A 56,385-nucleotide genomic window follows, 5' to 3' on the forward strand; every position below is an offset into this window, starting at 1 on the left:
AATCCATGTTTCACTGATAGTTGCTTGATCGGGAAGGCTGCCATTTACACAAAATACTTGACACTCCCCTTTTGGTTTAAGATTATAACACTAAATAAGCTAAATAATTAAATGAATTATAAAATTCGGTAAATAAATTCCGACAATTTTCCCTCTTTACCGATAGTTCACAGAGACTTAACAGCGATAATTCTAAAGGGATCAGATATGGATGGATTTTTTTTAGGTTGAGCTGGCCCTTGCTTGACTGCTAGGGAGTAGTTGTCAACTGCGCAGCAGACCATTTCTGTAATTATAGAGCAGTAAAACATGTACTGCGAGGTTCTTAAAGACAACTATCATAGCATTATGACTATAATACTTTACATAAACTGCACGTTATTGTATTCTGTCTTCAAGAGGTGAGTTTATTGAAAAAGGACGAAATCTTAGAAAAAAGTCGTGCTGAAAAGTTAGATGAGCGAGAAGAACATATTGATGACGAGTCCTTTATTTATAGCTTCTTAGGTGTACTCATCGTTTCTGTGCTCATTACTGTTTGGAATACCATTCATGGTAAACCCTATTCAGACATAGGCGCTATCATTTGTGGTGCGATTGCCAGTGCCTCATTATTTAAATACAAACAAAATAAGCGAAAAAGATCCCTTTTTGCTGGAATTCTTGCCTCATCGGCCTCTATTAGTTGCTTAATTCTTTATTTTGTATTTGGAGCTTAAACTTGAAAATGAAAAAAAATAATGACGAACTTAGTTTAAAAAATAAACTAAAAGTTGCCAGAGCTGAAAAAAATTTATCGCAACAGGAACTAGCTGATCTTGTTGGTGTTTCCAGGCAAACAATCAGTGCTATTGAAACGGGACAGTTTAACCCGTCAGCAAAGTTAGCGCTCATTTTATGTATCGCATTAGATAAAAAATTTGAAGAACTATTCTATTTCTAAAGTGCCTCAATCATGGAGCAGAAAACATCGGAAGGTTTCATCCGATGCTTTCTGGATTCGCGATATTCGTCTACTTTGATGTTACTCTGAACCAAGATTATTTTACTTGGAGAACCTCTGTTCAAGCCATTCCTTGGATCCCTTTAAACCAGGATTTCTAAAAATATGGCCACAACCAGCAAGCCCCCGGGCAGTAAGTGATCCAAAGCCGCTAGAGGCCCCCCGTGATCACAATAATTTTTTTCTCCTCACTAATAATGATTCATTCCTCCAAACGTTATTCAGGCCATGCCTCCATTTGTAAAGATAATTTGTCCATTAACCCAACGTGCAGGGCCTGCAAGGAAGGCTACTGTTTCAGCGATGTCCTCTGGTTGACCAAGACGTTCCAAGGGGACTGACTTAGCAAGATGGTCGATTAATTTCTCGTCTTTTCCATCTAAAAATAGTGGGGTCGCTGTTGGTCCAGGGGCTACAGCGTTAACAGTAATATCTTTTCCACGTAATTCGCGAGCTAAGATCAACGTCATAGACTCGACAGCAGCTTTACTTGCAGCATATGCCCCATAATTAGGAAACTGTGTACGAGTAATTGAAGTAGAGAAGTTAATAATGGCGCCGCCTTTACGTACACGCCGTGCAGCTTGCTTTGAGACAACAAAAGTTCCACGAATATTGGTTCGATGCATTTTATCTAGATCATCCAAGTTTATCTCCGCAATTGGACTAAGAAGCATAATTCCCGCTGTATTGACAACCACGTCGATACCGCCGAATTCTTTTTCAACTGTATCAAAAATGGCCTTCATGGCTTGTTCGTCTGCAACATCTCCGCCAACGCTGACTGCTTTACCGCCTTTCTCAACTATTTCTGCTACTAAAGTATCTGCCTTTGCTTTATTACCAGCATATTGAACGGCAACAGCAAAACCGGCATCAGACAATTTCTTTACAACTGCCCGACCTATCCCACCAGAGCCTCCTGTGACAAGCGCTACTCTTAAACCATTTGTGTCATTCGTTGTGTTAAACATAAACTCGCTCCTTTACCTCATCATTAAAGTTACAATTATATCAATTTGTAACTTACAAGGACCATTATACAGTCTTAAGTTACAATGTCAATCATTTGTAACTAATCTTTCTGTCCTGTATACTTAAAACATAAAAAAGAAGAAGGAAAATCGAATTGGCGATACTCACAGAGGAAAAGATTTTTAATGTTGCAGAAACAATGATCATGGAAAAGGGTGTAAAAAAAACTAAGCTTTCAGATATAGCAAAAGCCTTGGGTGTCACCCATGCGGCTTTCTACAAACATTACAAAAACAAAGAGGATCTATTGCAGCAACTCGCATTAAAGTGGCTGGACACAACATCAAAAGACTTATTAGAATGGGAAGTTCCAGCAAACATGGATGGTGAATCTGCCCTGCATGATTGGCTTTGGCAACTCGCTAATACAAAGAAAAAACTATACCATAATGATAAACGAATGTTTTACTTATATACCGACTATTTGGAGGGCACACAAACACTGATCAATAGTCATCTTAAACAATTAGCGGAAAAGGCGGAAACAATTAGCGGACGTAGAGGAGAAGGTCAAGCGATTATGACCGCATTCGTTTATTTTCATAATCCTTATTTTGCGGAGCGGTGGGATCAAGATGATTACCAAGAATTATTTGAAAAGGTATGGCAGTTGATTTACATCGAAAGCAATAACTAGTGTAAACATATGGCCGATTATCAAATAACTGGTCTGCCTTCGTTTTTCAGTTTCTTACCATTTATCTTCAGAAAAGGCGATATAATCTGAGGATATGGAGCAACAAGAGATTTTTCAGTAAAGAAATTCGTTATGAAATCTGTGTGTAAAGACTGGAAACGGCTGCATGTTAAACAACTGTTTATTTAACTATGTCAACGGCAGGATGCACGGCCGTAGTGCTGTGACGAGTTATCAAAAAAGCCACCTTTATAAAAGGCGACTTTAAAATTACTGAAAGTATAGCTTCATTTATATGAATATTTCTTCAAGACAATAACTGCATTGTGTCCTCCGAATCCAAAAGAATTGGAGAGGCCAATATTAAGTGTCTGTTTCCGAGCGACATTTGGGGTATAATCCAGATCACATTCAGGATCTGCCTTCTCTTGATTAATGGTCGGGGGAATGATATTTTCTTGAAGGCTTTTAATAAGCGCAATGGCTTCTACGCCGCCGGTTGCGCCGAGCATATGACCGGTCATGGATTTACTTGCCGTGATCGGGATGTTGTATGCTTTTTTCCCAAACAGATGTTTAATAGCTGAGTTTTCCGATAAATCACCCGGTTTCGTACTGGTTGCGTGCGCACTGATCACATCTATTACGCCAGTCGATATTCCAGCATCGTCAAGGGCTTTTTTCATCGACAAGTATGCTCCTGTTCCTTCCGGTTCAGGAGCAACCATATTATAAGCATCGGAGCTCGCGCCGTAGCCGATGACCTCAGCATAAATAGATGCCTGTCTGTTCAAGGCATGGGTCAGTGATTCCAGAATAATGATCCCTGCACCGTCGGCCATGACGAATCCATCTCTATCTGCATCAAAGGGTCTGCTCGCTTTTTCCGGGTGATCATTTCTTGCGGATAAAGCCGTCGCATTTTCGAAACCAGCCAATGAAAGTTCTGTAACTGCGGCTTCTGTTCCACCGGTGAACATGACATCGACTTCTCCGCTGCGAATGAGTTTATATGCTTCGCCGATTGAGGTGTTGCCGATCGCACAAGCGGTAACAGGTGCCATGGCAGGCCCTAATGCATGCCATTTGATACTTATTTCGGCAGCCGCCATATTGGCGATCATTGTTGGGACAAGCATCGGACTCACTCTTCGCGGACCACGATCGCGAAGTTTTTCAGCATTGTCGAGCAGGGTTTGAATTCCGCCAATCCCCGAACCGACATAAACTCCTAACCGATCAGGCTTGACCTTGTCACTGTCCAGTTGTGCATCCTCCCAGGCCTGCTGTGCGGCAGCCAGTGCATAATGGCAGAAGGGATCCAGCCTTCTTGCATCCTTTTTCCCAATCCAATCTGCTGCATCGAAATCCTTCACAAGGCCGGCAATTTTTGTTTTAAAGGGTTCCGTATCGAATGTATCTATTTTTTGAATGCCTGATTTTCCAGAGATCAGCTTGTTCCAAAATGAATTGACGTCATTTCCAAGCGGCGATACAATTCCCATTCCTGTAACTACGACTCTTTCCAATTATGGTTCCCCCTTATGTGATCATTGTAATCTGTTAATTTATTAATACACCTCAAATTATCCTAGTACAAGTTGTAGTTTATACTGGTATAATGAGTAACAGACTAACAATAGAGAGGGTGGTGTGAATGGGTGAGAAAACAAGACAAGAGGCCCTTTCGATTTTTTTAAAAAGGAAACGGGCCTTAATTTCGCCTCAATCAGCGGGCTTTCCAATGGGGTCAAGGCGCAGGACACCTGGACTCAGGAGGGAAGAAGTGGCTCAATTAGCGAACGTGAGCACGACGTGGTATACGTGGCTTGAACAGGGAAGGGATATTAAAGTTTCCTCGGGTGTACTGGACAGTGTTTCTTCTGCTTTACAATTGACAGAAGACGAACGGACCTACCTATTCAATCTGGCACTGGATACGAATGCAAAACTTTTACAGAAAAAAACGGTGCAAACGAGAATCAGTCCATCTCTGGAGACCATATTAAAAGTGCTGAACTATTGTCCAGCTGTTGTTACTGACCGTTATTGTCAGATTGTCGGCTGGAATCGTGCGGCTGCTTATGTATTTCTTGATTTTGAAAAAATTCCTATGGAACAGCGCAATTTAATTCGTCTGCTTTTTACTCGAAAGGAATTAAAAACGCTTGCTGTGAACTGGGAACACTTTGTCAGAGGATTTCTGGCCATTTTTCGTGTTTATTATGGGCGGTACGTCGAGGATGACTGGTACAAACAGTTTATTGACAACATGAGTCTGTTGCATCCTGAATTTCAATCTTTATGGCAGCAGAGCGAGGTCAATACTGCACCTGATGTACTGATTGAATTTCGTCATTCAAAAGCAGGTAAAATGGAATTTAATCTGACTTCGCTTGACGTACAGGGGAATGATGATTTGCGCCTGAGTGTTTATACACCTGTTCCAGAAACATCTACAGAGAAAAAACTAAGAGAATTGATGCACTAATTAGCCACAGCATCATTGATTCGCTGCTCGTCATAGGTCAATAAGATGAAAAACATGACGACATACAGTCCAAGAGGAATCCAAGCATAATTCACGGATCATTGACAGGGTTTCTACATTTTGGGCATGATTGAAAACATATCCGGATAGGCGGAACAGCCAGGCAGTGATCATGCCGCCAACTCCGAGCGCCATATTCACGCCAAAATCGTCGGTCGATACTAAGATCCCCTCCGCCTGGATACCCATGGCGGTGCCGAAGCGATGTAAAATTTACCGACGATTGAAGGTTGAGCCAAACTATTTATTTTCTTTTTCTGTTGAGAGTAATCGCTTAGCTCATTAAAAGCGGCATTTAATTTATCCATTCGTTTTTCGATCTTTTTTACAGCAGCATCCAAAGTATATCCTTCTTCAAGTAACTCCTGGATAAGAATTGGGGGTTATAGATTTCGGTTCAACTTTTCGCTATTTCAGCTCGACTTTTATTGATTTCGGTTTAACTTTTCATTATTTCGGCTCGACTTTTATTGATTTCGGTTTGACTTTTCATTATTTCGGTTCGACTTTTGCCGGCTTCGGTTCAACTTTTCGCTACTTCGGCTCGACTTTCTCATGATTGGGATTCAGTTTTCTAAATTCGATCTGACCGTTGCGCAACATCCGTCTGCCTTCAAAATAAGCTAGGTATACCAACGAGACATTTGACATTGACGTTACGTCAATTTGTATACTCCTAGAAAGAGAAAGGGAGTGTCACCATGGTAAAAAGTATAACTCGAGTAGTGAAGCTTAACTTACTCGCTGTAAAGTTAATCCAGCAATTATTGGCAAAGATTTGGCTCCAACAGGTATCAATCTATTAGGCTTTTGTAAGCAATACAATGATTTGACCAAAAAAGAAATGTGAAAAATTATCCCGGCAAAGGTGACAATTTTTGAAGATCATCAAATCCAAATCAAGCAAGTTTAGCCGTTTAGCTCACACAGTGTTAAGGATTGAACTTAAATAAGTTTTGATGACATACTCTCGCTGATGATCATCATGGATATCCTTGCCTGAGTATTTTAAAAAGTCATCTGCTTTGATCATCAATATCTGCAAAAAGGATATGATTTCAAATGCGGCCAGCTTTATTTCAAACTCATTTTTTTTGCCCCTAAAATGTTGTTCCAGAAGTGGAATAATATAATGGGGCAAATGAATATCCGCTTTTGTCAGCTCATAAATTGTCGTTGATTTTGTCAATGAATAATACTTCATCGTTAAATGGCTTAGGTGTAAAAGCATTTGCAGCAGTCTCTCATCAGGAGATTGGCTTGTGTTTTCAATGGTTTTCCAGTCATCAGCGGCATTTTTTATTAATTGATTAACAGCAATATTTATTAATTCATCTTTAGAGCGAAAATAATAATTAATCATTGCGACATTAGTTTTCGCTTTGTCAGCGATTTGTCTCGAAGTAATTTCTTCTGATTTTCCGCTTTCCAACAACAAATCGATCGTGCTCTGGATAAGTTTTCCTTTAGCGTCTGTCTTCGACATATATCCTCCATACGAGTACTTTTATTCGTTCTCGGTTTTCGTTAATAGTCGTCCAATTGTTGCTCCCATTACTGAACATGCACCTAACACGACGATAAATATAATATAACCGTATCCCATATTTAAGGTAAAGAGACCTATACATGAACCGATGGTAATCCCGAATGATTGTGAAGCGTGCATTAAGGCTTGTTTATATCGTCGCTTGCTCATAAAAATCCAACCGATACCTGAGCCTGCAGTAATAAATAACAGAAGTACTGTTCCGACGGTCACCCAACGAACATCCGCAGGAGTCTGATAAATCCAGTTTTTATCCTGCAGGTGAAAAAGAAGAAAAATAATGCCATCAATTATTAAACCAACCGAGCATCCTAACCCGCTAAAAACTTGAACTATTCTAGGATTTTCCTTTTTCATAACTATGCCCCCATTATCCAATGTTAAACACGTATTAAACATGTTTAATTTAAATTAAATGGAAGTGTATGTCAATATGTTTATCTCACTAGTTTTCAGTTGTCGTAAGGTATTCGGACGCTGCGCAGTTAACACGAACTATGCAACAAAAATTATTGAATCAGCCTTGAGGCAAGCTTAAACATAACGGGAATAAGTAAAATCAAACATATGGACATAATTAGGGTACCCATTATTAAACCGCCAATTGAGATTAAATGACTTTGAAAGCTTCTCATGATAATGATTGTATGAATGGGGATAATCAATAGGAGCCCAGTCGTTAAACCAGGGGAATATTTTCTTTCTATAATTGTTGACAGCAGATGCGGAAAAATGACATTTAACATCATTGCGGTTACTGCAATGACGGCAAATAGGAACTGATCTTGTTTGACCACTTTGTGCAGCCCAATTTTCGAATGCTTTGTCATTCTAATCAACCAAATCCCCTCTTCGGTATTATGCAGGGAAATGGTAAATATAAAAAGCAGAAATATTGAAGCCCCCATAGTAATCAAACTCCTTTTTCCATAGAAAGTCGCTGCTTCGCAGTTAATGTCAGCTGAACCGGATACTTTTACATTCTATTATAGAGCAGCCCCGGCAGCATAAAAACAACGATGCAAGGGATCATTGCTTTCCTTTTCGTCAAATGCCATTGTCTATTGCTCGTATTCTTGCTATCCTCTCGGTAAGATGAGAAACGGGGGAGATATTATGACTATTGGCGAGAGGCTGCAAAATCGAAGAAAAGAGCTTGGCTATACCCAGCAAGAGATAGCAGACAGGCTCCATGTATCCAGACAGACCATCTCCAACTGGGAGGTTGGCAAGAACTATCCTGATCTTCAGAGCATTGTTGATCTTAGTGATATTTATAATATTTCCCTGGATTTGTTACTGAAAGGGGATGAAAAGGTCATGAAGAAACTCAAACATGATACGGATGTTGTAAAAACAAATCGCTTAGTGGCTATTTCCAATTTTATCGGTATTATCCTCGCGTTATCTTTAATTCTTATCGGAGGTATCGAAAGCACTGCTCTGGGAAACTGGGTGATCCTGATACCGGTTGCCGTGATACTATTGAGCATAGGCAGTTTTTTCACTAAGGTTAAATCGAATACTGCCTTAAACGTTTCCTGTTTCATCATAGGCATGATTTATCTTCTGCTGGAACTTTTCAAATACTTTGTTTGACTTTTAATAAAAGGCAATCAAAAAGTAACAATTTGCCCTTCATGAGTTGACCGCTGCTTCGCGGGCTTTTATTACTCAGAGCCGTCTCGGACGTTCGGTTCCAATCATTTATCATCCGAATTGCCAAGTATTTGCCGCAGGAGTAAAGTATTTGTAGGCGGAATTTTAGCCGGCGTTTCCATAGGGTGATTGCCGCTAAACGGAAACACCGGATACGAAGCGGAAACGCGGCAGGCAAGAAAATATTCTAACATGCAAAAAGGGTCGCTCTTTGCCAGAATCAAAGTTGTCCTGAGCAGAAAGGGATAATTTTTATGTCACAAAAGAATGAAAATAATAAAGAAAAGAACAAGGAACGCATCAGCTATTTGGCCATCGGAATATGCCTGGGAAGCGGATTCGGAGTCCTATTTAACAATATCGCTCTTGGAATAGCGATTGGCACTGCATTGGGAATAGCATTGAGTAAAAAATCATAATAACCCCTTAAGTGTCAAAACGCACCAATCAAATTATAAATCCCTGTCAGTCTCTGTGAGCGTTCCTATTCGCCGCGGTATTGACAATGCTTCATGGATCGTTTACAGTAAGTGTAATTAAGTGAACGGAAGGGTGAACCAAAGGCCAATGAAAAACTGATCCTATTTTCGAAATCCGATAACTGAAGGCGTCTAAAAGAAGAGGAACAAGCCCTGCTTTTATGCCTTTAATCGGAGTTTCAGGATAGGATGGGTTTTCAGCGGCTTGACCGAAAAGGACGTTTTCTTTTTGGTGTTCGCCTATTTCTATGCCTCCTATTCTGAAAAAGCAGATAGGGGGCTTCTTTATGTCCCTGGAAAATGAAAAATGGGGATGATGCGATGATCTTGTTAGAAGCACTGAATATAAAACACTATGTTAAGGACCGTTTACTGCTTGATGCCGATCAATTACGCGTTCATAAAAATGATCGGATCGGCCTCGTTGGCCGGAATGGAAGCGGGAAAACGACGCTGCTTCACATTTTGGTAGGAAAAAGTTGGCCTGAAGAGGGAAACGTGATCCGGCATGCGCCGTGTGATCTCCTGCCGCAGCTGAAACGAACGAATACAACAAAAAGCGGCGGGGAAGTGACCCAGGAATATATTCAAAAGGCTCTTGTTAAAAATCCGGAGCTCCTGCTTGCAGACGAACCAACAACAAATCTTGATACGGACCATATTGAATGGCTGGAAAAGAAGCTGAAGGAGTGGCAGGGAGCATTTGTCATTGTTTCGCATGACCGCGTATTTCTGGATACCCTTTGCACAACGATATGGGAAATCAATGAAGGCAAGATAAGCGTGTATACAGGCAGCTACAGCGATTATGAAGCACAAAAAGAAGCAGAACGCCATCAAGAACAAATCGCTTATGAAAACTATGTGAAAACGAAAAAACAGCTGGAAGAGGCATTGAAGTTAAAGGAGAAAAAAGCGGAGCGGGCTGCAAAGAAGCCCAAAAAAGTTAGCCAATCGGAAGCAAAAATAACAGGGGCAAGGCCATACTTTGCCAAGAAACAAAAGAAGCTGCAGAAAACGGCGAGTGCGATTGAAACAAGACTGGAAAAGCTTGAAAAGGCAGAAAAAGTGAAAGAGATCCAGCCTCTGAAGATGAACCTTCCGAACGCCGAAACATTTAAGAATCGGATTATTCTCCGCGCGGAGGATGTATCCAGCAGGATGGGGGAACGGATGCTTTGGAACAAAACCAGCTTTTTTGTTCGCGGCGGGGAGAAACTGGCGATTATCGGTCCCAATGGAAGCGGGAAGACGACACTGGTCAAGATGATCGTCAGCCAGGCGCCTGGTATCACCTGTTCCCCATCATTGAAAATGGGCTACTTTAGTCAAAATCTAAATATATTGGATGAAGCGAAATCCATTATTGAGAATGTCCGCTCGACTTCAAAGCAGGACGAAACGACGATCCGAACGGTTCTTGCACGTATGCATTTTTTTAGGGATGATGTCTATAAACTTGTCGAGGTTTTAAGCGGCGGGGAGCGAGTAAAAGTTGCACTAACCAAACTCTTTTTGAGCGATATGAATACGCTCATTTTAGATGAACCGACCAATTATCTTGATATGGAAGCTGTCCGCGCATTAGAGTCGCTTCTCAAGGAGTATGAAGGCAGTGTGATCTTCGTTTCCCATGATCGCCGGTTCATTGAAACGATTGCGACACGCATATTGGAAATCCGCGATCAGAAGATTCGTTTGTTCGAGGGCACTTATCAACAATATAAACAGGAAAAATCGAAGAAGAAACGAGAGTTCGAAAAGGATCAGCGGCTTTTACTCGAAACAAAAATAACAGAAGTACTCAGCCGCCTAAGTATCGAACCCTCTGAAGAATTGGAAACGGAATTTCAAAGGCTTTTAAAAGAAAAAAGAGAATTAGACCAATAATAAAATTACCTAGTGATGGACATGAAAAAGAAGACAAAATCGTCAACTGTTCCAAACTGACGGCCTGATGTTGAATGGGCCATAAAGAGGTAAACTCAAATCAAACAAAGCCGATTATCTCTCTGTTTTGAGAAATAATCGGCTTTGTTGTTTATTCTCTATCGGTAAACTCTTCAGATGGCGTCTCAATTTCAGCAGTATCGACCGATGCTTTGATCTTAGGTACTTCAGGACGCGAGTGACCATTCAGCCTTATGAAAATTTCTTCAATCTCTTCTCCAGTGAGATCTCCGCGTTTCAATAATTCTGCCGCAATGGCGTGAACGAAGTCTGTTTGTTCTTCTATTAATTGTTTAACTTGATTCATTTGATCCTTTAACAGTGCATTAATCTTTGGCCGGAGCTGCTTAAGCGCGTCCGGCTGCGAACCGATGGACAGCCAGCTGAACAATTCATCGCCCATTCCGACTGCACCAAGGTAGGCACCTGCGAGCAGAGTCGCCTGCTGCAGGTCGGAAGTGACGCCGTTTAATTTTTTTCCTAAGAAAATCTCTTCGGAAGCCCGTGAAGCGAGGCAGACCTGGATTTCCGCCAGCATTTCGCTGTCACTTTGATTGTACCGTTCTTGTGTCGGTTTCGTCGCGGCGATGCCAAGTGCACCGCCCCGGCGGATAATGGTCACTTTCCAGACGCGTTCATGAGGTTTCAGCAAATATTGAGCAACCGCATGGCCCGCCTCGTGATAGGCAACGTTGCGCCGCTCATCGGCACTCATGGAACGAAGAGGCTGCTGAAGGCCCCACTCATAAGTTTCCATGGCCGCCCGGAAATCTTCGTAGTCGGCGTCTTTGGATCCGCGCTGATGGGCAATGATAATCGTTTCATTGACAATATGCTTGATCTGAGCCGGGCTGTAGCCAATGGTGTCCAATGCCGCTTTTTGCGGAGTTAACGTTTGATCCCGGTTAACCTTCTCAAGATAATAGTCGAACACATCCACCCGGCCGTCATAGTCAGGGGGATATACCCAGAGCTTTCGGTCAAACCGGCCGGGACGAAGCAGGGCAGGATCAAGAACGTCGGGCAAATTCGTTGCGCCGATGGTCAGAACGGCACGCCGTTCTGCTTTTTTGTGCCGGAGCCCGAGTGAGCGGAGAATCTTGGCAAAACGTGAATGATCAATATTCGGCGGATCCATCTGCAGGAGCAGTTCATTAAGCAGACCGGAGCCTCCCATACCAAAAAGCGCACCAATGCCGCCGCTGCCTCCGGATGCTTGTCTTGACATGCCGATCGCGTCAATCTCATCAATGAAAATAATGCAGGCGCCGTACGTTTTTGCCAGTTTCCGGGCTTTTCTATAAAGGCTCATGACTTTTAAATTACCGACGCCAAAAAACATATTTTGAAAGCTTGGAGCTGAAGCATACGCAAAGGGAATCTGAGCTTCATTGGCGATCACTTGGGCGAGATAAGATTTCCCTGTTCCCGGTGGTCCGCAAAGCAGCATCCCCCGTATCGCTTCACCACCCATTTTTTTGAAATCTTTAACGCCCTTGAGCAAGGTGACGATACGTTTGGCGTTTTCAACGATTTCAGGGTTGCCCCGGTAGTCATTCCAGTTTGATCCGGTTTCACCAGGCATGATCCAGTATGTCCGGCCTCTGGCGAGGAACCAAAAGAGCGCAACAAATTGGATGATAATCATCAATACGGCAAAAAACAACTGGAAAAGCAAGTTTAATATAGTAAGGGCGATATTCCACGCGTCTGATCCCCCTGCCCAGAGTAACCCAATGATGATTGCGATAATCATTAAAATAATCAGCAGTTTCCGCCACATGACCCAGCGATATTTTTTCATGACCTCACTTCCTTTCATGAATGTTCGTTTTATTTTTTATACGGCTGAGAATAAAAGATGAGACAGGGCATCAGGCAGTCTTTGCCCCAGCAGCCAGGGTTCAGCTATACTAAAGGCCGTGGGTCACCGTTTTTCTACTCAATTAAACTCAAGGTCAGTGATTGAGAGAAAGGAGATCGAAAGTGATGCTCCTGCAGCAGCAGAAGCTCCTTTGACGGCGTTAGATCTCGTGTTTTCCTTCTCATTCATAGATTCATACTTATGCTTGAATGTGTCCGATGATGTACCGACAATGTTTTACAAAAATATCAGATTTTTAACATATGCCCATTATAATTGTGTTGAAGCTTAATTAACACAATATTGAACTAAAACCTATAACTTACAGGAAATTTGGCGGTCTGGAAAACCGCCAAGTTTCCTGAATGAGCAATATCTGCTGTGATCCCGGGGGATAAACTTCGCTGCCAATGCTCCCGGATATGTCCGTATCCCGCATTCCGGCTCCATGGAGAAGATCACAGAAGGCATGGATCGGATGGAAAAAACCATGATCCGTTTAAAAATAAAAGTTCTGCTTTGGGGTTTTGGTAGTCATAAAATCCAAAATAGTAAATACATATAAGCCATTTTCTAAGATACACATTTGCTATTAAAATTAGATTAACGGAACGTATGTTTATAGGCTTTAAAATTGGTCGTGCGATAATAGAGCCAGGATGATGAGTCAGCAACTTGTCTATTAATCATCTCCTTCCGTTTTTTCTTCTGGCAGATGACAATAACGCAGTTAGCACGAACCGCGAAGTAACATAGATTTGTATCAAGAAAAAAATGATCCGTTTCATATGCCGTTCAGTGGCCATTGATTGAAACAGATCATTCTTTCGATTAAAACAGCATGGTTCCGCTCGATGCAGATAACGCTGACTGGAGTTTTAACGAGCTGAGAAGAAGGCGTATAAAGGATGGCGCCGGTTTTCTGGAATTTGCACCCGATTTTCGCTGAGCCGGGGACAAATCAAAACTTGAGAACAACCATCTTATAAAGACTGTTTTTCCCGAATCATGTCTTCCTGTTTCTTTAATTGATCGGTTAACCAGCCGCTTTTAATTCCCCAAATATAGAACATGACACCAAATACGGCAATAACGAGGAAATCATAGCCAAATGGGATAATATTTAATCCGCCAAACTTGCTGCTGCCGATCCAGGACATGATGATCATGAATGCGAGATAGATAATCAGCCAGACGCCCGCTTTAAGGTCGCGCATGAAGCCCTTGAAATGAGCTTTCGCCTGATAATAGAAATAAATAGGCAGTCCAATGAGAATGATCAACGTCACCTTACCTGTCAGCGGCCATGTTGCCCAGTAATAAATCATGGAAGCTGCAATGAACGCAATCGGAGCAATAACCGGCATTCCTTTGATACGAAGAGGATTCTGGATATCCTCGCCAAAATGTCTGAATACCATGACACAGACGGGCCCTGTCACATATGAAATGAGCGTGGCGACTGAAATAACACTGGCCAGGGATCCCCATCCCCGAAACATGAACAGGAAAAGATAAGAGACAGCAAGGTTCAGCCACATCGCAGCACGCGGAACACCAACGGCCCCATTCACTCGACCGAACACACGAGGGAAAAATCCGTTGCGTTCCATTCCATAAATCATGCGGGCTGTGGTTGCTGTATAAGTAATGCCTGTCCCTGACGGAGAAACAAACGCATCCGCAAATAAGAGAAGGACGAGCCAGTTTAAGCCTAAAGCCATCGCCAGATCCGCAAACGGCGAGTTGAGATTTAAATGAGACCATCCGGATCTGAGCATGTCCGGTGTCACGCCGCCGATGAACGCGGTTTGCAGCAAGATATAGATCACGCCGGCCATGACAATTGAGCTGATCACCGCAATGGGGATTGACCGTCCGGGGTTCTTCGCTTCTCCGGCTAGATTTATCGGGCTCTGAAACCCGTTAAAGGCAAAGACAATTCCGGATGTCGCAACAGCCGTCAGAACACCGGACCAGCCGTTCGGCATAAATCCTCCCTGTTCCGGCGCTACAAAATTATGAGCGTGAAAACCCGCAAACAGAATACCTATAATGGCTGCTGATGGAATAATAAATTTAAAAATTGTAATCGTTGCATTCACTCTGGCAAATAAACGGACCGTAAAATAATTCAAAAGAAAATAAACAAAGACTAGGGCTGCGGCGATGCACAGTCCGGGCAGAGTCAATTCAGAACCATTATAGAGACGATGAGCCCATTCAAAATTCCATGAACTGAGATATTGAGCCGAAGCAACGGCTTCAACGGGAATCACAGACACAATAGCGATCCAGTTGGCCCAGCCGGAAATAAAACCTACCAGTGAACCATGTGAAAACTGGCCGTATCGGACCATTCCTCCTGCTGCGGGAAATAGTGATCCCAATTCGGCAAAAGTCAGACCTATGAACAAGATCAGTACCATCCCGATGATCCATGAGTAAACGGCTGCCGGTCCAGCTACACTGGCTGCTTTCCAGGATCCAAAAAGCCATCCGGAACCGATTATAGAACCCAGCCCGGTCATGGTCAGAGCAAAGGTACGTATCTCACGGCGCATTTTGTTTTTCATCTTTATTCCACACCTTCTGTTATTTATATCTCGCTTTCTTTTTTAACCATAAATATTATTTCAAGTATCATCCGTGTTTTATATCACTATTGTAAACTTATTGTTAACGGGCCATTTAAACATTCTAACATTTTTCCCGAAAAGGGTCATTTCAAAGGATATATTTATCTTGTCAAGGTATTTTTATTAAAAAAATGTGTATGCCAAATAACCCTCCATATGTTTATGGAAGGTTTTTGTATTTGTTTGTTTTAGGTTATATCCTGGAAGAGTTCATTACATTTTAATAACGCGTATAGCCAATAAAGAAGCTTCTTGACTGAATGCCCATAGTTATTGTGCAGTAAATATTATATTCTGATTGAATCAAGAATACGTATAATGCTTTTTTACTGAGGGCAATAGGGTAACAGCCTGGATAGCCAGTGCAAGAAACATATAAACGAGATGAATGAGGCCAATCCCCTGCAGTATATACATTTCAATAGTCAGCCAAATGATTAGAATGAAACCGACATACAGCGAATGTATCCAGGCCCAATGTGTATTTTTATATAAATTGAATACCTCTGCAAGGCGGAATGATTTTTCATTAATCAAAAACGCGGCGACGAGCAGAGGGTAAAGACCCAGTCCAAGAAATAAAATAATTCCCGGAATTAAAAAAGAGTGAAACGTACTGTATTTTAAAAGCGAGAGCGGCATACTGAGAAGCGATCCATTTGGAGCTAGAATTAATGCTCCACCGCCCATCAATGCTCCGATGCCGAGTAAAAGGTGTAAAATAATCAGTACATAACAAGATGTCGTTTTTTTATGGTCTGCTGCTTGCATTTTTTTTCGCCTCCAACCCTTGAAAGAAATAATCTGCACTTTTCATCATCAGTTCAGCGGTCTTTTTTTTCTCTTCGTCCGTTTGACAATGCGCGTATTGCATGGAAAGCATGACTTGCTCATTATTGAATAGAGCAGCGATTAATGGTTTATCAATCCCTTTAATTTTTCCTTTGCGCTCCATCTCTGTCAGGACAGATACATAATAAGAAACATTATTTTCAATAATTTCTCTGGCAAATATATCTCTGGCCATATCATTGTAGAAATGCTCCGAAAAAACCAAGCGCGCCATCTGTGTCCACTGTTCATTAATCCGTTTCCCATAAGCAACGATTAAGGATTTAAACACATCTTCGACATTCATCCTATCCATTTTATCCGTAACCTCGTTTAGGGGGGGGCGCGAAACAGCGAGTGTTCTGACAAAGGTCTGACAAATGTCCGCCATGATCGCCTCTTTCCCCGCATAGTGGTTATAGATTGAGCTTCCCTTGATACCGACTTTGCGCGCTATGTCCCGCATGGATACACCGTTGTATCCCCTTTCTGAAAAAAGAGCTAGTGCACAATCAAAAATGTCCTGCTTTGTACTCAATTTTTCACCTTCTTTTTATTGCTGAATTAATTATAAACTAACGTTAGTTAGTTTTCAAGGCATCTGTTTGGTGCGACGCACAATTTTATTGCCACTATTAGGAGGATTTTCTTAGCAAAAATTCAACGCATTCCGTTTGATTCATTTTTCTGGACACCGCTTCTTTCAAAATAAATAATGTAGGAAACGGATGATTAGGTGGTGGGTGGACTGTGCAATATCATAACCTGGGTAATACTGGCCTGAAAATTTCAAATTTGTCTCTTGGAACAATGGCATTCGGCCGCTGGATTGACGAGCAGGAGTCGGATAAAATCATCGATCTGGCTCTGGACAGCGGAATTAATGTGATTGACACAGCGAATTTTTATGGAAAAGGGCAGGATGAACCGTTCCGATACGGCACCGGCGCGTCTGAAGAAATCATCGGAAGAGCGCTTAAAGGAAGACGCGACAAAGTCGTTCTCGCCACCAAAGTCGGACTGCCAATGGGGCGAGGCGTTAACGAACAGGGGCTGTCGAAGAAACATATACTGCAATCTGTCGATGATTCTCTCCGAAGACTGCAAACCGATTATATCGATTTATACCAGGTGCATCGTTTCGATGAACAGACGCCGCTTGAAGAAACGATGGAAGCCCTGACCAGTCTCGTCAGGCAAGGAAAAGTCAGATACATTGGCTGTTCAAATTTTGCCGCCTGGCAGATCGAAAAGTCGAAGAGAGTTACAGAACTCGGCGGTCTGTCATCATTTATTTCTTCTCAATCGCAGTATAATCTGCTGTCCCGAGAGGCCGAGCAGGAACTCATACCGTACTGTCTCTCAGAAAATGTCGGTTTGCTGGTCTATAGTCCTTTGGCCAGAGGCATGCTGACCGGAAAATACGCTCGTGACAGCAGCTATCCTCAGGGGAGCAGGGCGGCTCAAGGTGAAAAATTGATTTTTCAGTACTTTAATGATCAAAATTTCGATCGGGTGGAGAAATATGAACGTATTGCGGAAAGGTATGATCGAAAGCTAATTCAGTTGGCCTTCGCGTGGATCCTGAATCAGCCGGCCGTCACTTCGGCCATCCTTGGTGCAAGCAAGCCGCACCATGTCACCGACGCCGTGGCCGTCAGCGACTGGAAATGGGACGCCGGTCTGTTGGAAGAAGTTAACCGTATCTAAGTCACCGCATATGTTTCAATTTCAACCATCATTCAGATTAAAACGATGCCGGCATCAGAAATCGATGTCGGGAATTAATGACGATGATCGATAAATCTGGGAGGTAAGTGTTTTGAGAAGATCAACAGCTGTCGTTCTTCTTATTCTTGCTAACCTTTTTTGGGCTGGTAATTATATTTGTGGTAAATATGTGATCGGTGCAATGGAACCTATTCAGATAAATTTTTTGCGTTGGCTGATCGCAGCGATTATTCTTTTCCCACTCGCGCAATTCATTGAAAAGCCGGATTGGAAAGCCATTTGGAAAGAATGGAAGATACTGCTTGTGCTCTCTGTATTAGGTATCATAGGTTACAATGTTTTATTATATGAAGCCCTTTACTTTACGACATCTCTGGATGCAGCTTTAATCAATTCAGTCAATCCGGCCATGATTGCGATCTTTGCAGCCTGGTTATTAAAGGAAAAATTAAGTAAAGTGAATAGTCTAGGATTGGTTGTATCATTGATCGGTGTGCTGCTGGTTCTCACCCATGGAGATCTTTTGCAGGTCTTTGTGATTAAATACAATGCCGGGGATTTATTCATGCTTATGGTGATTATTTCATGGACTTTTTATACGTTGCTAAGCAAAAAAATAAAAAATTTACCGCCAATTGGGGCAACGGCTGTTACCGTAACCTTCAGCTTGCTGCTGATGCTGCCATTTTTTATTCATTCAAATTTTAACTGGTCCTTCACTCCCGCAACAACCTATGGAATTCTTTATCTTGCACTCTTCCCTTCCGTTGGATCGCTGTTATTCTGGAATATTGCCGTCCCAGTGGTAGGAGCAAGCCACGCAGGTATCTTTCTGAATTTGATTACGGTGTTTACGGCAATCATCAGTATTTTATTAGGAAATGGTATCGATCTCTTTCAGATCGTCGGTGGTCTCGTTGTCATCCTTGGTGTCTATTTAACCAATAAGAAATCGGTTAAAAAGTCTGTTAATCATGAATGGATATCATAAACCATATCGGCAGTCAGCTTATCATTCTTGGTGTTTATCTAACGAAACGGAAATCGAATGCCGAGAAGAAATCTTCACTTCAGCGCAGTGAACGGTCTAATGTTTGGTATAGATGTGATCAAGCATGTGCAGGAAATGCTGAATGGCAACGGTTCAAAGATCATCAAGTGTGGGGATCACGTGATCTGGTGGGCGGCGCAAATCTGGGTCCGTCTGTACTGAGAACCAAAATTTAGTCAATTATTATTTCTATATTAGCTAATTAGCTATATAATAAAATTGATCCAAGGAGAAGCTTAAGGCAGGTGAATTTTATGAACGAGAAGGTTTTCAAGGCGATGTCCGACAAGACTCGCAGGGAAATCATCGAGCTATTAAAGGATGGACCGAAAACAGCGGGAGAGATTTCAGATCACTTCTCTTCCGCACAGCCAACAATCAGTCGTCACCTAAGTGTGCTGAAAAATGCCGACTTGGTGGTGGATGAACGGGAAGGGACCTTTATTGTTTACCGACTTAACACAACCATTTTACAGGAATGGCTTGCGTGGCTTCTTAAACACTTTGGAGGTGGTGATCGTGATGAATAAGAAAAGGGCAATGCCCTGGTGGGGCTGGTTTTCATGGATTCTGGTAATTGTGCTGGGGTGTTTGACGTATCTTCATCTTGCCGGGCAGGCAAATCAGAGGAGTCCTCATCTGCTTGCGGTTGCATACGAGCCTGCCATCATGTTGATTATTATTCTCCTGTGGCATGTGTTATGGAAAATTGATCCGAAGAGGCGGAACTATGCATCTTTCTGGCAGACTTATCGCTATATCGGCGGCGTCATTGTTGTATGTATCGGGTTGATCTATCTCACGGTTCTGGGACATCTTTTACACGTCGCATCGATGCGACTCGCTCCGACTGCATTCGGTATCATGTTCATGCTGATCGCCAACGTTTTGCCCCGCCTTCAACCCAATTGGTGGGTTGGCTTCCGGACACCCTGGACGCTTTCAAACAGGAAGAGCTGGATTCGAACGCATCGTTTGGGTGGACAATTGGGCGTTCTCATGGGAATTCTGATTATTATTATCGGCTGGGTTTTGCCTACCACTGTCATGATGACTATGGCTGTTATCCTAACCATTCTATTATGGGTACTCATTGTGGGTATCGCTTCGTATTTTTACGCTAAAAAGGAGTAACGCAAACGTCAAATAGTTTCCGTGCTGACACTGTTGCTGACAAACGTCAGCAGCAGTTTTTTAGGGTGCGCCCGGCTTGGATCCCATATTGTGCTGAACGGCGATAGAGTCACGCAACAGGCGGTCTTTTGCGTCATGACATGCAATGATTGAAAGATCCGTCTCTTGTTTAGCCGGGCATGCTCTTGTTTAATAGCTTTGTTGCCCAATCCGATGCATCTTTCGTTCGGGGGTCAGGACAACAGGAGCTGGTAAGCCCAGCGTTTACCATCAGGCTTATTGAGATAAATAATGCCCCTGTAGTCAAATCCGGCTTTTTGAATCACACGCTGCATCGCGTGATTGTCGGGGTGTGTATCGATTCTGATGTCGGAACTACCCATTAATCCGGCGGCGGTGATCAGGTATCCTATTAGCGTCGAGGATAAGTGCCGGCCGCGAAAATCAGGCGACATGGCGATCCTGTGAATCGAACGATAAACGGGCTTATCGGAAACCGTCCAGCTGCCCTCTTCAATTTCTTCATAAGACGGATCTTTTTTGTTAAGAATAACACCGGTACCGGCAATTTGACCATCAATGATGAGAACATAACTGACTTGCTGCTTCATGTCACTATGTAAGGTTGCCTCGTCCGGATAACCATCCTGCCATTGATTGATACCGTTTGCTTTCAGCAGTAATTTGGCGCTTTCGATCATTTTGCTGATCTCAGGCAAATCTTTGTCTATTGTTTTGCGCAAATAAGTTGCCAAATATCATTTCCCCTATCTTTTTATGATGAGCGATTTATGATGCGTATCGAGATAATAGAAAATGACGCCATATGCATATAAAGTTAAATTCTCGCTGAGTAACACGGTTATTCATACTTTTATGGACTATATTACATATTTCTCCTACAAAATGGAAGCCATATCTGTTCTCTTGTACGGGGGAAACCGGGATGCCCGCGGAGTCAGTGTGACCGCTCTTTTTTTCCATAATGAAACAGTCCCGCTCTTTGAAAGATGAAGAGGGGGATCACATTCATCACCGCCGCAAACAGCCCAATCCCGATAAACCCATGAAACTGGCCAAACAAGAGTCCGCCAATAATGCCCCCGACTGTGGTGCCGGCATACATTACGGCACTGGTTAGTGCAGAAACCGTACCCCGGGCTGACGGTGCAAGCGATTGAAGAGTGCCCATGAGTACCGGGAAAATAAAACCGCCGACTAAAAAAATGAGGAAGAACAGGCTTTCGGCGATCCACAGGGATCCGGAGAAGGGAAGAAGTGCATAAGTGACGGATAAGAAAATTAAAGAAAAGAGCACGGATTTTGCTGTGCCCAATTTAGCGACAAGCTTGCTGCCAAAAAGTGATCCGATTAAATTGCCGATCCCGAGCAGGATCATGTTCGTGCCAATAGAGGCGACATCCAGAGAAAAATCTTGGGTGAACCAGGTTCCGAAAAACGCGTATGAAGTAAAAAAACCGGTTTGAAACATGAAGTAGGCCGCAAAATATTTAAGGGCGCGGGGCGCCTTCATCACAGATATGTAAATTTGTCCCATGTTACTGCTCGTGTTTGTTCGCGTAGTCGGTATGGATGGCAGCATCAAGAGGATAGCGACATTCAGGAGCAGCGCAGAGAGAGAAAGAACAAAAAACGGGGCGTGCCATGAAAAAACGGCAAGATAGCTGCCTGCGGGAAGACCAAGCATTTGGGAGACAGAAAGGCCGGCAGTCGCGAAGCCCATTGTTTGGATAACTGCTTTTGGTGCGACCAGCTGCGGAATGGCAGCCCAAACTTGCGGGGAAACGAAAGCGGCACTGATGCCGGCCAGGAATCTGAAAAGAATCATCGTCCAAAAACTTGGAGAGACGGCACACAAGAAGGTTGCCAGGGCAAAACCAAACAAGCCGAGGACCATAACTTTTTTTCGGTCCGTGCCGTCGGATAAGGGACCGGCAATCAGTGCGAATAGGGCATAGCCCAGTGCATAAGCGCTGATCATCCATCCCGAAAGATTGGATGGCGTATGGTACGCATGGCTGAGTGTCGGTAAGAGCGGCGAAATGAGAAAAGTGTCTGTTCCGATAATAAACATGGTGATAAAAAAGAGTACTGAGATTTTCTTCATTATGATCTCCTTCATAATTTTATTGTTCTACAATAGTGAAACTATAAAATAAATAAATACCCGGATTCACAAAGAATCCAGGAAACCTGGCAGATACTCATCAAAAACATCACGGCGCAGGCTGACGTATTTTGTTCGAATGTCCTTGCGTGTACTGATCAGTCCGGCTTCTCTCAGTGTTCTGAAGTGATACGACGCAGTTGATTTTGCAATGCTCATCCTTTCGCCAATGTCTCCGCAGCTTAATTCCCCCGGCGTGTCGCGCAGCGTCCGAACTATGTCTAATCGTGTTTCGTCAGCCAGAGCCTTTAACATCGGAACAAGTACTTGTTTTTTGTTTTGTTGTTTTATATTCATGGAACTATGGTACAACGCTCAATAAACCGTGTCAACAAGTTCATACATCACGCAGCTGTGTTTAGCGGCAACCGTATGGTATTTCAGGAAAATTTGTTCATGAACTGAGGCGCCGTCATTATGAATGTTTCTGTATCATCATAACTTAAGTACCTGAGATGCTTAGAGCAAGAGTTGGCGTACAAATGGAAACACAACGAGTTTTACAGTATAATTGTTATGACGTATGAACACACTAATGAAGGCATAAAAATGAGTGCGGATGTGATGAATTTGGAAAGAAAAGTAATCAAGTTTGGAAACAGCTTAGGTTCCACCTTCCCTAAAAAGGTTCTCAATCATCTCAATGTTCAGCATGGGGATCAGATTATCTATCGCCTGAATGACGATGGGACCGTTACTATAGAAAAACAAACAAAAGTCAATCTTCCTCATCATATTGATTTGGACTTTATAAATACCGTGAGTGAAGTGATCGATGAATATGATGAAGCGATTAAGAAACTGGCAAAAAGATGAGCGAAATCGAATTTTTAACCGAGGAAGAATTGATTTTTATTAACGCCGTATTGATTCAAAGAGATACACCCAATGAGGATATAGGTGTTAAGGAACCGGCGTTGTTAAACAGCGCTGTAAACAGGCCGAAACAATCGGCTTTTGGTAAAGACGCTTATCCGGATATCTATGGTAAAGCGGCGGCTCTTTTTCAAAGTGTAGTTCAGAATCATTGTTTCTTTAATGCGAATAAACGAACGGGTTTTGTTGCGTTGGTTACATTTTTAAAAAAGAATGGCGTCGCCTTTAAAGCAGCAACGGAAGAGATTGTCGAATTTACCGTTAAACTATCAGACCGGCAAAATGAGGTTAGTCTTGCCGATATCAGCGAATGGATCAAAAGCCGCTCAAAAGAAGCGGAGAAACCGGAGGGTCATGATTTACCCTAATCTGTATGATTTCTCTTTAAATGAACCTTCAGCCCCGCCGGATTATAAAGGTTAAGGTTGAAGCCAGTCGTAAAAAGACGGAGTCATCGCAGATTCGCTAAAAAAGTGCTCTGCCAGAGGATTGACGCCCTCTCAGTCAGGCACTTTTTTGTTTTCTTTAAATCAGTCTGCCGAACGTGTACGGAAAATGACGGTTGATCGCTCCGGCCGACGGCTCTCCATTTTCAGTCAGTGTACATGCAGTTTTTGGAGCTGTTTCCGGCGCCATTTGTGTTCTGCTCTGGCGGTTTCCAGCCCCGGCGCGTGGAGTGTCAGGGCGACAATACACGCGATGCTGCACAGGAAGGCGATCAGCCGGAAGGTCGGCACAAATCCGCCAAGCAGTCCTGAGATAAACGATGCCGACAGGCCGCCCAGTCCGAAGCCCTGATAGACGATGCCGTAGTTCTGGCTCTGATTTTTCAGGCCGAAGAATTCGGAGACGATGGTCGGGAAAATGGTGATATTTCCTCCGAAACAGAACGCGACTCCGGAGACGCAGATGAAGAACAGCGGATAGCTTAACGCGGCGCTGCTGAGCGTGACCGCCGCGGCCGCGGTGACGAGCAATGCGGCGGCGACGACTTTCAGGCGATCGCAATGATCGGAAAGCGCACCGAGAACCAGCCGGCCCGCGGTATTAAACAGCGCTACCAGGGCAACCGCATTGGCCGCTGTTGCCGCATCCAGCCGGGCCAGGCTCGTGCCGATGTTCGCAACGCTCCCGATCATATACAGCCCGCTCATGCAGGCGGTGAACAGAACGAAGAATAACAGATAGGCTTGTTTTGTTTTCAGCATTTCACCGACAACAAAATCGTGCTGCGGTGCTGCCGCCCGGCTCGAATCTTTTTTCGCCGCGATCAACGGTGCCTTTCTGATCAGAAGCAGCCCGCCGCCGATCATGGCAAACGAAATGACGCCCCAATAGAAGAAAGTCTGGAAAACGCCGACCGTTTGAATCAGAAAAGCCAGCACATATTTAAACAGCACACTGCCAATACCGTAAGCGCCGATCGCGATTCCGGACACCAGCCCTTTCCGCTCCGGAAACCACTGAATCGCATTTGACAGGGTGGTCATGTAGGCAATGCCGTTCGACGCGCCGACAAGAATACCGGCAGCGATATACAGCATCCAGAGCGCAGAAGCCAGCGAGCTCAGCGCCAGCCCGGTTCCCATGCCGATGGCGGAAAGGATGAGCAGCCCGCGGATACCGAATTTCTCCTGAATTTTACTTGCTGATAACGTCGACAGGCTCAGCGCGAAACTCATGATCGAAAAAGTTGTCGCGACGGCGCCGACATTCCAGCCGAATTTATCGCCCAGCGGCTGATTAAACAGACTCCATGTATAAATGGTCCCAAGCCCTATCATGACGATGACCGTTCCCGCAAGAATCGGCCAGCGAACGGTTTTTTTGCTTGTTCCTCCTGCAGTCGTCATTTTAATCTCCCCTTAATTTCAAGTATAAAAGGTGGTTGATTAATTCCCTAACACCTAAAGTATACCGGGGAGACCCGCATATGAAACGCTTTCATCATCAGATGGCATGAACCGGGCATGAACGGCGGTCAGAGATGCATGAGCTGCCTGAAATCCTTCATGTTGCTTCGGCTGACCGGGATTTCCGCGTCACAATCCTCAAGCCGGAGCAGATAAGTCTGATTAAACCATTGAACGATTTCATGGATTTTGGACAGGTTGACGACATAAGAGCGGTGGCAGCGGAAGAATTGATTCTTCGGCAGTTTTTTGTAAAAATCCGAAATGCTCTCATGGATCGTATAACATTCCATTTTTGTGTGCACGTCAGTCACTTTTTCCCTCGCTTCCGCGTAGTAAATGTCGTCCACATCCGTCACGATGATTTTTTCATCTTTTTTCAGATTGATCCGGGTCGTCTTTTGCGCACCCTCCGCCGGTTTTGTCGCTTCGGCAGGCTGGTGATCGCGCCGATACGCGGCTTCCAGTTTCTTAAGCACACTTGCGATCCGCTTCTCATCATAAGGTTTCAATATATAGTCGAACGCGTCCAGCTCAAAGGCCTGGGCGGCGTGTTTTTCATACGCGGTTGTAAAAATGATGTACGGTTTCTTCGTGAACTTGCTAATATTGCCGGCCAGCAGCATGCCGTCCAGAGACGGAATGTTGATGTCCAGAAAGAGGACATCCGTCTCGTTTTCCTGCAAAAACTTCAGCACATCCAGCCCGTCGCTGAACGTATCGGTAATCTCGATGGAACTGTAGGTTTCAATCAGAAACTGGAGTTCCTCCTTGGCCGGCAATTCGTCCTCTACAATGATGCCCTTCATTTATTCCGCCCTCTCGATATCGAAATAGACCTCGGTGCCCGGGGACAGCCGCCGGATCACCAGCCCTTTACCGTAAATCAGTTTGACCCGCTGATGCACATTGTACAGACCGATTTTTTTCTCAGACACATTATCCTTATATACATCGTCGATAATTTTACGGTCGATGCCCGGTCCTGTGTCCGAGACACTGATGCGGACCTTGTCTCCCAGGTCTTTCACAGAAATGGAGACCAGCCCGGGCTCTTTCGACTTTAAAATGCCGTGCTTAATCGCGTTTTCAACGAGCGGCTGAAGAATCAGGCTCGGAATCTTTACATCTTTGGCGTCCATATCATACCGGACATTGACACGGTCGCCGAACCGGGCCTGTTCGATCGCGACGTAATCCTTGACCTGCTCGATTTCTTTGTGAATATCAATTCGTTCGTCCGTGAGCTCCAGATTATAACGCATATAACCGGACAGATTGATGATCAGCTCGCGCGCTTTGGCCGGGTTGGTCCGTGTCAGGGACGCGATTGTATTCAAAGCGTTAAACAGAAAATGCGGATTGATTTTCGTCTGCAGCGCCTTGACCTCCGCTTTATTCGCCGCTTCCTTCATCTGCTGGACGCGCGAGACTTCCATCAGCGTTGAAATGATCTGCGACAGGCCGATTGCCATCGTCTGCATGGAATGGGTCATGACGTAGGCCTTTTTAAAGTAAATTTTCAGCGTGCCCGTGACTTCATCATTCTCTTTCAACGGCATGATGAGCACGTCCTTCATGCCGGGGATATGATGCTCCGCCTCATAGTGGGCCACTGTGATCTTCCCGGTCCGGATCGCCTCTTTGGTGATGTCACTGACCACCCCGCCGCCGATGTGATACCGCTCTTCGCCGTACCCGACATAAGCCAGCACGTCCTTGGTATCCGTCATCGCCGTCGCGTCCGCATGAAGTTTCTCCTTAATGATCGTGCAGATAGTTTTCAGCGACTCGCTGTTGATGTTCCGGAAATAGGGCAGGGTCTGATTGGCGATATCGAGCGACAGCTTCGCCTGCCGCGACGCGATTCGCTCCCGCTCGCCTTCCACACTCTGGACGAGCAGGACAATCAAGCCGATGTTCAGATCCCCGGCGATCATCGGGAACGCAATCTGCGACACGATGGTCCAGCCGACAGCGAATGTACGGGTCATCAGCAGAATCAGGATCATCGTCAGGGCCTCACAGGTCATGCCGGTGATGATTCCGTAGATCCAGCGCAAGGATTTTTTCACCTTTTTATGGATCAGCCCGGAAACGACACCGGCCACCGCGCTGGAAATAAAACAGGGCACACTGGTCACGCCGCCGATATCAATCAGGTAGCGATGCAGCCCGGAAACGAGCCCGGTGATTGTTCCGGCCACCGGGCCGAACAAAATCCCGCTGGAGACAATCGTCACAATCCGGATGTTAACAAGCGACCCGTCCACCGGAATCCCCGAATACGAACTGAACACCGCGAACAAGGTAAAGACCGCCGTAATCACCGTCAGTTCAAACGGCGAATGATTCTCCCGCTGGAGAATTTCCTTAAACCGGGGAATCCGTGTCAGCAAAAACAGAATCGTCAGCAGCAAAGCCGCTCGTTCACACATGCGAAACAGCATATCAAATGAAGATGTCATCATGGTTACCTTCTTAATGTCCCGAAGATCAGATCCATAAAAAGATGGAAAAACTGCAGTTCAAAACAAGCCGGCTTATTATAAACCGGGCATCCATTCGACTGCTATCCTCCATTAATTATAATTATTCGACACCGTTCCCTTCCATCCTTCAACGAGGTCGGTTTTCGATGAAGAAGAACCACTCTTACTTTTGGTACGTAATTGTTCAACAAGAGATATGTTCCAACAGGCATAACCCACATGGATTACGTTACTGATTTAAATACCGTAAAATCGTGCAATCGTTTCGGGTGCTTATGCTTCCTGCCGATCAATCAAGCGTTTTTGTAAAGAATCAATCCTCTCGGCTCGGTTTATACTAAGCGCCGAGGAGGTGAGGGACTTGGCTAAAGACGTGCTTTGTGAAGTGAACAACTGTACCTTTTGGGATACCGGAAACAAGTGTGCTGCTGATGCCATTTATGTGGTCAGCCATAAGGGTAAACAGGCGTCCAATAGTGAAGAAACGGATTGCAAAACCTTTGAACAGACCAAATAATTCTCGATGAGATTTTTTGCGGAATAGGTACAGGCAAGCTAAAAAGCGGGAGGGCGGCCATACACTCCCGCTTTTCCTTAAAATACAAAGTCAGTGCAGCTGTTTGTTCATGTTAAACCATTGAATCTCGCCGTGCTGCGAAGCGGCGATTCCTTGATTCACGTAGCCGCTTTTTTTCGTAAAAGGGAATCAGTTTTTTTTCGGCATGTCAGGGTTACGGTTAACCGATCGCTATGAATTTATTTAGTTTCCCCGGCGCCATCCTTTTGTGCCCTTTTTTGCAAAACCTGTAAATGCTCCCTTTGCTAAATCCGTGTTATTGTTTTGTTATCTTTTTGTTGATGCATTGTCAGGTTTTTCTTCTAGAATAAAGAAAGTTCAAGAAGGGAAGGTTGACGGTGCTATGTGGATCCATAAGCTGCGAAAGAAGAAACTTCAGTTCACTCTTATAGGAGTTATCCTCTTTTTTGCCTCAGCGATTTTCAGTGCCTGCCTCATTTTCACTGTGGAAACAAGCAATTATGCGGCAGACTATTATTCAAAGAAAAATTCCCCTGATTTGTTTGTCAACATAAGCCGGGGAGCTCCGGCCAAGCAGCTGCTTGCTCAAGCGAGAAGCAACAAAGATTTTACGCATATTGCAACACTCGACGGCCGCAATGTCGCCGACAAGCTGATGTCCGGAGGCCGCGACATCACACCGGGCTTTTTTTCCTTTTACGCCCTGCCAGACTACCGTTCGGTCTCATGGAAAATCACGCCTCAGACAGGAACTATGAATAAAAAAGGGCCTGCGGCAGGCGAGATTTGGGTGCCCGGCGTTTTTGCCGACCAGAAAGGCATCAGGACCGGTGATAAAATCACCCTGCAGGGTGCCTCGAATAGGACGCTCACCGTTTCTGAAATCATTAACGATGCCACCTGCCCGTCAAGCATGTTCGGAATTTATCCCTTTTATGTCTCCCAGGCGACACTCTCCTCGTTAAAGGGCGGAAAACCCACTGTCCTGCTCGCTATCAACTCGAAAACGGATTATTCCAGTGCGGAAACCTGGCTGCACAACCTGCCGCCCTCTATAACAAACGCCTTGTCGGGGACTTTCAATGTCTCGCAGCTGCTGCTCAGCTTTACCATGTTCACGCTCATCCTTGGCAGCATCGGCATGCTTTCCGCAATCCTGATTTTCGTGGTGTCGATTGTTATTATCCGTTTTCTGATCAAAAACAATCTCATAAAGGAGTATCGCTCCATCGGAATTTATAAGGCGATGGGTTTCACAAACGGGCAGATCGCGGGCTTTTATCTCAAGTGCTATGCACTCGTCGGCGCCGTCGGGCTTACGCTCGGATCGGCGGCGGGTCTGCCGCTCGGCTATGCTGTCGGAATAACGATTACGCGATACATCGGAGGATTTCAACTTTCATTTATGTCTGTGCTGCTCTCTTCGGGGGGCGCTGCAGCGCTTTTCATCCTGCTGCTTTTATCTGTCTGGCACGCCCACCGGCGCATCCGGCGTATTACGCCGGTGCAGGCCCTGCAGATCGGCCTGAGTTCCTCACCGAAAAAACTCAGACGCTCGGTGCTGCCTCACGCTTTTTCTCCGCTTGCAACGGCAATCAACGATGTGTGCAAACATCGTTCGTACAGCGTCATGTTTGTGCTGATTCTTACGGTCAGTTTTTATCTGAGCACCTTTTTTATCAGCATCAACTACACCGTTGACCATATTGCGGAGAATTCGGATATTTGGTTCGGCATACCGCGTGCGGAGTATTATGTCAGCGGCAACCTTACCCCGGAAAAAATCGCCGCGATTCAACATGACCCGGCGGTTTTGAACAGCGTGTACGGCTCGCCGTTAACACCTGCCAGCATCAAAACCGAAAAGAACAGCTACGGCGCAAACTTTAATGACAGCTCTGTCATCAGCTGGAACCATTTATCGGACAGGAACTTTTTCAACGCCAGCAAAATCGGGCGCCCGCCGAAATACGCGAATGAGATCGCCGTAAGCAGCGGCTCCATTAAAGGCTCTTCCCTCAGCGTCGGAGATTACGTGACATTGACCATAGGCAACAGCAAAAAATCCTATCTTGTCACCGGCATTTATGACAATATGATGCACGCGAGCAAAACGATCGAAATGAGCAACCAGTCGCTGAAAGAGACGGGTCTTCCCTACCGGCCGGGCATGGTGGCCGTTAAGCTCAAAAGCGGAGCGGACTATGCCGCCTTCGCCGCACGTATGAAGCATGATCTTGGTCTCACCGCGGATCGAACGCCGAAGGACGTGCAGGATTCGATCACAGGTGTCGAAGAGATCATGAATCCGGTAACGATCATGCTCGTTGCGGTTTTTATCACCTTCAGCCTGCTTAATATTCTCAACCTGCTGCTGACCACGCAGCTCGACAATCGCCGAAAGTTCGGCATCCTCAAGGCGATGGGCTTCACAACCGCCTATATCAGCATGCAAAATCTGTTCAAGACCCTGCTGCTGTCACTGCTCAGCGCTGCGTTTGCCGTCGCGCTGCATCTGACGCTTTCACCCTTAATGTTTTACTCAATGATGGGTATCCCTGCGCTTGTGAACAGCCCGCAGGAATTAATCATTCTCATCGGATCGATTTTCGCAGGCATACTTGCGCTGACACTGCTCTTCTGCATTCCGCTGCGCAAGATTTCACCGGTTGAGCTGATGGAGGAATAGAGTGCGGGATTGAGGAGGAAAACGGAAGGTATTTCGAATACGAATACATTGCAAGTATGGAGGGCTCACATATGAAAAAGGCCATTGTCAAAACAGATAAACTATGCAAAAGCTATATCCTCGGCAAGAACGGCGTCAACGTGCTCAAAAATCTGAACCTCGAAATCTTCAAGGGGGATTTCACCGTCATCATGGGGCCGAGCGGAAGCGGAAAGTCCACGCTTTTATACGCGCTTTCCACAATGGACAGGCCGACGAGCGGCACGGTAGAGATTTTGGGCCGCAATATCGCGCGGATTCCGGACAAGGAGATTCCCGCCATCCGCAAAAAGGATATCTCTTTCGTATTCCAGAGCGCCAACCTGCTTCCTGATCTGACGGCGTTTGAAAATGTTGCCTTCTGCGGTTATGGCGGTGCGCCCAAGGCACAGGTCAACGAGAAAACAAAGGCGCTTTTAACCCGTTTCGGTCTTGCCGCGGAACGCGACAAATACCCTTCGGAGATGTCCGGTGGGCAGCAGCAGCGCGTTGCCATTGCGCGCGCCCTTATCGGTAAGCCCCAGGTTATATTCTGCGATGAGCCGACGGGCGCGCTCAATTCTGCCGCCGGGCTTGAGGTGCTCGATATTCTTTCACAGCTTGTGCAGGCCGGGCAGTCCATTGTGATGGTGACGCACGACCTCAAGGCCGCGGCACGTGCCTCGCGTCTTGTCTACCTTTCGGACGGTCGCATTGAAGGCGACCTGCTCCTCGGAAGCTATGATAAAAATGAGCAGGTCAGGCGTGAAGAAACTATTTTCGCCTTTTTACAGCAGCACGGCTGGTGATTTACCGAACACCAATTGCTGCCTGGCAGCCTCTGTGAGACAATAAGGTCATCTGAGGAGGCGGTGGGATGGCAAACGAAAAAGTGCTTGTTGTGGAAGATGACCTCGATCTTGCGGGAATTATGGAGGATTATCTGAAAAAAGAGGGATTTGCCGTGTGGCATGCGTACGACGGCGAGTCGGCTGTTTCGGAGGCGCGCAATTTCGAACCCTCACTTGTTCTCCTCGACATCATGCTGCCGAAGATAGATGGTATCGAAGTCTGCCGGCAAATCCGGCAGGCTTCGTTTGTTCCCATCGTCATCATTTCCGCCAAAAGTTCCGATCTTGATAAGCTTGTTTCTCTCGGCGTGGGAGCCGACGATTACCTCACTAAACCCTTTTCGCTGGTTGAACTGGTAGCCCGCGCAAAATCTCACATCCGCCGGTATGTGGCCTTCGGGGCGCGGCCGGCTGCGGGAGCGGGCGCGAGAATGACCTGCGGCACGCTGATTGTCGATCCGGCTTCTTTCACGGCATCGGTGAACGGTGAAACCTTGCCGCTTACGGCAAAAGAGTTCCGCCTGCTCGAATACTTCTGCGCACACCCATCGCAAGTGTTTTCCCGGGAGCAGCTGCTTACAGCCCTTTGGGGCACCGCGGATTATGTGGACCATAACACCGTGGCGGTGACCGTCGGCCGGCTGCGCGAAAAGCTCGCCAGGGCGAACGTGCAATACGTAAAAACCGTTTGGGGAGTGGGTTATAAATGGGAAAAGTGACTCCCCGCGTGCGGCAGAAACAGGAAGGCGGTGTAATCCAACGCCGGATAAGGCGCCTGCTTTTTTTGGCGGGCGCCATTTGTTTCGTCCTTGCTGTTCTTGCGGCTTTTGCCGTGCACAGTCTCGCCTCTGATACACTTGACGACCGCCATATGCGTGTCGATTTTAACGCTCTTGTGATTCAGGCGGAAAAAGGCACGCTTGGTAAAGGAGAAAAAGCGCACTACGCCCTTTTCGGCGCCAATGGCAGGGTGCTTGAATCAACCGTTGCCATGTACCGCAAAGGCGATACTGCAGACCTGCACACACTCTCCGGTCCCAATGGTATAAAAAATGACGGGCGAATGCTTACTTTTGTTTCCCCCGTCATGCATAACGGTTCACTCAGCGGCATGCTGCTTGTGACGGCTGATAAAAAAGACTACAGCACCCCAAATGCAGCATGGCTGGTCATGTCGTCGCTTTTCTTTTTCCTGGCTGCGGGTGCATGTCTGCTGCTTTTCTTTATCGTCCATCTTCTGAAAAATGACCTTTTCGTTCCGATTGAGCTGCTGCATGGCTCGACCCGGCGTATGCTGCATGGCGATTTGGATACCCGGCTGCTTTATGATGACGCCGGCGAAATAGGTTCGCTGTGCCATGATTTCGAGGCCATGCGTGATGAACTTTCAGCTGCGTTCCGTCGCGAAAATGACCTGCTCAACGCCGACAGGCTGCTTTTCGCCTGTGTATCCCATGATCTGAAAACTCCTCTTGCCGCCATTTCTGGCTATGCGGAAGAAATTCGTGACGGCATCGCCGACAGCCCCTCACGCATCAATGAACTTTCCGGCCTGATGCTGAAAAAGGTACGGCTTTTGACGAAGCTTATCGACGATATTCTTGAAGAAACAAAGGCACAGCTCGGCGAACTGCCCATTGTTTTGGAGGAAATTTACGCGCAGGCTTTTTTTGAAGATGTCTGTGGGGAGCTATCGCTTGACGCGGCGCACTCGGGCGTTGCTTTCTCCGCTGGTGAAATCCCGGATGTGCTGATCACGATTGATCGCAAACGGATCACACAGGTCATGCAGAATCTTGTATCCAACAGTATCAAATACAGGCAGCGAGACTGCGTGATAGACATTCATTTTGAGCTGGAAGCCGCTGAGCTTATTGTCTGCGTCAAAGACAATGGCAGCGGTATCGCGGCAAACGACCTTCCTTTTGTTTTCAACAGATTCTACCGCGGTGACACAGCCCGGACGCAGAATATCCCCGGTTCCGGCCTGGGCCTTTGCATTGCAAAAGATATCGTGGAACGCCACGGAGGGCGCATTGAGTGCGACAGTGTGCTCGGCAGCGGCACGGACGTGTGTTTTTCACTGCCATTGTAAGGGTGCATAATGGTCTCGTTACTCCGAAATGAGCCGCACGCAGCTTTATTTGCACAGTAAATAAGCCTGCTATAATGTAGGCGTATACATATATAGCAGGGGAGTTGGAACGGCCTTTTGCAGCACTTGATCAGGGAATCAGAAAACAATGGCTTCTGGACATGGCAGTCTGCCCTCACAAGAGAAAACCGTGCAAGCCTTGCACTACATAAAAAAATGCGGATTCAGAGAGATTGGGTTCAGGGAAAAGATTGCTCAAATGCCTGATGGAGCGTGGCACGATGTCATTTGGATGGAACGCAGAAACCGTGTCATCGGAATATGATGAATAAAAATAGGCCGGCATCTTTTGCCGGCTTATTTTAACGGCATAAATTCTTGCTTTCTTTTAACTGCCGTTTTCTCTTCCAGATATAGAGTCCACCAACGAGGGATAAGGCAACCGGATATAGTATTGCCCAGCCACTGAAAAATAATAGGATGACGCTGATCATTAATGAAAAGAAGGCCATCAGCCAGCCAATAGTCAGTGGCTTTAAGATTTTTGCAGCAGCCAGCATGGTCAGTATATAAGAAGTAATAAAGATTACACTAGGTCCTTTTAAAAGGGTCCCCAAATCGGGTCGGGCAAAACCATATAGAATTAAAACGATACTGAAGATCCCGCCTAAAGCGGCTAAAACTCTTACCGGCGTTTGATGCTCCGGATGCAATGCCGCAAAGAAAGATGGAAAGTTTCCCTCTCTTGCCTGAGCATAGACCATCCTTGAAAATCCGGCTATGTTTGCGTGGACACTGCTGAACGTGATAAATAAAGCCAGAGCAGTTGTCAGTAAAGTCCCGGCAGATCCTAACCCTTTTGAAATAAGAAGACTTAATGATGTGATTCCACTTTTTGACCCATATGAATGGGTCCCTATGGTCACATAGGAAATGGAAATGTATAAAACTGAAATGCAAATAGCTCCCAATAATAAGCTGATCGTGATGTCTTTTTCAGGCTTCTTAAATTCCTCTGCCAAGGGCGTAATCATTTCCCAACCCACGAATGAGAAAAAGATGATGACGGATGTTGAACCTACGGATAACCAGCCATTGGGAACAAATGGAGAAAAGGCGTGGTGATTGACGTAGGGGATGGCGACCACAACAGCCGTGACTAATAAGCCCAAAATAACACAAATAACTCCAACACCGACCTTGGCTGAAAGTTCAATCCCCTTAACGTGCAGAAGCAGAGAAATGGCCAGAATCAGGGCTGCAATGCCGACAATTCCCCATATGTTTATCGGCAGAACATCATTTACATAATAGGCGCCTGTTAACGCAACAATGGGCACACCTACAGGAATGGAACCTAACATAATCCAGCTTAATAATGAACTCGTATTCGAACCAAAAGCCCTTTCAACATATGCTGTAATTCCCCCGGCACTCGGTATGATTTTTGCCAGATGTGCAATGGTCACAACAATAGGAAAAGCCAACAGAGACATGAGGATCCAGGACAAAATGGAAGCCGGTCCCGCACGGTTTGCGGTAATGGAAGGCAAAACGAGAATTCCGCACCCGAGAACTGCGCCAACAGTTAACGCCGTGCCCTGAATCCAGGTTATAGACCGTTTTAATGAGTGTTCAGCCAAGATGATCTCCTCTTTGCATCTATGTATTTTAAATCATTTTATATAGTTTAATGAAAGAATGACATGATATAATTAATAAAATAAATGACTTAAATAATATAAATTAAGGAAAATGTGAATGATGTCTTTAATGATTAAGGGGGCATCCTTTTATGGATGAAATCGATCTGAATATCCTTTCTCAATTACAGGAAAATGCGCGCCTGACCATGATTGAATTAGGCAAAAAAGTAGGGCTGACTTCTCCATCCGTTACTGAACGCGTAAAAAGACTGGAAGAACAAGGCGTGATCAAAAAATATTATGCGCTGGTTTCCCCGGAAAAGCTGAATAAACAGGTGACTGCATTTGTTTTAATGGAACCGAAGGACTGTAAAAAATACGCACAGTTCGCTGCTGGCCATCCTGATGTTATCGAGTGCCATCGGATCGCCGGCATGTACAGCTACTTAACGAAAGTCGTGACTGAATCCGTTCACACTTTGGAAGACTACATTAATGCCTGTTTAAAGTACGGCAAACCCACAACGTTTATTGTTTTATCTTCGCCGGTTGAACAGAAGCCTATTACTCAACTGAAGAGCATGCGATTGAATTCCGTAACCCAATAAAATCGTCATTTTGTGCTACAATGAAACAAAATTATCGTGTTTGGAAACGGGGGACTTTCTATGCGCATTTTAGTAGTAGGAGCGGGAGGAATCGGAGGCTATTTTGGAGGCCGTTTAATTGAAAAAGGAGAAGACGTGACTTTTCTCGTCCGTAGCGGGCGAAAGCAGCAGCTTGAGAAAAACGGCCTGGTTATCCGCAGTGTGAACGGAGATTTTTCCTGTACTCCGAAGCTGATCACAAAAACGGACGCTGCAGCCCCGTTTGATTTAGTCTTATTTTCAACGAAAGCCTATCATCTGGAGGAAGCCATTAGCGATTTAAAACCATTTGTCGGCGAGAATACGGTTATTTTACCGCTGCTAAATGGCATCGCCCATCTTTCTCAATTAAATCAGGCATTTGGCGCTGATAAGGTCATTGGCGGTTTATGTTTTATCGAAACCACACTGAATGAAGAGGGAGACGTTGTTCAAACGAGTTCGGCAGACCGGCTTGTCTTTGGTGAAATCAAGCACACGGATTCGGAACGGATACGTCGGATCACCGATGTATTCAATGGTACAAAAGCAAGCTTTGTCCTGAGTGATCATATTGAGCAGGATATGTGGCATAAATATTTATTCATTACTGTGATGTCCGGCGTGACCACGCTCATGCGTGCACCGATCGGGCCTATCCGTGAAAGCGATGGAGGGCGGGGTTTTATCCGGCAGTTGCTGGAAGAAGGAGCCCGGATTATGAATGCCTGTCATGCGCCCATTGACAAAAATATTGTTGAAAAGCATATGAAAACGATCGAAGCTATCGGATATGATATGAAATCTTCTATGCAGCGGGATATGGAAAAAGGTTCATTAATCGAAAGGGCGCACCTGCAAGGCTATCTGCTGAAGTTAGCGAAAGAATGCGACGTCGATGCACCCTTGTTGAAAGTTGTGGATCAGAATTTAAAAGTGTACGAAAAGATGCTGTAAGAGGACTCTACGATTTTTACTCACCTGAGCGGGTCCGATTCCGATTGGGTTAAACATATTTTGTTTGCCAAACTGAATCTGACACAGTATACGATCGGCCCATAGCTGTGAAATGATACGCCGCTCGTGTTCTCGCTCGCTGTACTTGGTATTTATTATATTATTTTCGGCTGGATATTCTATACCAAATGGAATATTAAAGTGTAAAGAAGTTCATTGTGAATAAAGACGAAGCGAATATGGGGCAGCCGTTGAAGGCAGAAGTTGAATACTATGAACGAATCAAGCGTGGCACCTTTAATCCAATATATAAATTTACAGACATAGGAAAGACACTTATTGCCTATAGAATTTATTTGAATATGCCACAATTCGAATTAGCTAAACGACTTCAGGTAAGTGAAGCTCAAGTGTCCAGAGATGAAAGAAACGAATACTATGGGGCAACTACAGAAAAAATTGAAAATGTGATGAAGGCTTTGGGTATGAGGGCTACAATAAATATCGAAATTGCCAAGGATTTAGGCGCATGACTATAAAGTTGATCGCTTACGGAGTAATTCTGTAAAGCGTTTATTTTTTTTTTCGTGATTTCATTGTTGTATCGTTTTTCTACGCGCCGGATATCCGTGGTTAAAGCTTTCCTCTGCATAGAGTAATTGTAAAAAAGGCTGAACAGATCAGAAAGAAAGTCTGATCGTGTTCAGCCTTTGCTAAAGGAAAAAACTTTAGAGCCAAAATGTCAGATATTAATTCTTTCGGTCGCGTCACTCGTTATTTTCTAATGGCCGCTCTCAACCGTGTCACTAAATGTTCAGAGCTTACTTATATTCGTGTGTGAGCTTTCTTCAAGGGAAAATTAAAGAAATGAAACTCCACAAACATGTAAACCTCAAAGTGGAATAAATCGCTACGATGATCAAGCCAATGGTGCGTAAGCGGTTGAATTATTTAACGAGATTCTGTCCCTTTATGGTTCATTACACCATATCTTGCCTTAATCGAAGACTCGTCAAAAAGGCCATGTGCAAATTCAAGCACCTAAGAGGTCGATCACAAATAGCTGAATTATGGCTCAATAGACTGGTCCAAAGAATCCTCGACTATTTTCCTGATGGGTCCTGGTTAGTATTAAGATCCGTGGTAACTAATTAAATATCGTTTTTTTTAGTGGTGTTCGATATTTGAAAAATATATATAGGCAACTTTTTTGCCATTAATTACAATATTTCTCTGACCAAGATCTCATAGCAAATAAAATCGGTTTTAAGGCCAAACCTTTTTCAGTAGGTTCATATTTCACCGTAGGCGGCATTGTGGGTAACACTTTTCTATTGACTACGCCATTTTTTTCAAGCATACGTAGGCGTTGTGATAGCGTTCTTGTACTCATCTCTGGTAAACGCTTATGAATGCTACCATAGCGATTATTGCCAATCGATATTTCCCACAAAATTAAAGGTGTCCATTTGCCACTTAAGATATTGACCACCGGTTCAATTGGACAATCCAAAATATTTTTATCTATCGCCATAGCTACCTCCTCAATAAATCCGTTTTTTTTTACTGCTGCTTTACTTTTTTACCCTACTTTAATTATGAAATCTAATAGACTAAAATGCAATTAATTTAGAAACAAGCAGGAGAAAAGAGAGGGTACTATGTTATCGAATTATCCAGTTGATCAGCTATTAGGTGACCATGAAAAATGTTACTTTGGAGGTTCATTAGAAGCGAGACTACAAAAAATAATTAGCTTACTTAATTTGCCAATTGTCGTGCCTGTACCAAAGGCTATTGAACAAGCAAAGAAAATTATCACTACCAATCGGGAATCCATTTCTAAAAGAATAATAGAACAATATCATGAACCAACTTTAAAAGAAAAAATCAAAATTATATCAAAGTATTAAATAACTGGGGTGACGTGACAAAAATGATTAAATTTCAAAATGTAAGTAAAATATACAATCTAGGTGAACAAGAAGTTCTCGCTTTAAATGACGTCAGCTTTGAAATTGAAGCAGGTAAGGTCACAGTAATTTTAGGCCCGTCTGGATCAGGTAAAAGTACTACTTTAAACCTATTAGGTGGAATGGATCGAGCTTCTAGAGGAATTGTAGAAATCAATGATACTAACTTAACCGAGTTGAGTGACCATCAACTATCCGAGTATCGAAGGAAAGTTGTCGGCTTCGTTTTTCAATTCTATAACCTAATTCCTAATCTGACTGCTTTAGAAAACATCGGAATTGCCGCTAACCTTACTAAAAATGATGCTAATTCTGGAAAATATCTAGAAGCTGTCGACTTAACTAGCCGCAAAAATAATTTTCCCAGTCAGCTCTCAGGTGGAGAAATGCAGCGCGTGGCAATTGCCCGAGCGTTGGCTAAAAAACCAAAATTATTATTATGTGATGAGCCAACTGGAGCATTGGACTCGCAAACTGGCCGCAAAATCATTCAGTTACTTAAAGATGCAAGTAACCAAAAAACTTCGGTAGTTCTAGTCACCCATAATGCTGCGATTGCCCAGATCGCTGACCGGGTCGTTCATTTACACGACGGTAAGATTGCCAAAATCGTTGACAATGCTGCCCCGATGGATCCGAGGAAGGTGGCTTGGTAATGAAATTCCTCAATCGCAAACTGCGACGAGATATTTTATCCCGATGGACCCAATTTTTTTCTGTTTTTTTGATGGCTTTTTTAAGTGTTCTGATTTACACGGGTTTAGAAGGTGTTTGGCATGGGATGGATGCTAGTTTAAATGCATACATGAAAAGCAACCGTTTGGCTGATTCCTGGGTTAACGCAGTTAGCTTGACTGCAAGGGATGTTAATAAGATTAAAAAGATCAGTGGTATCAGCCAGATTTCGTTAAAGACAACGATTCAAGTTACGACTTCAGATGGTCACAATAATAAAAACTATCTGACCCTAGAAACTCCGGGAACGAAAAGCTTAAATAAACCAGTTCTTGTATCGGGTAAAGAACTTGGATCCCAAAAGAGCGGCATGTACTTAAATACTGAATTTGCCCAATCACACAATTTAAAAGTTGGCGATCATCTTACGGTTTCTTATGATCAACGGACGGTCATCCTAAAAATTATCGGTCTGATCAGGTCCCCAAGTCGGATTTATTACACCGGTACTAACGACTTTGTCGCTCCAAATTACCAGAGTTATGGTTTTGGAACAATCACCCAGCAAACCTTAAAAAATGATTTCCATTATTTGGGTCAGGCCAATCTACTAGAAATTAGTGATTCTAATAATCAAAAGATTAGAGAAGAAGTACCAAAGATTCTTGGTTTACGTTATCTTGCTTACTACAATCGCCAAACTTTACCAGAAGTATCGACTGCTTTAGACCGAGTTGGTCAGATTCGCAATTTGTCAATTATGTTTTCGACACTCTTTATTCTTTTAGCAATCCTAGCCATGTATACAACCATTCGTCGTTTAATCGAATCACAAACTCAAGAAATTGCGACATTAAAGGCTTTGGGATATTCAAATCGGTCAATTAGCTGGCACTACGCTTCTTATGGACTGCTTGTTAGCACCTTGGGAGCATTAGTCGGAACAGCGGTCTCACCCGGCATGTCCCTATTTGTCTTACAAACCCAAAAAACGATGTTTTCTCTACCCAACTGGCAGATTGCTTACACATGGAATTCTTTTGGCATTATTGCTTTAGTTATTTTAATCAGTACTATTTCAGCCTTTATCGCTTCACATAATGCTCGAAGTGGTTTACCAGCTGTTTACCTACGTGGTAATAATATTAAACAGACGCATCAAGTTAGTTTAGAAAAAATTTTTCCATCCCTTTGGCAACGGTTAAGCTATGGTAGTCGCTGGACTTGGCGGGATAGCTTAGCTAATCCAATCCGAGTTTTGATGGGAGTTGTTGGGGTTTGTGGAGGTATGGCACTCCTAATTGCCGGCTTTGGTGTCCATGATTCAATGTATAGTCAAGTATCGCAGTCTTATGGTCAAGATTTTAAATACCAGGAGCGTTATACCTTTACTTCAACTAACAATCTGTTAAACGTCCATAAGTTACTAACTAATGTAAATGGTCAATGGCTAGAAACCTTAACGGCTAGAATAAGCCCGGATGACGGTATAAACCATATTGTAAATGTTATTAGTAAAGGAGATTTAATCAATGTTATAACTACCAGTGGTAAGCATATAAACAACGGTGGAATCTATGTCACTGAAGGACTAGCTCAATCAGCCCACATTAAGCCAGGACAAACAATCAAGCTAACTAATGTCTCAACAAGTCAAAAATCTTACCAGATGGTAGTCAAAGGCATTGTTAAATCGAGCGTTCCTCAAGGGGTTTACCTGACGCAACAAACTTGGCAAAATCATGGTGGAGACTTTTTACCTCAAACCTTGTTGATGAAAGGAGTGTTATCTAATAAGAACAAAGAACTTTTAAAAACGAATGGCATTAGTAGCCAACTGGTCACTATTAAAAAGCAAAGGGCTAATGCTATTGACCTTGTTAATAACTTTCAGAGTATTTTCCTTTTGATTCAAGCTTTTGGAATTTTACTCGTAGTTGTTGTTCTCTACAATCTGGGTTCACTGAGCTTTGCGGAAAGAAGCAGAGATTATGCGACACTTAGGGTGCTCGGCTTTCACCGTAATGAAATTCGTTTACTGACTATGCGCGAAAACTGGGCCACCACTCTAATCGGTTGGATTATCGGATTACCATTTGGCTTCTGGTTTTTGGCTAAGTATGTAAGCACGTTTTCTACCTATCAGATTAAGTATTATCCGTCAATCAGTCAATTAAATCTAGTTATTGCTTCAATTATTACCATCGGTTGTGCTCTGACTACTACTTTCTTAATTGGTCAACGAATCAAGAAGCTGGATATGATTGAAGCCATCAAAGGAGTGGAATAATTATTTCTTAAAATACACCAGATAATAGTAGCAAATCTAATTTTCTAACTTAATAAGTTTTTATTTGTCGGATTTTTTACAATAATGATTCTTTGCATATTTACGAAGCGATAGAAACAAAAGAGTAATTGTAAAAAAGGCTGAACAGATTAGAAAGAAAGTCTGATCGTGTTCGGCCTTTTATAATTTATTTAGTGTATAAAGATTAAAAGCTTTTTTTGTTGACGGCTCTTATTTATTTTTCTAAAATAAGAAAAAGGAAAGTTTGGAAGTAAAGAATCAAGAAAAATGTGTATTTTAGATGCGGGAAGGAGCATACTATGGAAGCAACGAAGGTCCGGAGGAGTGCTTCAGTTATGCAAAAATCAAAACGAATGAAAATATCGAGTAAACGACAATTAACGATACCTGCTGATTTTTATGAGGATGCCGGTTTTGCAAGTGAAGCTATTGTCGAATATGACGACATTGGGAAACGTTTGATTATAAAACCTGTCAGTGCGTTAGAAGGTATGGACTTCAGCGAAGAAATTTTAAGAGACCTTATCAGCCGGGGATTATCAGGTCAAGAACTGCTTAACGAATTTTCCCGTGTTAAGAAACAAATCCCTGCGGCTATTCGGGAAATGTTTGATGAAAAGGCGGGGGAAGCTCGAGAAACTGAGATCATGACGCCGGATATGTCCTTGGACGATTATTTGGACCGTTTTCCTGAGAAAGATAGCGAGGATAATAAATAGAATATGCTGGGTATCAAATTTCATCCTAAGGCGATCAAGGAAATCAAGAAAATAAAAAAACAAGATAAAAAGTTTTACGGAAGAATAAACGATACCATTGAAGCCATAAGGCATGACCCGACAATTGGGGATACGAAAAAATACAATCTTGCAGGTTATTATTCCGTTGATTTGTATCATCAGGGTACAAACTATGAATTAACCTATCGAATCGACCATAATGAAAGCGATCGTATAATCATCATCATGATGTTCAGTACACGAGAGAATTTCTATCAGGAACTCAGGCGACGGCTTGGTCGTTGACAGGAGAACCCTTTTTCGATTTTTGCTAATTTTAGGGTGGGTGATCTCATTAAATTTTAGATCCGACAATCCAGTGAAAAGGTTGAGATACCCGTAACAACTGATGAAAGAGGTGGAAAATTAATCTGTCTTAACCTTCAGGCGACTGCCTATTCCAAGGCACGATAGAAACAAAAGACCAATTGTAAAAAAGGCTGAACAGATCAGAAAAAAATCTGATCATGTTCGGCCTTTTATAATTTACTTATATCTGATTTATAGAAAACTTAGTGTATGCACATCATTCTTTCGCTTGATTTAATAAATCAATTAAATCTGTTCGATTGACATGCGCGCAGTAAGCCGGTGTGCCATTTTGAAAACGAAAACCTTCATGCAGGGGTCCGGCGTCGTAGACATCAAAGCCAATCGACTCAATCAAGTCAGTGACGGCTTTCTTTGCTTCGGCATTATCTCCGGAAATCGGGAGGGTTCGCCGCTCCGGATCACCCTTTGGTTTTGCCGTTGTCTCGATATCGGCCGCATAGATTGAATTAAACGCTTTGACAACATGAGCATCAGGAAAATGCTCAGCCGTAAGTTCACTCGTCGTTGCAGATCCATTATCGAGGGCTGCAATACGACCGTCGCGCTGCGGATAGTAGTTCATCGTATCAATGATTGTCTTTCCGGCCAGTCCAGACGTCGGAAGCTGAGGAAGCGCGCGCAGCGGAACCGTGACGACAACAATATCGCCTTCTCGCGCCGCCTGTTCCGATGTAGCCGCTTCTGCATGTGGGCCCAGCTTCCGTACCAGTTCAGTCAGTGTTTCCGGTCCGCGTGAATTCGACATCACGACGGAATGTCCCGCTTGAATAACGCTTGCCGCAACAACCTCTCCGATATGACCGCTGCCGATAAATCCGATTTTCATTGTAAATGACTCTCTCCCTTCTTTAAACAGCTTCAGTGTAGCATTCACCACTATTTGCGTCTAACAACACGACTTATGCCATTTTTAAAGCGGATCTAAGCACGGCACATTGGAAATTGGACTCTAATGGATATATCCAATTGGTTATTTAAAAATAATGATGGCGTGCTATGATGAGAATAACCTTTTTGACGAATAACAGAGACAGCGAAAAGGGAGGGATGTTATGCGGCTAAAGATTAATAAAGAGCTTTCCTTGCCCGTGTATAGGCAATTTATCGACGGCATTAAGGAACAAATACTCTCGGGAACGCTTCCCGCAGGATTTGTTCTGCCACCGGAAAGAAAACTGGCTGCTGAAAATGATGTCAGCCGGACGACGGTGGTCAGGGCCTATGATGAATTGAAAGCTTTGGGACTTGTCGCATCGTACCGAGGAAAAGGGACCGTTGTCACGGATAAAAAGGAACCGTCACATCGTGAAAACCCAAACGTCTTTCCACTGTCCTGGTATCCTCTATTTGAAAAAAAGCTGGAAAATGTCAGTGATACGATTACGGATTTAATGGATGTCGGAAGCAGGCAAGACACGATCTCTTTCGCCGCCGGTGTCGGCGCGCCGGAACTGTATCCCATTAATCAACTGAAGATCATTCAGAACGACAGTGCCTGTACTAGCGAAGTGCTGAATCTCAGTGCTGTTGAGGGGTACTATCCGCTCAGGGAAAGCTTAAGTCAATTGATGGAGCGCCGAGGCATTTCCACATCCGCTAAGGAAGTGATGATTCTTTCCGGTTCGATGCAGGGGATTGACTTTGCGGCCCGAACTTTTCTTTCTCCGGGAGACGCGGTGATTGTAGAAGAGCCGACCTTTCTGCAGGCAATCCAGTGTTTCAGAGCAGCTGGAGCCAGGATTATCGGCATTCCGCTTGACCGTGAAGGAATCCGTACCGATGTGCTTGAGGCACAGCTTGGACGATATAAGCCCAAATTTATCTACACGATTCCGACATTTCATAACCCGACAGGGATTGTGATGAGTTTGGAGCGAAGGATGGAATTGCTGCGTATCGCCTATAAGTATCAGGTCCCGATTTTGGAAGATGATCCATATAGCGAAATCCGCTTCCTCCCGCAGAAGCTGCCTCCGTTAAAAGCGCTGGACCATTATGGGTATGTCATCTATTTAAACACATTTTCCAAAGTGCTTTTCCCGGGGATGCGCGTAGGATGGGTTGTCGCGCCGGCACCCGTGAGGAAAAAATTCACTTTGCTGAAGCAAATTACCGACCTCCATGTGAACACACCGGCACAGTATGTATTGGATCAGTTCCTTCGGGAAGGACATTATGAACCGCATTTAGAACGTGAACTAACGATCTATGAGAAGAAGAGAAACATTATGGTTTCCGCTTTAAAACAGGCGGAGGGACTGGTCGGATTTGATGTCCCGGACGGCGGTTTTTATCTTTGGTGCAGAATTCCATACACGATCCCGCAGAAACAGCTTCTTTCGTTGTGCGCTTCTAAGGGCGTACTCTACACGCCCGGCAGCGTCTTCTATCCACAGGAAAGCGACGGAGAACACTTGCTGCGATTGAATTTTACTTATGAATCGAGAGAACGCATTGAAAAAGGGATATCGATCTTCATCGAGGCTGTGAAGAAATTGAGCAAACACAATACAAAAATGGATTCGATTATCGAGGAGTACAGACCCCTTGTTTAAAGCTCGCTTTTTTGAATGAATAGATATTTTAATAAAAAATAGTAGGTGGGAGAGGATTTTTTTGATGGACAATAAATATTCTATGCGCTCAACACGTGTCACATCCTCAGCGACACGAGAAATTATGAAGGTAATCGAAAGACCGGAAGTGATTTCTTTTGCAGGAGGCCTTCCGGCTCCGGAACTTTTCCCGATTGAAGAGATGAAGGCGGCTTGTGAAGCCGTACTCACCGAATCCGGGGAACAGGCCCTGCAATACAGCACGACCGAAGGCTATCTTCCTCTTCGTCAGGAAGTTGTCCGAAGATTAGAGGCAATCGGTATTCAGACAACAGCAGGAAATATTCTGATGACCACAGGTTCGCAGCAAGGGCTCGATTTATCCGGCAAGCTGTTCCTTGATGAAGGGGATACGATCATCTGCGAGAGTCCGACTTATCTTGCGGCGATTCAGGCCTTTCGTGTGTACAATCCCAACTTTGTCGAAGTGCCTATGGATGAAGAAGGGATGCTCATGGACGAACTGGAACAGGCGCTTCAAGCCCATCCTGATGCCAAATTTATTTACACAATTCCGGACTTTCAAAATCCAACCGGCCGGACACTGAGTCTGGAGCGGCGAAAAAAGATGATTGCACTTGCCAATCGGTTCGATGTGCTGATCATAGAAGATAACCCCTACGGTGCTGTCCGTTTTTCCGGAGAAGCGCTGCCGCCTGTAAAAAGCTTAGACACTGAGGGCCGCGTCGTCTATCTCAGTACCTTTTCAAAAATATTTGCGCCGGGCCTGCGCCTGGGCTGGATTTGTGCGGATTCCGCTTTTGTTGAAAAATACGTCATGTTCAAACAGGCCGCCGATCTGCATACCGACAGCTTTGCCCAAAGAATCACGGCAAAGTATATCGAGCTTTTTGACCTTGAAGCGCATATTCGGGATATCCGGAAAGTTTATCTTTCGAGACGTCAGAAAATGATTGACTGCATTAAAGCGTTCTTTCCGGAACAAGTCAAACATAGCGCTCCGGAAGGCGGTCTGTTCCTTTGGGTTGAATTACCTGAATCCGTCGATACGCAGGAAATTTTTGAAGAATGCCTGAAACATCGTGTCGCCTTTGTTCCGGGTCGTGCCTTCTACCCAAGTCGTGTAAAGAACAACACATTCCGATTAAATTACTCAAACATGCCTGAAGAAAAAATCGTTGAAGGCATGAAGCGGTTGGGCGCGGTTCTTAAAAATTCCGTAAATAGTGGCACTGCACCTGTACTAGATGAATAAGATCCGAAGCTGATTGAATCCATTAATCAAAAAATAGATTCATAACATGCGGAATAACGGGAGAGAGCTTTTATATTAAAAATGTAAATATATAACATAAATAATAAAATAAACCATTTGATAGCTCTCAATAGCATTGTATTAACCCCTGCAAAATAAACGAGTAAAGGAAGCAAATAAAATGCGAGAACGGTACCTATTGCCGTCCACATGCCAAAGCCGGCAAAAATTTATTGGCATCCGGTCCTGAATCTGCAAGAGGAGAAAGTGAAGCCGCGATCACAGAGCGTGTACGGCAAAAATGCTGATCGAAAAACTGGATATAGATCGCGGCTATTTAAGCCGAATCTTAAAGAAATTTGAGAACAGCGGGCTGATTGCCGATTAACAGCTGGCGACAAACGGATGAACACGATCACGCTGACGAATTCCGGTATCCGGAGACTTGGGAAATTGGAGAGCAGGTCCAACCTGCAGATTGAAGAGCTACTGAATACTCTGGAATCAGAAAAGAAGGATCAAGTCCTGTCCGCCATGAGGACAATCAAAACCTTGTTGGATTATCCATCTGAGGAGCATATCCGATCCTTTCAAAAGGGGGACTTGCCATTTATTATCGAAGCTCATCGGAATTTATACAATCGGGAATATGGCTATAATGAAAAATTTGTGCAGTATGTGGCTGATGCGGTTGCTTCCTTCTCTGATCATTATGATGCTGATCAGGAAAACATATGGATTCTTGATGTGAGCCATCATCCAAAAGGTGTGATCGCCATTGTAAAAGAAACAGATGCAGCCGCTCAGCTCCGCTGGTTTCTTCTGGATCAGTCGCTCAGGGGAAGAGGCTTTGGCCATAAACTGCTTAATAAGGCCATACAGTTTTGCCGCGAGCATGCATACAAGAAAGTTATCCTTTGGACCGTCAGTGATTTAAAGGCTGCGCGTCACTTATATAAAAGTATAGGATTTCATTTGGTCGAGCAGCACGAAAATCAGGAATGGACGAGTCATAGCATAACAGAAGAGAAATGGGAGCTGTTATTGGACTGAAGATTTTCGCGGCAGTCGGTTCACGTATACTGCTTCAAATATGGAAATACGGTGATCGGCTTTTCATCTGTACTTTTTATAAACTTCTTATTGTGATACCATATATAGTGTTTTAATAAACAAAACGATACCTTATATGGTGTTAACGAAGAGGTGCGTACATGAAAAGAGTGGCTGTTTTTTGTGGCTCAAGCAGCGGAGATAAGAAAAGCTATTTAGACGGAGCACGGGAACTGGGCTATTGGCTGGCTGATCATCATATCGAATTAGTCTACGGCGGGGCCTCAGTAGGGATAATGGGCGCGTGTGCGGACGCTGCTCTTGAGAACGGCGGGAAAGTGATCGGCGTCATTCCTGAACTATTGCAGCAGCGGGAGATCGCTCATCCTCGGTTGTCTCAGTTGCACGTCGTCCATTCTATGCACGAAAGAAAAGCGAAGATGATGGAGCTTTCGGACGGCTTTATTGCGTTGCCAGGCGGCACTGGGACGATGGAAGAAATCTTCGAGGCCCTTACATGGGGACAAATCGGGCTGCATAAAAAACCCTGTGCTTTTTACAATATTGACGGCTACTATGATTTATTGGCTGCCTTTGCTGATAAAATGGTAGAATCGCACTTTCTCAGCCAAGAGAACAGGGAGAAAATAATCATTGCCGATTCGATCGATTCCATCAGTCGGCAGTTTGAAAGTTACAGCCCTCTAAAAATAAAAACCTATAATTGATCAAAGCGAAACACTTGAGTCGTGTTGGTAAAAAAAGGCAACGTGCGCTGATTCTAGTTTAACTGAATCTCGTGCGTTGCTTTTTCTATTCTCTGCAAGGCCTGCGCCATTGTTCCGTTTATCAGCATCAGGAGCAGTTTTGTTAAACACTTCAAAATGAGATAACTCGATTGCTGTTAAAATAGAGAATGTGAGTATCCCTTTAACTCATGCAGATGGAATAATCTGTAGAATGTTTTATTTCTAAAAAAATTTTATGTATCTAAGGTCGATAAATTCTAATTTTAGAGCGATTCTTCGCTATCATGGGGTTCAGCGGAATATATCGCCTTCCGCGAAAAAATATCGCCGCTCAGCAGAATATATCGCCCTTCGCGAAAAAATATCGCCGCTCAGCGGAAAATATCGCCCTTCGCGAAAAAATATCGCCGCTCAGCAGAATATATCGCCCTCCACGAAAAAATATCGCCGCTCAGCAGAATATATCGCCCTCCACGAAAAAATATCGCCGCTCAGTGAAAAATATCGCCCTTCGCGAAAAAATATCGCCGCTCAACGGAATATATCGCCTTCCGCGAAAAAATATCGCCGCTCAGCGGAATATATCGCCTTCCGCCGTAATCTTTAGTTGTAATATTTGAAGACGTATTTTGCCGACTTGAATGAGCAAGTGGGATAATAGAGAATTTATTGTGATGTGTGATACACTATGAAAAAATATATCCAAAAGGTGATGGGACCGTGGTAGACTCAGTTACTTTAATCGGATTTTCGTTGGTAGCTTTGGGAATTGTGTGTGCACCTGGACCAAATATGATGTATTTAGTATCTTGTTCTCTCACTCAAGGTAAAAAAGCGGGCTTTTTTTCTTTGTTAGGAGTTGTCACGGGATTTGTTATTTATGTTATAGCGACAATACTGGGATTAAGCTTTATTTTTGAAACTGTCCCTTTGCTTTATACCTCTATTAAAGTGGCCGGAATCATCTATTTATTGTGGATGGCATGGAATGCGATCAAACCCGGCAGCGAATCGATTTTTGAACCTCATCAAGTTCCTCATAAAACCTTTAAAACACTTTATTTCAATGGACTCATGACGAATTTATTAAATCCCAAAATAGCCGTTCTTTACATTTCGCTTTTGCCGCAATTTGAGAATCCCCATAATGGTCCATTAGCTTCGCAAATCGGAATACTTGGACTCACACAAATTATCATCAGTATTTCAGTCAACTTATTCATCGTTTTATTCGCCGGCCAAGTGTCACATATACTAAGAGACCGACCGGTATGGAAGATGGTTCAAAAGTATTTCATGGCTGGAGTTTTATGCCTGTTGGCGTTTAATTTAGCTTTTGACAAGAAAAAGTGAAGTTGGTATTTGATCAATCGATTCTGGTCTACCAAGACTTTTGTTCCATTCATGTTTTTAAAGGCTGACGGAGTTGTTTCCTGAGTTCATCACGAGTTAAAGATGTATAGGGTTACCATTGATTTGTGTAGTCATATAAGGATATAATAAGTGTATAATTTTGCTACAAGGGGCGTGGATCATGAGAATAAAGCCTTCAGCAGCGATAAGAAAGAACTACAATGAAATAGCGGAAATATGCAAAAAAAGCGGCGAGCCGGTTTATCTGACAAAAAATGGTGAAGGCGACCTTGTCGTTATGGACATTGAAGCATTTACACGACGTGAAAGTATGCTGAGACTAAGAGAACATTTGGTAGCGGCAGAAGAGGACAGATTAAGCGGAAAACAGGGATACACAATTGCTGAGACAGCTTCACTCATGCGAAAAGCCGTTCATGAGGTTTCAGATGGAAAACAGGAATAAACACTATACAGTTATTGTGTCGGAGTCAGCGGCAGAAATGCTTGTATCTCATGCCCGGTTTCTTGCAAATGTCAGCGAAGAGGCTGCGCAAAGATTGATTGGTGATTTTGAAACGGCAGCCGGATCTTTGGAGACAGTTCCCGAACGAAATCCCTGGCTTTCCGATAAATCCCTGCCGGTTAATAAATACAGAAAGTTGCTGTTAAGCAAACGCTATCTAATAATTTATCAAGTTAAAAACGAAACGGTATATGTTGATTATATTATTGATTGCAGACAAGATTACGGGTGGCTCGTGTAGTCCCTGATCATGCTCGTTTCATTTTCTTCATGAGTATCTTGTTGTGAACAAGATTTTTTAGGATAAAGAAAGTCATGAAGTCAATATAGTTAAGGCATCTGGAAAAAGTCGTCTGAAATGAAAAAAGACCAGCAGCTCTGACTGCCGGTCTTTTTTCATGAAAGAGGAATCCTCGGTCTCCTTTCAAGGAGGATGAAGCTGCAATTAACTAATGACCTTTTCCAATGCGAACGAAGCGGCCTCTGTCGCATGAATAGAGGTCGTATCAAAGACTGGAAGCGAGCAATCCTGCTGTTTGATAAGCAGCGGAATTTCTGTGCAGCCGAGAACGATGCCTTCCGCACCTTGGGATACGAGTTTCTCAATGATTTGTAAGTATTTTTCTTTGGAAGACGGTGAATAAATACCCTGGCACAATTCCTGGAAAATAATATTGTGAATAACAAGGCGATCCTCTTCATCGGGAATAATCGTTGAAATGCCATATTCCATCAACCGGTTTTTATAAAAATCCTGTTCCATGGTAAATTGGGTACCGAGCAGGCCGACCTTCGTCAATCCTTGTTTCTGAATCGCTTTTGCAGCCGCGTCGGCAATATGAATCAGCGGGATGGAAACGGCGTCCTGTACCTCCGGCGCCATTTTATGCATGGTGTTTGTACAAATGACGAGGGCATCCGCTCCGGCTATCTCCAGTTTGACGGCCGCCTGAACCATGAGATCGGTTGCTTTTCCCCATTCTCCTGCCCGTTGGAGAGCGGCGATCTCGTCAAAATCAAATGAGTACATGAAGCATTTTGCGGAATGCAGACCGCCCATTTCTTTTTGTACACTCATATTTATGTAGCGGTAGTACTCCGCCGTCGACTCCCAGCTTAATCCCCCGATCAGCCCAATCGTTTTCATTTAAATGCCTCCTCGTGATTTTTTCTAAATCGTAGCATGGTATACTGGTCTATAACAGGTCCAATAATCAAAAACTTTTATAGTACCAGTTCGTTGATTGGGTGGTTAAAATGCTATTCATAAATCTTAATCGTAAAAGTTCGCGACCATTAACGCAGCAAATCTATGAGAAGATTCGCAGAGATATTCTGAATCGGGAGTTAAAAGAAGGGGAGCGTCTGGCTTCGTCCAGGGGGCTCGCTTCCACGGTTGGCGTATCCCGCAATGTGGTATTGGAAGCCTATGATCGGCTGATTGCGGAGGGCTATCTGGAGGTCAGGCCCAAATCAGGAACATTTGTCGCCAAGGGATCTGCTTTGCCGGTGTACGTCAAAACAACAGATCATGATCAAAGGATGTTGCGAACAGACGATGAGCTCCAGATTCTTGACTTTCGCGGGGGAAATCCGGCCATCGACCAGTTTCCAAGAAAAAAATGGGGCGGGCTGACCAAGGAAGTGTGCGGCGAGGCGCCGGACCGGATCTTTGGTTATGGAGAGCCCGGCGGTATTAAAGAACTCAGAGTGACACTGGCCGGTTATCTTCAAAGGGTCAGAGGCGTCCATTGTCATCCGGAACAGATTATGATTACGCAAGGCGCTACTCAGGCTTTGCGGCTGATCACAGAGCTGTTGATCAGGGAGGGTACGGGCATCGCCGTCGAAGATCCCGTCACCGATGAAATGCGCAATATTTTTATTAACGCCGGAGCCGATCTTGTTCCTGTACCTGTTGATGAAGACGGCATATTGCCGGACTGTCTTCCTGAAGAGAAAAAACCGGGCTTTGTATTCGTTATTCTCTCCCACCAGTTCCCGATGGGAGGCATTCTGTCGATCCAAAGAAGAGTGCGGCTGATCGAATATGCCAGAAAAATGAACAACTACATTGTAGAAGATGACTACGACAGTGAATTTACGTATGAAGGTGCGCCGGTACCTTCGATTCAGGGGCTGGATCCGGAGCGGGTGATCTACGTCGGCACGTTCAGCAAAATTCTGTCTCCTGCTCTCAGAATGGGCTATACGGTGCTTCCTGAACATCTGATCGAGAAGTTCCGTCACTTAAAATGGTTCCACGATCGCCACGCCTCCTCAATTGATCAGTTGGTGCTTTCCCGGTTTATCGAGGAAGGCCATCTGGATCACCATGTCCGTAAAATGAAAAAAATTTACCGGAAAAGACGGGAAGTGCTCGTGTCCAGTATCTTATCGTCCTTTAAAGAGGCTAAAATTATCGGAAAAGCGGCAGGCATGCATCTGGTCGTCGATATTCCCGGCGCTGTATTCACGAATGATATGGTGAAAAAGCTGAAGGAAAAGGGCGTGCGCATTTATCCTGTGGTACAGTATGCCATCAAGAAAGGCCTGCACGAGCAGCAAATCGTCATGGGCTATGGCGGCCTGACACCGGAACAGATCGTAGAAGGAGTAGAAAAGTTAAAGGTGTTTTTAGACGGGAGAAAATAACTCCATTTAGCATGATAGAAAAAAGAAAAGCGGTTGATATTCTCTCATATCAATCGCATTCAAGGCAGAAAGAGCATCTTTAGTCTGATTTCTTGTTGCTGAGCAAGAATCGCATTTGTAAGAGGGTCTGTATTTATTCCTGCATTATTTTTGCCATCCCTTGCAGACATCCACCCATGCTTTCCCATTTCCGAGTTGAAACAAATCATCCAAGGTTAATTCGATCGCTGAATGGCTGCTTCCGCAAGCGGGGAAAACCGTCTTGAATCGTTTCAATGATGCGTCCATGTATACCGGCCAGCCATATTTCAAAGCAAATGGACAAACTCCGCCGATGGCATGTCCAATTAACGCTAATGTATCCTCCGGTGAGAGCATTCGGGCTTTAAAGCCAAATTGCTGTTTGAAAAGCTTGTTGTCGATCTTTGCATCTCCCGCCGCAACCAGAAGTATAGCGCCTTCTTTATTGTCGCCGCTGAAAGCAAGCGTCTTGGCGATCTGTTCGGGACTAACGTTTAATTGTTCAGCGGCTTGCTGAACACTCGCGGTCAATCCTTCGAATTCAACAACATCTTTGTCCCGGCCAAATTGAGCCAGATAATCTTTAACAGTTTCTACAGACATCTTCGAAACACTTCCTGATATATATTTTGTTGATATTTGTTAAAAAGGATTAACAATACGACATTGGGGGGTTAGAATGAATCCATTTCCTGCTGATCAGTCGGCGATCATTTCAGATGGATTTCTATTCGTTCTTTGTCTTTCCCCAGATTCCGGCGTTTCAGCTTAATACTGCCGATTTCTCCGGTAGATCGGATATGAGTGCCGCCGCAGGGAACCCGTGCGAATCCTTCGATTTCCCAGTAACGCCGCTGATTCTCCTCATCGCTGAACGCACTGATAATCCTGCGGTCGGCCGCAATCATGGACTCTATTTTATTTTCAAGGACCGGAAAAATTTCGGAAATATTCCCTTCCCAGTTGAAATCGACGCGGGCTTTGTCCTCTGAAATATGGGCACCGATTTTTTCCGGGTGATTGTAGATCTGATAGACGTATTCAAGCACGAGTTCCGCCGCAAAATGCAGCCGCATCAACCGGTATCTTTTCTCCCAGTCGACGTGAACGGTCACCGAATCTCCCGGCTTTAATTGATGATTTTTATCGATTTCGTAGATAATTTCTTTGCCGTCTTTTTGAGCACTCCATATGGCATAATCCCCAATCGTTCCAGAATCGGATTCCTGGCCTCCATTAAAAGCGTAAGCGATTGTCTGATCAAGAGTGACCTTGTCACCATTAACAGAATGGACTTTTGTTTCTAATTCGGTAAGGTAGGGATCATCCCAAAAAACTTTTTTGACCATATCAAACCCTCGTTTCTTTGGAGAAAAGCTTTTTTACCACAGGCCGAAATGGCTGTTCTATATACAGAACCTTTAACTTTTAAAAAAAGATCCGTATATAGCCGCTCGAGTCCAAATGTTCTATATACAGAACTTATGCTATAATAGTATCACTATGAAACGAATGAGACAAGGCCCAACCAAAACTACTGACAATCCTGCTCAGACACTTTCTTCTGTTGTCGGAAGGCGGATTAAAAAGATTCGTAAAGCGCGTAATATGTCATTGGCTGTATTATCTGATCTGACCGGACTGGGCAAGGGAACGCTGTCAGAAATCGAACGGGGGCTGCGCAACCCAACGCTTGATACGCTGTTCGCGATAACAACAGCCTTCCATGTTCCTTTAAGCTCCGTGCTCATTGATAATATGGATTTTTTATCCGGTATTTCTTCCTCGCCGGCTCACGGCAGCAGTGTGGATGCCCGTCTGCTTGCGCGATGGGATGAGGATACCGGAACGAGAGAAGTCTATCGGATTACGATCAATGAAACCTTGCAGAAATCAGATCCTCATGCTCCGGGGGTACGGGAAAACCTAATACTCCTGACGGGATTTGCTGAAGTCGGCAATACAGACAATCTCCTGCAATTAAAAGAAGGCGGGTCCGTCTGCTTTGATGGAGATAAACCGCACCAGTACCGCAGTCTTGACGGCAAGGCCACAGCTGTATTGATTATGTTTTATCCGGATTTAAATGCCTAGTCGCCTAAAAAGGGAATACAATAAAAGCCAGACCGAAATCCGAATTTTTTTTTTTGCGATTATGCCCATCGTTATGCAGGCAGATGACAGAGTACCGTTCATCAGTCGTCATTCCGCGCGTTTCAAATGTACTGACAGGAAAATTATTCTTCTTTAGCCTCACATTTTTATGATAGAGTACGAAAACAGTAAAGATGCGACTTGTTATATGGGAAATTGGAATGGTCTGATTGATCTTTTACACAACAGAGCGGAGGTACATATTAGTTAATGGTGCAAAAAAAAATTGAAGAAATAAATGAGCTGGGTCAGTTTATCCCATTACATTATCATTTTCAAATGCTTTCCGATGAATTCCGTATGAATGCGTTCAAGAATGCCATTGAACAGACTGTCACACCTCAGAACAAGGTTGTAGAGCTTGGCAGCGGCACGGGCGTATTATCATTTCTTGCTGCCAGGCAGGGCGCAAAAGTCTGGTCGGTAGAATATAATCCGGCGCTGGTTTCGGCCAGCCGAAAGTTTCTGAAGAACAACGGTGTGTCGGACCGGGTCACAGTTATTGAGGGGGATGCGTCTTCCTGGCTGCCTGAAGAACCGGTGGATTTGGTGATATGTGAAATGCTCCATAGTGCGCTGCTGCGTGAAAAACAAGTTCAGGTTATCGCTGATTTTCGTGACGCACATGCTGCCCGGTTTGGAAAAATCCCTCAGTTTCTGCCGTGTGCCACGCTGTTAGCTGTACAGCCTGTATGGCAAAACTACGATTTTCATGGATTCCATGCTCCCGTGCCGTTATTTCAGTCGGCCTATGCCAGGACGGATGACTGTTCCCCTTGCTGCGATCCTGTCGTGTACAAAATAGTCGACTATGACCATGCGCACGTGGAGAATATTGAATCCGTTCTGCTTTTTCAGCCGCAGCAGGATTCCGGCGTTAATGCTTTACGTTTTATTACGAAGAGTGTATTAGTCATGAATCTGTCAACGGGAAAGACGGTCGATTGGCACTCACAGCATATTGTACTGC

Annotated in this window: 63 protein-coding genes (1 of these 63 only partly in view); 39 read left to right on the forward strand and 24 right to left on the reverse strand. The window is 44.3% G+C overall.

Annotated features, from left to right (window positions below; genetic code table 11):
• Positions 1–410: 410 nt before the first annotated feature.
• Both IEX81_RS06920 and IEX81_RS06925 read left to right on the forward strand, forming a co-directional pair.
• Complete coding sequence (locus IEX81_RS06920) at positions 411–719, forward strand: DUF6442 family protein (RefSeq protein WP_188802359.1); 309 nt, start codon at positions 411–413, stop codon at positions 717–719.
• A gap of 8 nt (positions 720–727) precedes the next feature.
• Positions 728–943: a helix-turn-helix transcriptional regulator gene (locus IEX81_RS06925; RefSeq protein ID WP_188802605.1), complete on the forward strand. Its 216-nt coding sequence runs from the start codon at positions 728–730 to the stop codon at positions 941–943.
• Between the two features lie 281 nt (positions 944–1,224).
• Here the strand turns inward: IEX81_RS06925 and IEX81_RS06930 are convergent, their stop codons facing one another.
• Complete coding sequence (locus IEX81_RS06930; RefSeq protein ID WP_188802360.1) at positions 1,225–1,977, reverse strand: SDR family oxidoreductase; 753 nt, start codon at positions 1,975–1,977, stop codon at positions 1,225–1,227.
• Positions 1,978–2,132: 155 nt separating this feature from the next.
• On the opposite strand from IEX81_RS06930, the gene IEX81_RS06935 reads away from it, so the two are divergent.
• Complete coding sequence (locus IEX81_RS06935; RefSeq protein ID WP_188802361.1) at positions 2,133–2,675, forward strand: TetR/AcrR family transcriptional regulator; 543 nt, start codon at positions 2,133–2,135, stop codon at positions 2,673–2,675.
• 287 nt (positions 2,676–2,962) lie between these two features.
• On the opposite strand, the gene fabF is transcribed toward IEX81_RS06935, so the two are convergent.
• Complete coding sequence (gene fabF / locus IEX81_RS06940; RefSeq protein ID WP_188802362.1) at positions 2,963–4,204, reverse strand: beta-ketoacyl-ACP synthase II; 1,242 nt, start codon at positions 4,202–4,204, stop codon at positions 2,963–2,965.
• 128 nt (positions 4,205–4,332) lie between these two features.
• Between fabF and IEX81_RS06945 the strand changes: the two genes are divergently transcribed.
• The gene (locus IEX81_RS06945) at positions 4,333–5,166 is read left to right on the forward strand and encodes a helix-turn-helix transcriptional regulator (RefSeq protein WP_188802363.1); all 834 of its coding nucleotides are present in this window, start codon (positions 4,333–4,335) and stop codon (positions 5,164–5,166) included.
• A 221-nt stretch (positions 5,167–5,387) separates the two neighbouring features.
• On the opposite strand, the gene IEX81_RS06950 is transcribed toward IEX81_RS06945, so the two are convergent.
• From IEX81_RS06950 to IEX81_RS06965, 4 genes are all read right to left on the reverse strand, one after another.
• Complete coding sequence (locus IEX81_RS06950) at positions 5,388–5,567, reverse strand: hypothetical protein (protein WP_188802364.1); 180 nt, start codon at positions 5,565–5,567, stop codon at positions 5,388–5,390.
• A gap of 581 nt (positions 5,568–6,148) precedes the next feature.
• Positions 6,149–6,712 (reverse strand): TetR/AcrR family transcriptional regulator, encoded by a 564-nt coding sequence (locus tag IEX81_RS06955; protein ID WP_188802365.1) that lies wholly within the window; start codon positions 6,710–6,712, stop codon positions 6,149–6,151.
• A 21-nt stretch (positions 6,713–6,733) separates the two neighbouring features.
• A complete protein-coding gene (locus IEX81_RS06960) occupies positions 6,734–7,132 on the reverse strand; it encodes a hypothetical protein (protein ID WP_188802366.1) in 399 nt (132 codons plus the stop codon).
• A 152-nt stretch (positions 7,133–7,284) separates the two neighbouring features.
• The gene (locus IEX81_RS06965) at positions 7,285–7,683 is read right to left on the reverse strand and encodes an HXXEE domain-containing protein (protein ID WP_188802367.1); all 399 of its coding nucleotides are present in this window, start codon (positions 7,681–7,683) and stop codon (positions 7,285–7,287) included.
• 208 nt (positions 7,684–7,891) lie between these two features.
• On the opposite strand from IEX81_RS06965, the gene IEX81_RS06970 reads away from it, so the two are divergent.
• The 3 genes from IEX81_RS06970 to IEX81_RS06980 all read left to right on the forward strand — a co-directional run bounded on the left by IEX81_RS06970 (position 7,892) and on the right by IEX81_RS06980 (position 10,803).
• Positions 7,892–8,374 (forward strand): helix-turn-helix domain-containing protein, encoded by a 483-nt coding sequence (locus IEX81_RS06970; protein ID WP_188802368.1) that lies wholly within the window; start codon positions 7,892–7,894, stop codon positions 8,372–8,374.
• Positions 8,375–8,688: 314 nt separating this feature from the next.
• Entirely contained in the window at positions 8,689–8,853 is a 165-nt protein-coding gene (locus IEX81_RS06975; RefSeq protein WP_188802369.1) for a glycine zipper domain-containing protein, read from the forward strand.
• 381 nt (positions 8,854–9,234) lie between these two features.
• Complete coding sequence (locus IEX81_RS06980) at positions 9,235–10,803, forward strand: Vga family ABC-F type ribosomal protection protein (RefSeq protein WP_188802370.1); 1,569 nt, start codon at positions 9,235–9,237, stop codon at positions 10,801–10,803.
• A 151-nt stretch (positions 10,804–10,954) separates the two neighbouring features.
• On the opposite strand, the gene IEX81_RS06985 is transcribed toward IEX81_RS06980, so the two are convergent.
• From IEX81_RS06985 to IEX81_RS07000, 4 genes are all read right to left on the reverse strand, one after another.
• Complete coding sequence (locus IEX81_RS06985) at positions 10,955–12,667, reverse strand: AAA family ATPase (protein WP_188802371.1); 1,713 nt, start codon at positions 12,665–12,667, stop codon at positions 10,955–10,957.
• A gap of 1,043 nt (positions 12,668–13,710) precedes the next feature.
• Positions 13,711–15,303 (reverse strand): APC family permease, encoded by a 1,593-nt coding sequence (locus IEX81_RS06990; protein ID WP_188802372.1) that lies wholly within the window; start codon positions 15,301–15,303, stop codon positions 13,711–13,713.
• Positions 15,304–15,669: 366 nt separating this feature from the next.
• Positions 15,670–16,137, reverse strand: a complete 468-nt coding sequence (locus tag IEX81_RS06995; RefSeq protein ID WP_188802373.1) for a hypothetical protein — start codon at positions 16,135–16,137, stop codon at positions 15,670–15,672.
• On the reverse strand, positions 16,118–16,735 hold the full coding sequence (locus tag IEX81_RS07000; RefSeq protein ID WP_188802374.1) for a TetR/AcrR family transcriptional regulator: 618 nt from the start codon (positions 16,733–16,735) through the stop codon (positions 16,118–16,120). Before IEX81_RS07000 ends, IEX81_RS06995 begins: the two co-directional genes overlap by 20 nt.
• Positions 16,736–16,947: 212 nt before the next feature.
• Between IEX81_RS07000 and IEX81_RS07005 the strand changes: the two genes are divergently transcribed.
• The 5 genes from IEX81_RS07005 (at position 16,948) to IEX81_RS07025 (ending at position 20,113) form a co-directional block, all read left to right on the forward strand.
• Positions 16,948–17,907, forward strand: a complete 960-nt coding sequence (locus tag IEX81_RS07005; protein WP_188802375.1) for an aldo/keto reductase — start codon at positions 16,948–16,950, stop codon at positions 17,905–17,907.
• A 112-nt stretch (positions 17,908–18,019) separates the two neighbouring features.
• Complete coding sequence (locus IEX81_RS07010) at positions 18,020–18,919, forward strand: DMT family transporter (protein WP_188802376.1); 900 nt, start codon at positions 18,020–18,022, stop codon at positions 18,917–18,919.
• Between the two features lie 57 nt (positions 18,920–18,976).
• Positions 18,977–19,141, forward strand: a complete 165-nt coding sequence (locus IEX81_RS07015) for a hypothetical protein (protein ID WP_188802377.1) — start codon at positions 18,977–18,979, stop codon at positions 19,139–19,141.
• A gap of 92 nt (positions 19,142–19,233) precedes the next feature.
• Entirely contained in the window at positions 19,234–19,509 is a 276-nt protein-coding gene (locus IEX81_RS07020) for an autorepressor SdpR family transcription factor (RefSeq protein WP_188802378.1), read from the forward strand.
• Entirely contained in the window at positions 19,502–20,113 is a 612-nt protein-coding gene (locus IEX81_RS07025) for an SdpI family protein (RefSeq protein ID WP_188802379.1), read from the forward strand. The genes IEX81_RS07020 and IEX81_RS07025 overlap by 8 nt, the downstream gene beginning before the upstream one ends.
• Positions 20,114–20,121: 8 nt before the next feature.
• Here IEX81_RS07025 and IEX81_RS07030 read toward each other — a convergent pair whose 3' ends face one another.
• From IEX81_RS07030 to IEX81_RS07045, 4 genes are all read right to left on the reverse strand, one after another.
• Positions 20,122–20,322, reverse strand: a complete 201-nt coding sequence (locus IEX81_RS07030; RefSeq protein ID WP_188802380.1) for a hypothetical protein — start codon at positions 20,320–20,322, stop codon at positions 20,122–20,124.
• A 24-nt stretch (positions 20,323–20,346) separates the two neighbouring features.
• On the reverse strand, positions 20,347–20,868 hold the full coding sequence (locus IEX81_RS07035) for a GNAT family N-acetyltransferase (RefSeq protein ID WP_229727508.1): 522 nt from the start codon (positions 20,866–20,868) through the stop codon (positions 20,347–20,349).
• A 203-nt stretch (positions 20,869–21,071) separates the two neighbouring features.
• Positions 21,072–22,241 (reverse strand): MFS transporter, encoded by a 1,170-nt coding sequence (locus tag IEX81_RS07040; protein WP_188802381.1) that lies wholly within the window; start codon positions 22,239–22,241, stop codon positions 21,072–21,074.
• 66 nt (positions 22,242–22,307) lie between these two features.
• Positions 22,308–22,598 (reverse strand): ArsR/SmtB family transcription factor, encoded by a 291-nt coding sequence (locus IEX81_RS07045; protein ID WP_188802382.1) that lies wholly within the window; start codon positions 22,596–22,598, stop codon positions 22,308–22,310.
• Between the two features lie 252 nt (positions 22,599–22,850).
• Between IEX81_RS07045 and IEX81_RS07050 the strand changes: the two genes are divergently transcribed.
• Together IEX81_RS07050 and IEX81_RS07055 are read left to right on the forward strand one after the other, a co-directional pair.
• Complete coding sequence (locus tag IEX81_RS07050; RefSeq protein WP_229727509.1) at positions 22,851–23,117, forward strand: AbrB/MazE/SpoVT family DNA-binding domain-containing protein; 267 nt, start codon at positions 22,851–22,853, stop codon at positions 23,115–23,117.
• A complete protein-coding gene (locus IEX81_RS07055) occupies positions 23,114–23,545 on the forward strand; it encodes a type II toxin-antitoxin system death-on-curing family toxin (protein ID WP_188802383.1) in 432 nt (143 codons plus the stop codon). The genes IEX81_RS07050 and IEX81_RS07055 overlap by 4 nt, the downstream gene beginning before the upstream one ends.
• 228 nt (positions 23,546–23,773) lie before the next feature.
• Here IEX81_RS07055 and IEX81_RS07060 read toward each other — a convergent pair whose 3' ends face one another.
• From IEX81_RS07060 to IEX81_RS07070, 3 genes are all read right to left on the reverse strand, one after another.
• Entirely contained in the window at positions 23,774–25,030 is a 1,257-nt protein-coding gene (locus IEX81_RS07060; RefSeq protein ID WP_188802384.1) for an L-lactate MFS transporter, read from the reverse strand.
• 128 nt (positions 25,031–25,158) lie between these two features.
• Positions 25,159–25,899: a LytR/AlgR family response regulator transcription factor gene (locus IEX81_RS07065; protein ID WP_188802385.1), complete on the reverse strand. Its 741-nt coding sequence runs from the start codon at positions 25,897–25,899 to the stop codon at positions 25,159–25,161.
• A complete protein-coding gene (locus IEX81_RS07070; RefSeq protein ID WP_188802386.1) occupies positions 25,900–27,558 on the reverse strand; it encodes a sensor histidine kinase in 1,659 nt (552 codons plus the stop codon). It abuts the gene before it with no gap.
• Between the two features lie 385 nt (positions 27,559–27,943).
• Between IEX81_RS07070 and IEX81_RS07075 the strand changes: the two genes are divergently transcribed.
• The 5 genes from IEX81_RS07075 to IEX81_RS07095 all read left to right on the forward strand — a co-directional run bounded on the left by IEX81_RS07075 (position 27,944) and on the right by IEX81_RS07095 (position 33,773).
• A complete protein-coding gene (locus IEX81_RS07075) occupies positions 27,944–28,099 on the forward strand; it encodes a DUF1540 domain-containing protein (protein ID WP_188802387.1) in 156 nt (51 codons plus the stop codon).
• Positions 28,100–28,502: 403 nt separating this feature from the next.
• Entirely contained in the window at positions 28,503–30,809 is a 2,307-nt protein-coding gene (locus IEX81_RS07080; RefSeq protein WP_188802388.1) for an ABC transporter permease, read from the forward strand.
• A 71-nt stretch (positions 30,810–30,880) separates the two neighbouring features.
• Positions 30,881–31,636 (forward strand): ABC transporter ATP-binding protein, encoded by a 756-nt coding sequence (locus IEX81_RS07085; RefSeq protein ID WP_188802389.1) that lies wholly within the window; start codon positions 30,881–30,883, stop codon positions 31,634–31,636.
• A gap of 68 nt (positions 31,637–31,704) precedes the next feature.
• Positions 31,705–32,397, forward strand: coding sequence for a response regulator transcription factor (locus tag IEX81_RS07090; RefSeq protein ID WP_188802390.1), 693 nt, complete (start codon positions 31,705–31,707; stop codon positions 32,395–32,397).
• Entirely contained in the window at positions 32,385–33,773 is a 1,389-nt protein-coding gene (locus IEX81_RS07095; RefSeq protein ID WP_188802391.1) for a sensor histidine kinase, read from the forward strand. The genes IEX81_RS07090 and IEX81_RS07095 overlap by 13 nt, the downstream gene beginning before the upstream one ends.
• Positions 33,774–34,135: 362 nt before the next feature.
• On the opposite strand, the gene IEX81_RS07100 is transcribed toward IEX81_RS07095, so the two are convergent.
• Entirely contained in the window at positions 34,136–35,416 is a 1,281-nt protein-coding gene (locus tag IEX81_RS07100) for an APC family permease (RefSeq protein ID WP_188802392.1), read from the reverse strand.
• 152 nt (positions 35,417–35,568) lie between these two features.
• Here IEX81_RS07100 and IEX81_RS07105 point away from each other — a divergent pair, with 152 nt between their 5' ends.
• From IEX81_RS07105 to IEX81_RS07115, 3 genes are all read left to right on the forward strand, one after another.
• Positions 35,569–36,027 (forward strand): Lrp/AsnC family transcriptional regulator, encoded by a 459-nt coding sequence (locus IEX81_RS07105; RefSeq protein ID WP_188802393.1) that lies wholly within the window; start codon positions 35,569–35,571, stop codon positions 36,025–36,027.
• A gap of 60 nt (positions 36,028–36,087) precedes the next feature.
• Entirely contained in the window at positions 36,088–37,002 is a 915-nt protein-coding gene (gene panE / locus IEX81_RS07110; protein WP_188802394.1) for a 2-dehydropantoate 2-reductase, read from the forward strand.
• Positions 37,003–37,220: 218 nt separating this feature from the next.
• Positions 37,221–37,535, forward strand: coding sequence for a helix-turn-helix domain-containing protein (locus IEX81_RS07115; protein ID WP_229727510.1), 315 nt, complete (start codon positions 37,221–37,223; stop codon positions 37,533–37,535).
• Between the two features lie 683 nt (positions 37,536–38,218).
• Here IEX81_RS07115 and IEX81_RS07120 read toward each other — a convergent pair.
• Positions 38,219–38,536, reverse strand: a complete 318-nt coding sequence (locus IEX81_RS07120; protein WP_229727511.1) for a winged helix-turn-helix transcriptional regulator — start codon at positions 38,534–38,536, stop codon at positions 38,219–38,221.
• A gap of 127 nt (positions 38,537–38,663) precedes the next feature.
• On the opposite strand from IEX81_RS07120, the gene IEX81_RS07125 reads away from it, so the two are divergent.
• The 5 genes from IEX81_RS07125 to IEX81_RS07145 all read left to right on the forward strand — a co-directional run bounded on the left by IEX81_RS07125 (position 38,664) and on the right by IEX81_RS07145 (position 42,986).
• Positions 38,664–38,915: a hypothetical protein gene (locus tag IEX81_RS07125; RefSeq protein ID WP_188802395.1), complete on the forward strand. Its 252-nt coding sequence runs from the start codon at positions 38,664–38,666 to the stop codon at positions 38,913–38,915.
• Between the two features lie 14 nt (positions 38,916–38,929).
• The gene (locus tag IEX81_RS07130; RefSeq protein WP_308424067.1) at positions 38,930–39,631 is read left to right on the forward strand and encodes an ABC transporter ATP-binding protein; all 702 of its coding nucleotides are present in this window, start codon (positions 38,930–38,932) and stop codon (positions 39,629–39,631) included.
• On the forward strand, positions 39,631–41,940 hold the full coding sequence (locus IEX81_RS07135) for an ABC transporter permease (protein ID WP_188802397.1): 2,310 nt from the start codon (positions 39,631–39,633) through the stop codon (positions 41,938–41,940). Before IEX81_RS07130 ends, IEX81_RS07135 begins: the two co-directional genes overlap by 1 nt.
• Positions 41,941–42,296: 356 nt before the next feature.
• On the forward strand, positions 42,297–42,680 hold the full coding sequence (locus IEX81_RS07140; protein WP_188802398.1) for a hypothetical protein: 384 nt from the start codon (positions 42,297–42,299) through the stop codon (positions 42,678–42,680).
• A gap of 3 nt (positions 42,681–42,683) precedes the next feature.
• On the forward strand, positions 42,684–42,986 hold the full coding sequence (locus IEX81_RS07145) for a type II toxin-antitoxin system RelE/ParE family toxin (protein ID WP_188802399.1): 303 nt from the start codon (positions 42,684–42,686) through the stop codon (positions 42,984–42,986).
• 280 nt (positions 42,987–43,266) lie between these two features.
• On the opposite strand, the gene IEX81_RS07150 is transcribed toward IEX81_RS07145, so the two are convergent.
• On the reverse strand, positions 43,267–43,899 hold the full coding sequence (locus IEX81_RS07150; protein ID WP_188802400.1) for an NADPH-dependent F420 reductase: 633 nt from the start codon (positions 43,897–43,899) through the stop codon (positions 43,267–43,269).
• Positions 43,900–44,125: 226 nt separating this feature from the next.
• On the opposite strand from IEX81_RS07150, the gene pdxR (IEX81_RS07155) reads away from it, so the two are divergent.
• Both pdxR (IEX81_RS07155) and IEX81_RS07160 read left to right on the forward strand, forming a co-directional pair.
• Positions 44,126–45,628, forward strand: coding sequence for a MocR-like pyridoxine biosynthesis transcription factor PdxR (gene pdxR, locus IEX81_RS07155; protein ID WP_188802401.1), 1,503 nt, complete (start codon positions 44,126–44,128; stop codon positions 45,626–45,628).
• 64 nt (positions 45,629–45,692) lie between these two features.
• Positions 45,693–46,904 carry an aminotransferase-like domain-containing protein gene (locus IEX81_RS07160; RefSeq protein WP_188802402.1) on the forward strand — a complete coding sequence of 404 codons (1,212 nt, stop codon included), beginning with the start codon at positions 45,693–45,695 and terminating at the stop codon, positions 46,902–46,904.
• Positions 46,905–46,930: 26 nt separating this feature from the next.
• Here IEX81_RS07160 and IEX81_RS16570 read toward each other — a convergent pair whose 3' ends face one another.
• On the reverse strand, positions 46,931–47,116 hold the full coding sequence (locus tag IEX81_RS16570; RefSeq protein WP_229727512.1) for a DUF5391 family protein: 186 nt from the start codon (positions 47,114–47,116) through the stop codon (positions 46,931–46,933).
• 89 nt (positions 47,117–47,205) lie between these two features.
• Between IEX81_RS16570 and IEX81_RS16830 the strand changes: the two genes are divergently transcribed.
• The 7 genes from IEX81_RS16830 to IEX81_RS07200 all read left to right on the forward strand — a co-directional run bounded on the left by IEX81_RS16830 (position 47,206) and on the right by IEX81_RS07200 (position 50,826).
• Positions 47,206–47,292, forward strand: coding sequence for a MarR family transcriptional regulator (locus IEX81_RS16830; RefSeq protein ID WP_188802609.1), 87 nt, complete (start codon positions 47,206–47,208; stop codon positions 47,290–47,292).
• Positions 47,293–47,309: 17 nt separating this feature from the next.
• Positions 47,310–47,957 carry a GNAT family N-acetyltransferase gene (locus IEX81_RS07175; RefSeq protein WP_188802403.1) on the forward strand — a complete coding sequence of 216 codons (648 nt, stop codon included), beginning with the start codon at positions 47,310–47,312 and terminating at the stop codon, positions 47,955–47,957.
• A gap of 161 nt (positions 47,958–48,118) precedes the next feature.
• Positions 48,119–48,685: an LOG family protein gene (locus IEX81_RS07180; protein WP_188802404.1), complete on the forward strand. Its 567-nt coding sequence runs from the start codon at positions 48,119–48,121 to the stop codon at positions 48,683–48,685.
• A gap of 305 nt (positions 48,686–48,990) precedes the next feature.
• Positions 48,991–49,326: a hypothetical protein gene (locus IEX81_RS07185; protein WP_188802405.1), complete on the forward strand. Its 336-nt coding sequence runs from the start codon at positions 48,991–48,993 to the stop codon at positions 49,324–49,326.
• A 100-nt stretch (positions 49,327–49,426) separates the two neighbouring features.
• Positions 49,427–50,059 (forward strand): LysE family translocator, encoded by a 633-nt coding sequence (locus IEX81_RS07190; RefSeq protein ID WP_188802406.1) that lies wholly within the window; start codon positions 49,427–49,429, stop codon positions 50,057–50,059.
• Between the two features lie 181 nt (positions 50,060–50,240).
• On the forward strand, positions 50,241–50,525 hold the full coding sequence (locus IEX81_RS07195) for a type II toxin-antitoxin system Phd/YefM family antitoxin (protein WP_188802407.1): 285 nt from the start codon (positions 50,241–50,243) through the stop codon (positions 50,523–50,525).
• Positions 50,509–50,826, forward strand: coding sequence for a type II toxin-antitoxin system RelE/ParE family toxin (locus IEX81_RS07200; RefSeq protein ID WP_188802408.1), 318 nt, complete (start codon positions 50,509–50,511; stop codon positions 50,824–50,826). Before IEX81_RS07195 ends, IEX81_RS07200 begins: the two co-directional genes overlap by 17 nt.
• 204 nt (positions 50,827–51,030) lie before the next feature.
• Here IEX81_RS07200 and IEX81_RS07205 read toward each other — a convergent pair whose 3' ends face one another.
• Positions 51,031–51,732, reverse strand: coding sequence for an aspartate/glutamate racemase family protein (locus IEX81_RS07205; protein ID WP_188802409.1), 702 nt, complete (start codon positions 51,730–51,732; stop codon positions 51,031–51,033).
• A 110-nt stretch (positions 51,733–51,842) separates the two neighbouring features.
• On the opposite strand from IEX81_RS07205, the gene pdxR (IEX81_RS07210) reads away from it, so the two are divergent.
• Positions 51,843–53,240: a MocR-like pyridoxine biosynthesis transcription factor PdxR gene (pdxR, locus tag IEX81_RS07210; protein WP_188802410.1), complete on the forward strand. Its 1,398-nt coding sequence runs from the start codon at positions 51,843–51,845 to the stop codon at positions 53,238–53,240.
• Positions 53,241–53,384: 144 nt separating this feature from the next.
• Here the strand turns inward: pdxR (IEX81_RS07210) and IEX81_RS07215 are convergent, their stop codons facing one another.
• Positions 53,385–53,864, reverse strand: coding sequence for a YbaK/EbsC family protein (locus IEX81_RS07215; protein WP_188802411.1), 480 nt, complete (start codon positions 53,862–53,864; stop codon positions 53,385–53,387).
• A 107-nt stretch (positions 53,865–53,971) separates the two neighbouring features.
• Positions 53,972–54,610, reverse strand: a complete 639-nt coding sequence (locus IEX81_RS07220) for an alanine--tRNA ligase-related protein (RefSeq protein WP_188802412.1) — start codon at positions 54,608–54,610, stop codon at positions 53,972–53,974.
• 163 nt (positions 54,611–54,773) lie between these two features.
• Between IEX81_RS07220 and IEX81_RS07225 the strand changes: the two genes are divergently transcribed.
• Both IEX81_RS07225 and IEX81_RS07230 read left to right on the forward strand, forming a co-directional pair.
• Positions 54,774–55,355: a helix-turn-helix domain-containing protein gene (locus tag IEX81_RS07225; RefSeq protein WP_188802610.1), complete on the forward strand. Its 582-nt coding sequence runs from the start codon at positions 54,774–54,776 to the stop codon at positions 55,353–55,355.
• Positions 55,356–55,625: 270 nt separating this feature from the next.
• On the forward strand, positions 55,626–56,385 hold the 5' portion of the coding sequence (locus IEX81_RS07230; RefSeq protein WP_188802413.1) for a class I SAM-dependent methyltransferase. It continues 116 nt past the right edge of the window; only the first 760 of its 876 coding nucleotides appear in the window; its start codon is at positions 55,626–55,628; its stop codon lies off the right edge, out of view.

This window comes from Sporolactobacillus putidus (assembly GCF_014647035.1).
In the GTDB taxonomy this organism is placed as follows: Bacteria; Bacillota; Bacilli; order Bacillales; family Sporolactobacillaceae; genus Sporolactobacillus; species Sporolactobacillus putidus.

Excerpts from the sequence above, each read along its gene's own strand:
- IEX81_RS06980 (WP_188802370.1), top strand. The coding sequence starts at position 9,235 with ATGATCTTGTTAGAAGCACTGAATATAAAACACTATGTTAAGGACCGT.
- IEX81_RS07205 (WP_188802409.1), bottom strand. The coding sequence starts at position 51,732 with ATGAAAACGATTGGGCTGATCGGGGGATTAAGCTGGGAGTCGACGGCG.
- IEX81_RS07185 (WP_188802405.1), top strand. The coding sequence starts at position 48,991 with ATGGGGTTCAGCGGAATATATCGCCTTCCGCGAAAAAATATCGCCGCT.
- IEX81_RS07095 (WP_188802391.1), top strand. The coding sequence starts at position 32,385 with ATGGGAAAAGTGACTCCCCGCGTGCGGCAGAAACAGGAAGGCGGTGTA.
- IEX81_RS07150 (WP_188802400.1), bottom strand. The coding sequence starts at position 43,899 with ATGAAAATCGGATTTATCGGCAGCGGTCATATCGGAGAGGTTGTTGCG.
- IEX81_RS07020 (WP_188802378.1), top strand. The coding sequence starts at position 19,234 with ATGAACGAGAAGGTTTTCAAGGCGATGTCCGACAAGACTCGCAGGGAA.
- IEX81_RS06945 (WP_188802363.1), top strand. The coding sequence starts at position 4,333 with ATGGGTGAGAAAACAAGACAAGAGGCCCTTTCGATTTTTTTAAAAAGG.
- IEX81_RS06990 (WP_188802372.1), bottom strand. The coding sequence starts at position 15,303 with ATGAAAAACAAAATGCGCCGTGAGATACGTACCTTTGCTCTGACCATG.
- IEX81_RS07160 (WP_188802402.1), top strand. The coding sequence starts at position 45,693 with ATGGACAATAAATATTCTATGCGCTCAACACGTGTCACATCCTCAGCG.
- IEX81_RS06930 (WP_188802360.1), bottom strand. The coding sequence starts at position 1,977 with ATGTTTAACACAACGAATGACACAAATGGTTTAAGAGTAGCGCTTGTC.
- IEX81_RS07215 (WP_188802411.1), bottom strand. The coding sequence starts at position 53,864 with ATGTCTGTAGAAACTGTTAAAGATTATCTGGCTCAATTTGGCCGGGAC.
- IEX81_RS07125 (WP_188802395.1), top strand. The coding sequence starts at position 38,664 with ATGTTATCGAATTATCCAGTTGATCAGCTATTAGGTGACCATGAAAAA.
- IEX81_RS07080 (WP_188802388.1), top strand. The coding sequence starts at position 28,503 with ATGTGGATCCATAAGCTGCGAAAGAAGAAACTTCAGTTCACTCTTATA.
- IEX81_RS07050 (WP_229727509.1), top strand. The coding sequence starts at position 22,851 with ATGAGTGCGGATGTGATGAATTTGGAAAGAAAAGTAATCAAGTTTGGA.
- panE (WP_188802394.1), top strand. The coding sequence starts at position 36,088 with ATGCGCATTTTAGTAGTAGGAGCGGGAGGAATCGGAGGCTATTTTGGA.
- IEX81_RS06965 (WP_188802367.1), bottom strand. The coding sequence starts at position 7,683 with ATGGGGGCTTCAATATTTCTGCTTTTTATATTTACCATTTCCCTGCAT.
- IEX81_RS16830 (WP_188802609.1), top strand. The coding sequence starts at position 47,206 with ATGCTGATCGAAAAACTGGATATAGATCGCGGCTATTTAAGCCGAATC.
- pdxR (WP_188802410.1), top strand. The coding sequence starts at position 51,843 with ATGCTATTCATAAATCTTAATCGTAAAAGTTCGCGACCATTAACGCAG.
- IEX81_RS07140 (WP_188802398.1), top strand. The coding sequence starts at position 42,297 with ATGCAAAAATCAAAACGAATGAAAATATCGAGTAAACGACAATTAACG.
- IEX81_RS06955 (WP_188802365.1), bottom strand. The coding sequence starts at position 6,712 with ATGTCGAAGACAGACGCTAAAGGAAAACTTATCCAGAGCACGATCGAT.
- IEX81_RS07060 (WP_188802384.1), bottom strand. The coding sequence starts at position 25,030 with ATGACGACTGCAGGAGGAACAAGCAAAAAAACCGTTCGCTGGCCGATT.
- IEX81_RS07195 (WP_188802407.1), top strand. The coding sequence starts at position 50,241 with ATGAGAATAAAGCCTTCAGCAGCGATAAGAAAGAACTACAATGAAATA.
- IEX81_RS06995 (WP_188802373.1), bottom strand. The coding sequence starts at position 16,137 with ATGCAAGCAGCAGACCATAAAAAAACGACATCTTGTTATGTACTGATT.
- IEX81_RS06970 (WP_188802368.1), top strand. The coding sequence starts at position 7,892 with ATGACTATTGGCGAGAGGCTGCAAAATCGAAGAAAAGAGCTTGGCTAT.
- IEX81_RS16570 (WP_229727512.1), bottom strand. The coding sequence starts at position 47,116 with ATGTGGACGGCAATAGGTACCGTTCTCGCATTTTATTTGCTTCCTTTA.
- IEX81_RS07120 (WP_229727511.1), bottom strand. The coding sequence starts at position 38,536 with ATGGCGATAGATAAAAATATTTTGGATTGTCCAATTGAACCGGTGGTC.
- IEX81_RS07055 (WP_188802383.1), top strand. The coding sequence starts at position 23,114 with ATGAGCGAAATCGAATTTTTAACCGAGGAAGAATTGATTTTTATTAAC.
- IEX81_RS07200 (WP_188802408.1), top strand. The coding sequence starts at position 50,509 with ATGGAAAACAGGAATAAACACTATACAGTTATTGTGTCGGAGTCAGCG.
- IEX81_RS06925 (WP_188802605.1), top strand. The coding sequence starts at position 728 with ATGAAAAAAAATAATGACGAACTTAGTTTAAAAAATAAACTAAAAGTT.
- IEX81_RS07225 (WP_188802610.1), top strand. The coding sequence starts at position 54,774 with ATGAGACAAGGCCCAACCAAAACTACTGACAATCCTGCTCAGACACTT.
- IEX81_RS07085 (WP_188802389.1), top strand. The coding sequence starts at position 30,881 with ATGAAAAAGGCCATTGTCAAAACAGATAAACTATGCAAAAGCTATATC.
- IEX81_RS07145 (WP_188802399.1), top strand. The coding sequence starts at position 42,684 with ATGCTGGGTATCAAATTTCATCCTAAGGCGATCAAGGAAATCAAGAAA.
- IEX81_RS06960 (WP_188802366.1), bottom strand. The coding sequence starts at position 7,132 with ATGAAAAAGGAAAATCCTAGAATAGTTCAAGTTTTTAGCGGGTTAGGA.
- IEX81_RS07180 (WP_188802404.1), top strand. The coding sequence starts at position 48,119 with ATGAAAAGAGTGGCTGTTTTTTGTGGCTCAAGCAGCGGAGATAAGAAA.
- IEX81_RS07135 (WP_188802397.1), top strand. The coding sequence starts at position 39,631 with ATGAAATTCCTCAATCGCAAACTGCGACGAGATATTTTATCCCGATGG.
- IEX81_RS06985 (WP_188802371.1), bottom strand. The coding sequence starts at position 12,667 with ATGAAAAAATATCGCTGGGTCATGTGGCGGAAACTGCTGATTATTTTA.
- IEX81_RS07220 (WP_188802412.1), bottom strand. The coding sequence starts at position 54,610 with ATGGTCAAAAAAGTTTTTTGGGATGATCCCTACCTTACCGAATTAGAA.
- IEX81_RS07065 (WP_188802385.1), bottom strand. The coding sequence starts at position 25,899 with ATGAAGGGCATCATTGTAGAGGACGAATTGCCGGCCAAGGAGGAACTC.
- IEX81_RS07175 (WP_188802403.1), top strand. The coding sequence starts at position 47,310 with ATGAACACGATCACGCTGACGAATTCCGGTATCCGGAGACTTGGGAAA.
- IEX81_RS07015 (WP_188802377.1), top strand. The coding sequence starts at position 18,977 with ATGCCGAGAAGAAATCTTCACTTCAGCGCAGTGAACGGTCTAATGTTT.
- IEX81_RS07045 (WP_188802382.1), bottom strand. The coding sequence starts at position 22,598 with ATGAATATAAAACAACAAAACAAAAAACAAGTACTTGTTCCGATGTTA.
- IEX81_RS07070 (WP_188802386.1), bottom strand. The coding sequence starts at position 27,558 with ATGACATCTTCATTTGATATGCTGTTTCGCATGTGTGAACGAGCGGCT.
- IEX81_RS07090 (WP_188802390.1), top strand. The coding sequence starts at position 31,705 with ATGGCAAACGAAAAAGTGCTTGTTGTGGAAGATGACCTCGATCTTGCG.
- IEX81_RS07040 (WP_188802381.1), bottom strand. The coding sequence starts at position 22,241 with ATGAAGAAAATCTCAGTACTCTTTTTTATCACCATGTTTATTATCGGA.
- pdxR (WP_188802401.1), top strand. The coding sequence starts at position 44,126 with ATGCGGCTAAAGATTAATAAAGAGCTTTCCTTGCCCGTGTATAGGCAA.
- IEX81_RS07025 (WP_188802379.1), top strand. The coding sequence starts at position 19,502 with ATGAATAAGAAAAGGGCAATGCCCTGGTGGGGCTGGTTTTCATGGATT.
- IEX81_RS07105 (WP_188802393.1), top strand. The coding sequence starts at position 35,569 with ATGGATGAAATCGATCTGAATATCCTTTCTCAATTACAGGAAAATGCG.
- IEX81_RS06975 (WP_188802369.1), top strand. The coding sequence starts at position 8,689 with ATGTCACAAAAGAATGAAAATAATAAAGAAAAGAACAAGGAACGCATC.